General features: G+C 45.4%; 40 protein-coding genes, 1 other RNA gene and 1 other annotated feature (2 of these 42 cut by a window edge). Of the genes, 13 read left to right on the top strand and 28 right to left on the bottom strand.

Annotation, left to right across the window (positions count from 1 at the left end; translation table 11 throughout):
- Positions 1-1,030: the 5' end (the start) of a bifunctional aspartate kinase/homoserine dehydrogenase I gene (gene thrA, locus AB4589_RS03065; protein WP_012603240.1), read on the bottom strand. The gene continues 1,430 nt to the left of window position 1, outside the view; 1,030 of the gene's 2,460 nt are visible here — the first part of the coding sequence; the start codon lies at positions 1,028-1,030; its stop codon lies beyond the left edge, outside the window.
- A 29-nt stretch (positions 1,031-1,059) separates the two neighbouring features.
- Positions 1,060-1,178 (bottom strand) — a sequence feature (Thr leader region).
- A 317-nt stretch (positions 1,179-1,495) separates the two neighbouring features.
- On the opposite strand from thrA, the gene AB4589_RS03060 reads away from it, so the two are divergent.
- Positions 1,496-1,972 (top strand): ribonuclease regulator, encoded by a 477-nt coding sequence (locus AB4589_RS03060; RefSeq protein ID WP_122046592.1) that lies wholly within the window; start codon positions 1,496-1,498, stop codon positions 1,970-1,972.
- 29 nt (positions 1,973-2,001) lie between these two features.
- Here AB4589_RS03060 and AB4589_RS03055 read toward each other — a convergent pair whose 3' ends face one another.
- Positions 2,002-2,487: a putative 4-hydroxy-4-methyl-2-oxoglutarate aldolase gene (locus AB4589_RS03055; RefSeq protein WP_017098326.1), complete on the bottom strand. Its 486-nt coding sequence runs from the start codon at positions 2,485-2,487 to the stop codon at positions 2,002-2,004.
- A 576-nt stretch (positions 2,488-3,063) separates the two neighbouring features.
- On the opposite strand from AB4589_RS03055, the gene arcA reads away from it, so the two are divergent.
- Positions 3,064-3,780 (top strand): two-component system response regulator ArcA, encoded by a 717-nt coding sequence (gene arcA, locus AB4589_RS03050; protein ID WP_004741534.1) that lies wholly within the window; start codon positions 3,064-3,066, stop codon positions 3,778-3,780.
- A gap of 185 nt (positions 3,781-3,965) precedes the next feature.
- On the opposite strand, the gene AB4589_RS03045 is transcribed toward arcA, so the two are convergent.
- The 4 genes from AB4589_RS03045 to AB4589_RS03030 all read right to left on the bottom strand — a co-directional run bounded on the left by AB4589_RS03045 (position 3,966) and on the right by AB4589_RS03030 (position 9,832).
- Complete coding sequence (locus tag AB4589_RS03045) at positions 3,966-4,409, bottom strand: hypothetical protein (protein WP_012603236.1); 444 nt, start codon at positions 4,407-4,409, stop codon at positions 3,966-3,968.
- A gap of 7 nt (positions 4,410-4,416) precedes the next feature.
- The gene (arcB, locus tag AB4589_RS03040) at positions 4,417-6,804 is read right to left on the bottom strand and encodes an aerobic respiration two-component sensor histidine kinase ArcB (RefSeq protein ID WP_009848408.1); all 2,388 of its coding nucleotides are present in this window, start codon (positions 6,802-6,804) and stop codon (positions 4,417-4,419) included.
- A 230-nt stretch (positions 6,805-7,034) separates the two neighbouring features.
- Positions 7,035-8,786, bottom strand: coding sequence for a diguanylate cyclase (locus tag AB4589_RS03035; protein ID WP_012603234.1), 1,752 nt, complete (start codon positions 8,784-8,786; stop codon positions 7,035-7,037).
- 92 nt (positions 8,787-8,878) lie between these two features.
- Positions 8,879-9,832 carry a TIGR01212 family radical SAM protein gene (locus AB4589_RS03030; RefSeq protein ID WP_371709194.1) on the bottom strand — a complete coding sequence of 318 codons (954 nt, stop codon included), beginning with the start codon at positions 9,830-9,832 and terminating at the stop codon, positions 8,879-8,881.
- A gap of 529 nt (positions 9,833-10,361) precedes the next feature.
- Between AB4589_RS03030 and gltB (AB4589_RS03025) the strand changes: the two genes are divergently transcribed.
- From gltB (AB4589_RS03025) to AB4589_RS02980, 10 genes are all read left to right on the top strand, one after another.
- Entirely contained in the window at positions 10,362-14,909 is a 4,548-nt protein-coding gene (gltB, locus tag AB4589_RS03025) for a glutamate synthase large subunit (RefSeq protein ID WP_135382880.1), read from the top strand.
- Positions 14,909-16,378 carry a glutamate synthase subunit beta gene (locus AB4589_RS03020; protein ID WP_017098322.1) on the top strand — a complete coding sequence of 490 codons (1,470 nt, stop codon included), beginning with the start codon at positions 14,909-14,911 and terminating at the stop codon, positions 16,376-16,378. The genes gltB (AB4589_RS03025) and AB4589_RS03020 overlap by 1 nt, the downstream gene beginning before the upstream one ends.
- A 445-nt stretch (positions 16,379-16,823) precedes the next feature.
- Positions 16,824-21,287 (top strand): glutamate synthase large subunit, encoded by a 4,464-nt coding sequence (gltB, locus tag AB4589_RS03015; protein WP_372099291.1) that lies wholly within the window; start codon positions 16,824-16,826, stop codon positions 21,285-21,287.
- Positions 21,288-21,303: 16 nt separating this feature from the next.
- A complete protein-coding gene (locus AB4589_RS03010; RefSeq protein WP_029225425.1) occupies positions 21,304-22,716 on the top strand; it encodes an FAD-dependent oxidoreductase in 1,413 nt (470 codons plus the stop codon).
- Positions 22,717-22,892: 176 nt separating this feature from the next.
- The gene (locus AB4589_RS03005) at positions 22,893-23,321 is read left to right on the top strand and encodes a DUF1499 domain-containing protein (RefSeq protein WP_017070085.1); all 429 of its coding nucleotides are present in this window, start codon (positions 22,893-22,895) and stop codon (positions 23,319-23,321) included.
- A 127-nt stretch (positions 23,322-23,448) separates the two neighbouring features.
- Positions 23,449-24,144: a 5'-methylthioadenosine/S-adenosylhomocysteine nucleosidase gene (mtnN, locus tag AB4589_RS03000; protein WP_017100512.1), complete on the top strand. Its 696-nt coding sequence runs from the start codon at positions 23,449-23,451 to the stop codon at positions 24,142-24,144.
- 10 nt (positions 24,145-24,154) lie between these two features.
- On the top strand, positions 24,155-25,108 hold the full coding sequence (locus AB4589_RS02995) for a cobalamin biosynthesis family protein (RefSeq protein WP_017098318.1): 954 nt from the start codon (positions 24,155-24,157) through the stop codon (positions 25,106-25,108).
- A gap of 1 nt (position 25,109) precedes the next feature.
- Positions 25,110-25,979, top strand: coding sequence for a vitamin B12 ABC transporter substrate-binding protein BtuF (btuF, locus tag AB4589_RS02990; RefSeq protein ID WP_012603224.1), 870 nt, complete (start codon positions 25,110-25,112; stop codon positions 25,977-25,979).
- Between the two features lie 74 nt (positions 25,980-26,053).
- Entirely contained in the window at positions 26,054-26,671 is a 618-nt protein-coding gene (locus AB4589_RS02985; RefSeq protein ID WP_372099288.1) for a TRIC cation channel family protein, read from the top strand.
- Positions 26,672-26,874: 203 nt separating this feature from the next.
- On the top strand, positions 26,875-27,720 hold the full coding sequence (locus tag AB4589_RS02980; RefSeq protein WP_099167422.1) for a LysR family transcriptional regulator: 846 nt from the start codon (positions 26,875-26,877) through the stop codon (positions 27,718-27,720).
- On the opposite strand, the gene AB4589_RS02975 is transcribed toward AB4589_RS02980, so the two are convergent.
- The 22 genes from AB4589_RS02975 to rsmI all read right to left on the bottom strand — a co-directional run bounded on the left by AB4589_RS02975 (position 27,671) and on the right by rsmI (position 56,674).
- Positions 27,671-28,450: a TSUP family transporter gene (locus tag AB4589_RS02975; RefSeq protein ID WP_372099285.1), complete on the bottom strand. Its 780-nt coding sequence runs from the start codon at positions 28,448-28,450 to the stop codon at positions 27,671-27,673. The two genes, AB4589_RS02980 and AB4589_RS02975, sit on opposite strands and share 50 nt — an antisense overlap.
- Before the next feature lie 220 nt (positions 28,451-28,670).
- On the bottom strand, positions 28,671-31,901 hold the full coding sequence (gene carB, locus AB4589_RS02970; protein ID WP_009848393.1) for a carbamoyl-phosphate synthase large subunit: 3,231 nt from the start codon (positions 31,899-31,901) through the stop codon (positions 28,671-28,673).
- A gap of 16 nt (positions 31,902-31,917) precedes the next feature.
- The gene (gene carA, locus AB4589_RS02965) at positions 31,918-33,072 is read right to left on the bottom strand and encodes a glutamine-hydrolyzing carbamoyl-phosphate synthase small subunit (RefSeq protein ID WP_017101343.1); all 1,155 of its coding nucleotides are present in this window, start codon (positions 33,070-33,072) and stop codon (positions 31,918-31,920) included.
- Positions 33,073-33,575: 503 nt separating this feature from the next.
- Positions 33,576-34,400: a 4-hydroxy-tetrahydrodipicolinate reductase gene (gene dapB / locus AB4589_RS02960; protein ID WP_020628676.1), complete on the bottom strand. Its 825-nt coding sequence runs from the start codon at positions 34,398-34,400 to the stop codon at positions 33,576-33,578.
- A gap of 92 nt (positions 34,401-34,492) precedes the next feature.
- Positions 34,493-34,891, bottom strand: coding sequence for an 8-oxo-dGTP diphosphatase MutT (gene mutT, locus AB4589_RS02955; protein ID WP_009848390.1), 399 nt, complete (start codon positions 34,889-34,891; stop codon positions 34,493-34,495).
- A gap of 308 nt (positions 34,892-35,199) precedes the next feature.
- Positions 35,200-37,926, bottom strand: a complete 2,727-nt coding sequence (gene secA, locus AB4589_RS02950) for a preprotein translocase subunit SecA (protein WP_372099282.1) — start codon at positions 37,924-37,926, stop codon at positions 35,200-35,202.
- Between the two features lie 388 nt (positions 37,927-38,314).
- Positions 38,315-39,232: a UDP-3-O-acyl-N-acetylglucosamine deacetylase gene (lpxC, locus tag AB4589_RS02945; RefSeq protein ID WP_372099280.1), complete on the bottom strand. Its 918-nt coding sequence runs from the start codon at positions 39,230-39,232 to the stop codon at positions 38,315-38,317.
- A gap of 96 nt (positions 39,233-39,328) precedes the next feature.
- Entirely contained in the window at positions 39,329-40,558 is a 1,230-nt protein-coding gene (gene ftsZ, locus AB4589_RS02940; RefSeq protein WP_012603216.1) for a cell division protein FtsZ, read from the bottom strand.
- Between the two features lie 31 nt (positions 40,559-40,589).
- Positions 40,590-41,858: a cell division protein FtsA gene (ftsA, locus tag AB4589_RS02935; RefSeq protein ID WP_004729844.1), complete on the bottom strand. Its 1,269-nt coding sequence runs from the start codon at positions 41,856-41,858 to the stop codon at positions 40,590-40,592.
- On the bottom strand, positions 41,851-42,630 hold the full coding sequence (locus AB4589_RS02930) for a cell division protein FtsQ/DivIB (protein ID WP_009848959.1): 780 nt from the start codon (positions 42,628-42,630) through the stop codon (positions 41,851-41,853). Before AB4589_RS02930 ends, ftsA begins: the two co-directional genes overlap by 8 nt.
- A 191-nt stretch (positions 42,631-42,821) precedes the next feature.
- Complete coding sequence (gene murC / locus AB4589_RS02925; RefSeq protein WP_012603213.1) at positions 42,822-44,282, bottom strand: UDP-N-acetylmuramate--L-alanine ligase; 1,461 nt, start codon at positions 44,280-44,282, stop codon at positions 42,822-42,824.
- A 13-nt stretch (positions 44,283-44,295) separates the two neighbouring features.
- Positions 44,296-45,357 (bottom strand): undecaprenyldiphospho-muramoylpentapeptide beta-N-acetylglucosaminyltransferase, encoded by a 1,062-nt coding sequence (gene murG / locus AB4589_RS02920; RefSeq protein ID WP_372099277.1) that lies wholly within the window; start codon positions 45,355-45,357, stop codon positions 44,296-44,298.
- Positions 45,358-45,369: 12 nt separating this feature from the next.
- Complete coding sequence (gene ftsW, locus AB4589_RS02915; protein WP_009848956.1) at positions 45,370-46,566, bottom strand: cell division protein FtsW; 1,197 nt, start codon at positions 46,564-46,566, stop codon at positions 45,370-45,372.
- A gap of 22 nt (positions 46,567-46,588) precedes the next feature.
- Positions 46,589-47,905 (bottom strand): UDP-N-acetylmuramoyl-L-alanine--D-glutamate ligase, encoded by a 1,317-nt coding sequence (gene murD, locus AB4589_RS02910; protein WP_372099275.1) that lies wholly within the window; start codon positions 47,903-47,905, stop codon positions 46,589-46,591.
- Positions 47,906-47,963: 58 nt separating this feature from the next.
- The gene (mraY, locus tag AB4589_RS02905) at positions 47,964-49,046 is read right to left on the bottom strand and encodes a phospho-N-acetylmuramoyl-pentapeptide-transferase (RefSeq protein WP_009848954.1); all 1,083 of its coding nucleotides are present in this window, start codon (positions 49,044-49,046) and stop codon (positions 47,964-47,966) included.
- Positions 49,043-50,416: a UDP-N-acetylmuramoyl-tripeptide--D-alanyl-D-alanine ligase gene (murF, locus tag AB4589_RS02900; protein WP_372047347.1), complete on the bottom strand. Its 1,374-nt coding sequence runs from the start codon at positions 50,414-50,416 to the stop codon at positions 49,043-49,045. Before murF ends, mraY begins: the two co-directional genes overlap by 4 nt.
- Positions 50,416-51,900, bottom strand: a complete 1,485-nt coding sequence (murE, locus tag AB4589_RS02895) for a UDP-N-acetylmuramoyl-L-alanyl-D-glutamate--2,6-diaminopimelate ligase (RefSeq protein WP_372099272.1) — start codon at positions 51,898-51,900, stop codon at positions 50,416-50,418. Before murE ends, murF begins: the two co-directional genes overlap by 1 nt.
- A gap of 18 nt (positions 51,901-51,918) precedes the next feature.
- On the bottom strand, positions 51,919-53,676 hold the full coding sequence (locus tag AB4589_RS02890) for a penicillin-binding transpeptidase domain-containing protein (RefSeq protein ID WP_372099270.1): 1,758 nt from the start codon (positions 53,674-53,676) through the stop codon (positions 51,919-51,921).
- Positions 53,673-53,990: a cell division protein FtsL gene (gene ftsL, locus AB4589_RS02885; RefSeq protein ID WP_009848950.1), complete on the bottom strand. Its 318-nt coding sequence runs from the start codon at positions 53,988-53,990 to the stop codon at positions 53,673-53,675. The genes AB4589_RS02890 and ftsL overlap by 4 nt, the downstream gene beginning before the upstream one ends.
- 3 nt (positions 53,991-53,993) lie before the next feature.
- A complete protein-coding gene (gene rsmH / locus AB4589_RS02880) occupies positions 53,994-54,944 on the bottom strand; it encodes a 16S rRNA (cytosine(1402)-N(4))-methyltransferase RsmH (RefSeq protein ID WP_009848949.1) in 951 nt (316 codons plus the stop codon).
- Positions 54,945-55,172: 228 nt separating this feature from the next.
- Positions 55,173-55,612, bottom strand: an RNA gene (gene rnpB / locus AB4589_RS02875) — RNase P RNA component class A.
- A 195-nt stretch (positions 55,613-55,807) separates the two neighbouring features.
- On the bottom strand, positions 55,808-56,674 hold the full coding sequence (gene rsmI, locus AB4589_RS02870; RefSeq protein WP_009848948.1) for a 16S rRNA (cytidine(1402)-2'-O)-methyltransferase: 867 nt from the start codon (positions 56,672-56,674) through the stop codon (positions 55,808-55,810).
- Positions 56,675-56,735: 61 nt separating this feature from the next.
- On the opposite strand from rsmI, the gene AB4589_RS02865 reads away from it, so the two are divergent.
- Positions 56,736-57,671, top strand: partial view of a penicillin-binding protein activator gene (locus AB4589_RS02865; protein ID WP_017098302.1) — the 5' portion only. It continues 882 nt past the right edge of the window; the window shows 936 of its 1,818 coding nt (coding positions 1-936); the start codon lies at positions 56,736-56,738; the stop codon falls past the right edge of the window.

Genomic DNA, 57,671 nt, shown 5'->3' with positions numbered 1-57,671 from the left:
CGCCTGCAGAAGACATCGCGCCGAATACACGACTTGCCATGCCTACCATGCCCTTCATTCCTGGACCTGATACGTTAACCATCGTTAGGTCACTTAGCGTAGTGATACCTTTGATCGCTAGGTTATCTTCGCCAGTGTCTTGGCCAATCAAAGTGCCTGCGCCCTGTGGGTTGAAGCTGTTTTTGATCAGACATGGAATATGGAATTGTGCGATAGGTGCGATTGTTTTCGGGTGTAGAACTGAAGCGCCGAAGTAAGAAAGCTCCATCGCTTCTTGGTAGCTGAGTGATTTAAGAAGACGGGCATCATCCACTAAGCGTGGGTCACAGTTGTAAACGCCATCGACGTCAGTCCAAATCTCACAGCAATCAGCACGTAGACATGCCGCTAGAACTGCAGCTGAGTAGTCAGAGCCGTTACGGCCAAGCGTTACTAGCTCGCCTTTTTCATTACCAGCAGTAAAGCCCGGCATGATATTTACGTGACCTTTAGGAAGCGGTGATTGGCGGAAGTTCTGAGTTGAAACATCCACATCCACCATAGCTTCAAGATGATCACCTTGAGCATAGAGGTATTCCACAGGGTCAATCAGGCTTGCTGGTTGGCCTTTCGCTTCCAGTACCGCTTTCATTAACTGGATTGAAACTCGCTCACCTTTACTAATGATACGAGCATTTACGTGATTCGGGCACATGCCCAGTAGGTTAATACCATTCACGAACTGCTTAAGTTGAGCAAGAGAGGTATCGACTTGCTCTTGAAACGCAGAGCCATCTACTGACGGCAATACCGCTTGAATCTCTGCAAACAGTGCAGAAAATGATGATTCGATCTCTGAAATCTGTGTGTCAGCTTCACCGTTTTTCAGTGCAGCTTCAATAACAGCGACCAACTTATTGGTTGTTTTTCCTGGAGCCGATAGTACAACGGCTAGCTCTTCTTGCTGGGCATTATTAGCGATGATATCAGCCGCTCGTAAAAAACGATCTGCATCAGCTAATGATGAACCTCCAAACTTTAAAACGCGCATCCCTTTCTCCATAAGTCATAAAAATGGTACAAAAAAAGGCCTGTATCTTGTTGGATACAGGCCTTTTTTTTAAAATCCGTTACTTAGCAGCCTGCCCCAACAATGTGAATGTCGGTAATAATAATGGTGGTGGTCATTACTAGGTGGCTTACATGCTGCATATCAAATTCTCTGCTTGTGCTTTACTCTACGTGTATCAATTTTTACTACTATGCGTCAATGAAAAGTTGCGTTTTTTTTACATTCACACCGTTTTTCAGAGCAAACCTTCATTTAAGAGATAAAACACCCTGCATCAACCTGCCATTCAGAGACTGGATTAACTCATCAAACAAACAGAAGTAATCAGTTGCATATATAGTCATAACAAAATGCTCTATCGATAGTACAGCGAACATACAAGTCCTGTGCTTTAATTGAACAATAACGTTCGAAAAACAATAATAATGACATCAGGAGTGGGAAATGAAGAGATTACTTATTCTTTTAGTCTTTGCTATGCCTGTTGTTTGTTCAGCTAACAGTTTACCGCTACTGAGCAGTTTGCCTTTGCTCCCAAGTCAAATCGATAGCTCTGACCATAAGTTTTTTATCTCCACGCAAAGTACATCGAGTGAAAGCTTTGATACTTGGACAGTAGACAGTGGTTATTCTTATAGCTTGTTTTCTGATGTGGATCTTTATGTCGGTACACGAATCAACACTGCTGCACTGAAATATGAGAGTGGATTCTTGAGTGGTGTTAGTTATCAGTTTTCCGAAAGAGTCTCTTTCAACAGCTCTCTACACACCTATAACAATGAAACAGAAGACAGTGAGAAATCGGTAGCCGCAGAGCTTTCCAGCCGCGTGCAGCTAACCGATAATCTAGATATGCATGCCACCCTTGATTATGAAGAGTGGCAACAAGGTGTTGAGGTAGGATTAGGGTTTCGCTTCTAATCTATCCCACTTCTTTATCGATGAGCCCGTTAAGATTCAATCAACAATTCCGTTGAAATTAACACACCATTCCAATCGGCATAAATGTAATCACCGGGCTGAATCAGTTGATTGTGTATAGAGAGCGTCACATTCACTTGCCCAACACCGTGCTTCTCGGTTTTAAATGGAGAGGCTCCGAGAGCTTGAATACCAAGATCCATCTGCGCCATCATCGCAACATCACGCACCGCACCATTCACAATGACGCCTTCCCAACCATTTTCTATGGCTAGAATCGCCAATTGGTCGCCAAGTAACGCTTTTTGACACGAGCCATTGCCGTCTACAACGAGTACTTTGCCGCAGCCATCGGTCTCTAAAACCTCACGAACCTTGGAATTATCGTGATAACAACGAACTGTTACAATTTTTCCCCAGAACGCACCACGCTGGCCGAAGTTCTGTAATGGCATATTCAGTAGCGTGACTTTGCTTTCAAACTCATCACATAAGTCAGGTGTTATATCGTGCATATATCCTCCGTGAGTAAGGCAAACCTATTAAGTCAGGCGAGCCTCTATGCTTTTATATATTATTAAAATTAATCCTTTGTTTTCATTGTTCTATGCCCAATTTAATACGAAATAAAAGTTGATTGAGCATATTTATCTACTAGACTCTAAGGATAGCTTTCAGCTTCCTTGGTTCATAGTCCGGTCTTTAGCAAGCAAGATGTTCGAAACATCTCGAATAATCATTCTTATTTTGGTGCTAAATAGTCACCATAACATTGGTTAAGTTGTAGCCATACTATTAAAGTTTGTTGCGATACGGCAATTGATGTAAATCAACAAAGTGAATGGAATTAACATTCTCGCGTTGTTAGCATGCTGTTAACATTATAGAATCCTCTTAAATCACTAAAAGAATGATTGAAAGGCGTACTGGATCTACGTTATTGGGCAATACTTCAAGGAAGGCAGATAGCTGGAAGTAAGTGTTTTTTTGAAAACTTTAAGTTATCATCAAAAATACATTACCTGTATGTTATGTTTTGCCTAGAATTTATTCTATTAGCACAGTTTCGTCACAAATTTAGGTACCGCCAAATGCAAACCCCGCAGATTCTTATCGTTGAAGATGAGCAAGTAACTCGTAACACTCTAAAGAGTATTTTTGAAGCAGAGGGATATGCTGTTTTTGAGGCTAGCGACGGTGAAGAGATGCACCAAGTGCTATCTGATAACCAAGTTAACCTTGTAATTATGGACATCAACCTTCCAGGTAAGAATGGCCTACTACTTGCGCGTGAACTACGTGAGCAAGCAAATGTAGCGCTTATGTTCTTAACTGGTCGTGATAATGAAGTTGATAAGATCCTTGGCCTAGAAATCGGCGCTGATGACTACATCACTAAGCCTTTCAACCCTCGTGAGCTGACTATCCGTGCACGTAACCTTCTTAACCGTTCAATGAGCACAAGCTCTGTTCAAGAAGAAAAGCGTAGCGTTGAGAAGTACGAGTTCAATGGTTGGGTACTAGATATCAACAGTCGTTCTCTGGTTAGCCCAGATGGCGAAGGCTACAAGCTACCTCGTTCAGAGTTCCGTGCTCTACTTCACTTCTGTGAGAACCCAGGTAAGATCCAAACACGTGCAGACCTTCTTAAGAAGATGACTGGCCGTGAGCTTAAGCCACACGATCGTACTGTAGACGTAACAATCCGTCGTATTCGTAAGCACTTTGAATCTGTTTCTGGTACACCAGAAATCATCGCGACGATTCACGGTGAAGGCTACCGCTTTTGTGGTGACCTAGAAGACTAATTCGATTCGCGCTTCTGCCCGTTTAGTTCTTGCCGTCGATTAGCACTTCTAACCGATAGCACTCTAACCAGTTAGTACTTATAAACAGTTAGTACTTCTAGCAATCGAAGCGTGAACAATCGTTATTAAAAAGGGAGAATGCCAACGCATTCTCCCTTTTTTATTGTTCATTGTTCGCTAAGGTTTTAGTAAACCGTATCTACCTTCACGTCTTTCTCGACTAACCACTTCACGGTTTCGCCATCTTTGAGTTCAATCGCAACATCAACAGGCTTATCACTGTCGATCTCTAACTGCCATACAAAAGCGACTTCCCACTGCGTTTCACTATGTGTTCTTAAATCTAGATCGTCAGCAGTTACCAACAAGGTATCTGCACCCTGTTTAACCGTCACACTCTCAACCGCAAGTGTTGCTGGTAATTGTGAGTCAGACTCTAGGTAGATAGCACCATGCAAAGTCTTATCTTGAGCCTCCCCAATCGTAGGCATTTTGTTGTGCCACAGGTTGCTTTTCATTGTGACTGTCGCTGCAGATACTTCGACTTGATTATCTTGCTGCCATTCTACTTGTGGCGCAGAACAACCCGCTAATGCTACTACACATGCGGCAAATGCTAATTTTTTCATCATTCTTCTACCTTTGATTTAACCAACTCTTTAAGACTTCAATATCATTTTGGTATTCGTTATTTATTTCATCAACCCAATCTGAAATGTTCTCCCACCACGCAGGCATATCTGGAGATTGAGCTTTCTGAGCAACTTGCTGTATGCGTTTCAGGCCAATGGAACCTGCTGCACCTTTAATCTTGTGTGCCTCAGAAACGATACTGTCTTGATCTTTCGCAACCATATTGGAGTTCAATATTTCCATATATTCCGGCATCATATCTTCAAACATCACGATACTATCCAAAACAGGTTTCGACCCGACAATGTCAACATAAGACTCTAGCATATCAATATCAAGCAAAGTGGTATCAATCGTTGAAAGAGCCGGCTTACTCGCAGTTACTTTCTCAACACCTGCTACTTTTTCAACATCCTTTACTGTATCAATGCCCTCGGCTTTCTCAATAACCTCAGGGGCATCCTCAATCAACTCGCTGATGACATCCTGGATTGCACGAACCGACAGTGGTTTACTGATCGCTTCATCCATGCCTTTCTGGAAATACTCTTGCTTATTGTTTAATACATTCGCGGTTAATGCCACCAAAGGCGGCAATTGGCTATATTTCTCGCGGTAGTATTGGGCAATGTCGAAACCAGTCATATCTGGTAACTGGATATCCAGTAATACCAAGTCATAATCTTTCGGGTTGAAAACGATTTGTGCCTCTTTACCCGTCATTACGACTGTCACTTCATGCCCTAGGCTTTCAAGTAAAGAACGAGCTACTGTGATATTGAGCTCAATGTCTTCGACCATGAAAATCTTAAGGTTGGACTGCTTTCTTGGCGTTTTGATCAAAGCCTGAGTATCGTGATTAACTGGAACTCGAATCGAAATCGTAAAGGTACTACCAAACCCCTCTTCACTGGTGACTTCAATGTGACCATCCATCATATTGATCAGCTGTTGAGATACAGCAAGACCAATTCCGGTACCGACAGCGTGTAAATTGTCTGTTCCCGACTTTACCTGATAGTACATCGCGAAGATCTTCTCGATTTCGCTTTCAGGGATACCAATCCCGGTATCTTCTACTTCCATCGTGATGTTGGCAAAGTCGCCATCAATTTCAGCGCTGACCGTCATCACGACACCACCATCTTTGGTGAACTTCATCGCGTTGCTTACAAGGTTCCACAATACCTGTCTAAGACGAGTACCATCCACCTCAACTGCAGATGGGAGATCGGACAATCTTTCTAGATCAAACCTCAACCCTTTCTGCTCTGCCATTAACGCAGAAATGCTTTCGATCTCAACAACGAAATCTTCAAAATTGATAGGGGTTGGGAATAGCTCAAGCTTACGGCGGTCGAACTTATCCATGTCGATAATATCGTTAAAGATATTACCCAGTGTCACCGCACTCACCTTGATGGTTTGCATCTGCTTACGCTGCTCGGTCGTCAGCTGGCTATCCAATAACATGCGGCTCAAGCCGATGATGCCATTGAGCGGTGTTCTTAGCTCGTGGCTAATGGTTGAGATAAAGGTGGTCTTATCGCGACTGGCTTTCTCTAGTGATTCTTGGTGCTCTTTACGCTCGGTAATATCACGACCAAAACCAACCAAGCCAAGGTGGCGACCATCTTTACTGTAGAAAGGCACCTTACGCAGCTCGAAGTAACTCTTACGTCCATCGGGGTATTCAAGCCATTGGTCATAGGTCAAAGCTTGGTTGTCAGCAAAGACTTTCTTATCGGTTTCAACAACTTGCTGGGCTACCTCTTTGCTGTAGACATCCCAAGGCGTCAAACCAACTAGCTCTTTTTCTGTTTTGCCCGTGAGTTCTTCAACCGCTCGGTTGCAACCTGAAAACACACCATCTTCATTGCGATAATAAATGAGGTCAGGCGAGGCATCGATAAACGAACGCAACAGCGCCGTACGTTCTGCTAATTCAAGCTGAGTTCGCTCACGCTGAAACACTTCGTTCTCAAGATCATGCATTGCTTCTGCACGCGCTTCTTCGGCTTTTTCACGATCTTCAATTTCTTGGTTGAGCTTTTCGATATTGAGTTGCAGTTTATTGTTGAGTTCTTGATCTCGCTCTCGCATGTCACCCAGCTTAGAGACCAATTTAGCCAACCTTTGGCGAGACTCTTCCAGTTGATCGACCACGACTGAGAGAAAATAGACCGCCCAAGGTGTGATCACTAAACCGAAGAAAACCGAACGGACAATGTCGATATCATCAACATTACCTTTGAGTGCGAGGGTGATACCGACTTGTACAACAACAGCAAGGGCAACAAGCGCTAGGGCGAGTAAGATAGAAAAGCGGACAATCCCCAATTTTACGAGCAGATCCACGTAATACTGGGCAAGATTTTTCATGGGTTTCATTTAGCGCTCCACGCGATAAGACTAGCAACATTCTACCTTGTTTGAAGAAAGTAGGTAAGCTAGCTACATCACACGCAGCAAGAGATTAGCGGTAATATCGAAGGTTAATCAACCAATATTAATACTAACCAAGCAATATCAATACTAGCCAAGCCACATAAATATTAGCCAAGTAATATAAATGCTAAACAAGAAAAAGACGGAGTCACTAAGTTACCCATTCTATAAAGTTAGTGAATAGAGTATGGATGCACTATCGAACGATTTCGACCATCAGATTTCGCTTGATACAACGCACTGTCAGCCAAGGCAACAGCAGACTCCATTTCGTCATCAGGTGTTGGTATATAAGAGACAATACCAATACTCACCGTGATGGAGTCTGACACTGTCGACTTCTCATGAGCTAATCCTAGTTTTTGCACTTCATCATGAATTCGACGAGCGACCATAAGCGCACCTTCTGTGGTTGTGTTTGGGAGAATAAAGCCAAACTCTTCACCACCGTATCGAGCCACGCAATCCGAAGAGCGATTCAACACCTGCTTAAAGGCTTGTGAAACCTGAATCAAAGCATCGTCACCTTGTTGGTGTCCATAGAAATCGTTATAGCCTTTAAAGAAGTCGATGTCACACAGCATAATCGTCAACGGCAATTTCTCACGCACATGATGATGCCACAATGTAGACAGCTGCTCATCGAAGCGACGTCGATTGGATACCTGAGTTAAACTATCCATAAAACTGAGGCGCTCAAGCTCTAAATTGGCTTCTTCAAGTTTCTGCTCGGCGAGGTAACGTTCTGTGATATCACGTGCCATGATCAGTACACCATTGGTACTCGATGCAGGGTCTCTAAAAGGCGACTTCACTACATCATACCAAGTAAACTCTCCATCACTTGAAACCAGTTTGTCGATGTAACGCAACGAGTTACCTTGATGAAGCACTTGATGATCACTCTCTGATACGCGCATATAAATGCTATTTGGTACTACGTCTTGTAGACGTTTACCCACTAAATCACTGACTTCAGAAATACCCAACGCTGCCACAAATGGCTTATTACACGCCTGGTAAACCATGTTTTCGTTGAAGATACCAATCGAGTCAGGGCTCGCTTCCAAGATGTTTTGTAAAATGGTGTCACGTTGTGCAAGTGCAACTTCAGTATCTTTACGCTTTTCCATTTCCCCACGCAGTTGTTGCTGCATGTCATGCCAATCCGTCACATCGTGACTTATCGAGAGCGTACCTATGGTTTCCCCACTTTGCGAGAGCAAAACACTTTGATAGGTTTCAAGGAGACACCCCTTACCATCTTGGTCTGTGGTCCATGAGCGCTCACTGACACGACCTTTTAAGGCACCACTAGACACACTTAAAGTGCCCTCTTCAGGGCGACCATGCCAAAACTTTTTAAACGCTCGATTACTCGCGACCAATTCACCCTTTTGATCGATGACATAGACCAACTCAGATAAAGAATCCAAAGCGGTACGAGCAACATTGAGATCACGAACCTCTTGGGAAATCTCTTCGTTGGTACTTTTATAAGGGGAAGCATGTATCATCCAAGCCTTTCTACTTCTAAAGTGGATCTTACGACCCACCAAGTTGATCTTAAAAGATTCAAATTCAGAAAGAACCCAAGACGAGAGATATTCAAACGTTCGAGAGTTGATGTGATCAGTGAGGTAATGACGAAAACTATTCTCAGCTTCCACTGTTGGAAAACGAAAGTGAGTACCTATTTGGCGGATACCAAGCAACTGCATGGCTTGGCGATTGGCGTACAAGATCTCGCCACTTCGGATGTCAACAAAATAAAGAGGTGAAGGTGTAGCAAGAAGAAGCTGTTCAATATATGACTGGTAACGTAAATAAATATGCCAGCAGATGAGACCTATCAGCAATAGAACAACGATATATATACCGTAGCCATACGCCCTATCCCATAACCAAGTCATTACCAGTTCCATCTGCTCTCAATCTATACTTATAAATTCTGTGAGGGAAATGTTACCACTATTTGTTGGTTTTATCTGCTGTTACCTACAGTCACCCATCCCTATCAATTGGTCGCGTTTAAAACAGGTTGCGTGTACTCGAATGCAAAGCCTGTTTTAATGCCTTGTGCGCCGGTTTTATCAAGCGAACGACCAATCTCAGTCATCGCCAACCAACGGTTCTCACACCATAAAGGGGAGAGTAGTGTCGGGCGTCTCGCCGCAGAAGATACACGATGATAAACCACGTCCGCTGGTGTGCGTTGAATGATCTCACTCGCGATATCAATGTACTCCTCAAGGCTTGGTGCTTCTAGCTTTCCTGCCTTCCAGGCTTTAGCCATAGTACTGCCTTCAACAATATGAAGCCCGTGAAGCTTGATACCATCAGTGCCAGCTGCTAATACCTTCTCTAGAGTTTCAAGGTTATCCACTTTGGTTTCTTTGGGCAGGCCGACAATAAGGTGAGTACATACCTTGATTCCTAAAGCACGTGCGCGCTGGGTGATCGTTTCATACACAGTGAAATCGTGTCCGCGGTTAATTCGCTTGAGGGTTTTATCATTGGCTGTTTGCAGGCCGAGCTCTAGCCAAATTTCGTAACCTTGCTTAACGTACTCCGCGAGCAGGTCCAGTACTGCATCAGGCACGCAGTCTGGTCTCGTGCCAACACAAAGGCCAACAATCTCTGCTCCGGGTGCTTTTAGAGCCTCTTCATACATATTCTTGAGTACCTGCACCTCAGCGTAAGTACTGGTGTACGCCTGAAAATAAGCAAGATACTTCTTGGCACGAGCGATTTCACCCGCACGATCTGTTAATTGATCAGCAATACTTTGAACTTGAGTTTGTTCATCGGCAAAAGAAGCTACGTTGCAGAAGGTACAACCGCCACGGCCAATTGTCCCGTCTCGGTTTGGGCAACTAAACCCACCGTGAAGTGTCAGCTTGTGAACCTTCTCGCCATAACGACGTTGGAGATCTTGGCCGATAGTATTAACTAACTCGTGTAATTGCATATTTTCAAAGCACTCAAGTAAATAAGAATGAATATCAGTCTTTTTTGAAAAAAAATTACATCCCTGCAAAATTCGACCAATTAGTTTACGCAAGGATTTTTGCGAGCAACCTATCAAATATCAATAAACATGCAAAAAATAAGCTCTATTTGCCTAATGTTGCACATTTGTTAGGCATTAAATTCAAAACAAAACGAAAAAAATGGTCTACATCGGTTAACTTTCATTGCAATTCGCCTAGACAAAATTGTAGGATACTTACACATATTGGCTATTTCTGAGTGTTTACTTACATCGAAAACTTGCCAATAAGTCGGTGATATCTAACTCCCACCTATATAAACCACTAGTTTGTGGTTAAAAATAAACAGGTATCACTAAGGATTGTTTTTCTCGCAATACTTTTCCTGCGAGATACGGAAAGGATTCAAACCGCCAGCATAGGCAGGTTTAGACCCATAAATATAAAAGGACAAGGCTGACTTTATACAAATAAGTTGCGCCTAGATTTAACTGGAAGGATGTATCTATGGTAGATCAAGAGCAGAACTCACAGGGTCTGTATACTCCTGAATTGGAGCATGACGCTTGTGGTATCGGTTTTGTTGCTCATCTTAAGAATCGCAAATCTCATGATGTAGTAACTCAAGCACTCGATATGCTTGCACGTATGGAACACCGTGGCGGCCAAGGCTGTGATCCGTGTTCTGGTGATGGTGCAGGTATCCTGCTACAGAAGCCACACGAATTCTTACTAGAAGAAGCCGTAAAGCTTGGAATTAAACTGCCATCTTTTGAAAAATATGGTGTTGGTGTTGTACTTTTCCCTAAGGATGAATACAAACGTGCACAGTGTCGTGACATTCTAGAACGCAATGCACAGCGCCTTGAGTTAGAAGTGATCGGTTACCGAGAACTTCCAACTGACAATTCAATGATTGGTGCTGACCCACTAAGCACTGAACCTCAATTTGAACACGTATTTATTTCTGGCGGCCCTGGTATCACACCAGAAGAGCTTGAGCGTAAACTGTATGTTCTACGTAACTACACTGTTCGTGTATGCCTAGAAAGCGTGTCAAACATCGGTGACGACTTCTACATCAACTCTATGTCTTACAAGACATTGGTGTACAAAGGTCAGCTAACAACAGAACAAGTTCCTCAGTACTTCCTAGACCTGCAAAACCCAACTATGGTGACAGCTCTAGCACTTGTACACTCTCGCTTCTCTACCAATACATTCCCTCGTTGGCGTCTGGCTCAGCCTTTCCGTTACATAGCGCATAATGGCGAAATCAATACGGTTCGCGGCAATCTAAACTGGATGAAAGCACGTGAAGCAATCCTAGAGTCGGATCTGTTTACACAAGCTGAAATCGACATGCTGCTTCCTATCTGTCAGGAAGGTAGCTCGGATTCATCAAACTTCGATATGGCGCTTGAGCTACTTGTTCTTTCAGGTCGTACTCTGCCACACGCATTAATGATGATGATCCCTGAAGCATGGCAAGAAAACAAAAACATGGATCCAACTCGTCGTGCGTTCTACCAGTACCACGCGAACGTAATGGAACCATGGGATGGCCCAGCTTCTGTCTGCTTCACTGATGGTGTTCAAGTTGGTGCAACGCTTGACCGTAACGGTCTGCGTCCTTCTCGCTACACAGTAACGAAAGACGACTTCCTAGTGATGGCGTCTGAATCTGGTGTTGTTGAGATCGCTCCCGAAAATGTTGAATACCGTGGTCGTTTACAACCAGGTCGTATCTTCGTTGCTGACCTTGAGCAAGGCCGCATCATTTCTGACGAAGAAGTGAAAGACGGTATTGCTAAAGCACAACCCTACGAAAAATGGGTTGAAGAGAACCTTCTGAGCTTGAAAAAGCTACCTGATGCGAACAACGAATTTAACCAACCTTCTCCAGAAAAGTTGCTTCATAAACAACAATCGTTTGGTGTGAGCTCTGAAGAAGTAAACGAAATCATTCTACCTCTTGCAAAAACAGGCTACGAGCCACTTTCTGCAATGGGCGCTGACTGGCCGCTAGCGATTCTTTCTCATCAATCGCAGCACCTTTCAAACTACTTCAAGCAATTATTTGCACAAGTAACAAACCCGCCAATCGATCCGATTCGTGAGCGTATGGTTATGTCTCTGAACACTTACCTAGGTAAGGATCAGAACCTACTTGCTGAAACGCCTGAACACTGTCAAAAAGTAGAACTTGAGTCTCCAGTTCTGTCTAACTCTGAGTTAGAGAAGCTACGTGCAATCGATAACGAGCACCTTCAAGCGAAGACGCTGGATATCGTATTCCAAGCAAACGGAGACAACGGTAAGTTAGAGCGCGCACTTAAGCGTATCTGCCAATACGCAGAAGACGCTGTGATTGATGGCTACTCTATCATCCTACTGACAGACCGTGCGGTTAACTCTACCCACGCCGCTATTCCAGCAATGCTGGCAGTTGGCGCGGTTCACCACCATCTTATCCGTAAAGGTCTAAGAGCTAAGTGTGACATTGTTGTTGAAACGGGCGATGCTCGCGAGACACACCACTTTGCAACGCTAATCGGCTACGGTGCGAACGCAGTTAACCCATACCTAGTTATTGAAACGATTGTTGAACTGCAACGTACGAAGAAGCTAGATCCAAACGTACACCCACGTGAGTTATTCGATAACTACCGTAAAGGTGTCAACGGCGGTCTACTGAAGATCTTCTCTAAGATGGGGATCTCTACGCTACAGTCTTACCACGGTGCGCAAATCTTTGAAGCACTTGGTGTAAGCAAGTCAGTGGTTGAAAAATACTTCACTGGTACTGTTTCTCGTATCCAAGGTCTAACGATCGATGATATCGCACGAGAAGTGCTAGTTCGTCACCGTGTTGGTTACCCAGCTCGTGAAATCCCAGCTCAGATCCTTGATGTTGGCGGTGTTTACCAGTGGAAACAACGTGGCGAGAAGCACCTATTCAACCCTGAAACGATTTCTCTACTTCAAGAGTCGACGCGTAACAAAGATTACGGTCAATTCAAGAAGTACGCAAAAGCAGTTGATGACCAAGGCGACAACGCAGCAACGCTACGTAGCCAACTGGATTTCATCAAGAATCCTGCAGGCTCTATTCCTCTAGCGGAAGTAGAACCCATCGAGAACATCCTTAAGCGTTTCGCAACCGGCGCAATGAGCTTTGGTTCAATCTCACATGAGGCTCACTCAACACTGGCTGTTGCAATGAACCGCATTGGCGCGAAGTCAAACTCAGGTGAAGGTGGTGAAGATCCAGCTCGTTTCGAACGTAAAGAAAACGGTGACTGGGAGCGTTCAGCAATCAAACAGGTGGCTTCTGGTCGCTTTGGTGTGACGTCTTACTACCTATCTAACGCTGATGAGCTGCAAATCAAGATGGCTCAAGGTGCAAAACCTGGCGAAGGTGGTCAACTACCTGGTGATAAGGTTGATGATTGGATCGGTGCAACACGTCACTCGACTCCCGGCGTAGGTCTTATCTCTCCACCGCCACACCACGATATCTACTCAATCGAAGATTTGGCTCAGCTGATCTACGATCTGAAAAACGCGAACCGTAACGGCCGTGTCAACGTGAAGCTAGTATCAGAAGCAGGCGTAGGTACGATTGCATCGGGTGTAGCAAAAGCGAAAGCTGACGTGGTACTTATCGCAGGTTTTGATGGTGGTACGGGTGCATCTCCTATGTCTTCTATCCGTCACACCGGTCTGCCTTGGGAGCTGGGTCTAGCGGAAACTCACCAAACACTACTGAAAAACGGCCTACGTAACCGTATCGTTGTTCAGTCTGATGGTCAGATGAAAACACCACGAGACCTTGCAGTAGCAACGTTACTTGGCGCTGAAGAATGGGGCGTAGCAACAGCAGCTCTAGTGGTTGAAGGCTGTATCATGATGCGTAAGTGTCACAAGAATACATGTCCTGTTGGTATCGCAACACAAAACAAGACCCTGCGTGAGCGTTTCGACGGCCGCGTAGAAGACGTAGTAACGTTCTTCCAATACATGGCAGAAGGTCTGCGTGAAGTAATGGCTGAACTTGGCTTCCGCTCTATCGATGAGATGGTTGGTCAATCGCACAAACTTAAAGTTCGTGATGACATCGGTCACTGGAAGTACAAGAACCTCGACCTAACACCTGTACTGCACATTGAGCAGGCACGTGAAGACGACGGTATCTACAACCAGAGACAACAAAACCACAACCTAGAAGATGTTCTTGACCGTAAACTGATTCAAGCTGCCATTCCAGCGCTTGAGAAAGGCGAAGCCGTGAATGCGACCTTCCCTATCATCAACACGGACCGCTCTGCGGGTACGATGCTATCGAATGAAATTTCGAAAGTTTACAAAGATCAAGGTTTACCACAACCAATGAACGTTAAGTTCTACGGTAGTGCAGGTCAATCTTTCGGTGCGTTCCTTGCGAAAGGCGTAAAATTCGAAGTAGAAGGCGACGCGAACGATTACTGGGGTAAAGGTCTGTCTGGCGGTACATTGGTACTGTACCCAGATGCGAAATCATCTATCGTTGCGGAAGATAATATCGTGGTCGGTAACGTATGTTTCTACGGTGCCACTTCTGGTGAATCTTTCATTCGCGGTATGGCTGGCGAACGTTTCTGTGTTCGTAACTCAGGTGCGAAGGTTGTAGTTGAAGGTGTTGGTGACCACGGTTGTGAATACATGACAGGTGGCGCGGCAATTATCCTTGGCTCAACGGGGCGTAACTTTGCTGCAGGTATGAGTGGCGGTGTCGCTTATGTTTGGGATAAAGCAGGCGACTTCGAAACCAAGCTCAACGCAGAACTTGTAGACCTAGATCCAATTGAACAAGAAGATAAAGATCTTCTACTAGATATGCTAACGAAGCATGTTGAATTCACAGGAAGTGAAGTTGCTCAGTCTTTCCTAGACAACTTTGAAGTAAGTGTCGCATCACTAGTTAAAGTAATGCCTCGCGACTACAAAGCAGTTCTTGAGAAGCGTAAAGCTGAAGCACAACAGGCACAAACGGAAGAAGTGGAGGCAGTATAATGGGTAAGCCTACTGGATTTTTAGAACACGGTCGTGAGCTTCCAAAAAAGCTCGACCCGTCAGTTCGAATTGAAGACAACAAAGAGTTCGTACTTAACGAAGAGTTTGGTGAAAAGATCAGTACTCAAGCATCTCGTTGTATGGACTGTGGCGTACCTTTCTGTCACAACGGCTGTCCGATTGGTAACATCATCCCAGAATTCAATGACGCGGTTTACCGTGACAGCTGGGAAGAGGCTTGGAACATTCTAAGCTCTACCAACAACTTCCCTGAGTTTACAGGTCGTGTTTGTCCTGCTCCTTGTGAAAGTGCCTGTGTTCTTGGCATCAACCAAGACCCAATCACTATCTGTAATATCGAGAAAACGATTGTAGAAACTGCGTACCGTGAAGGGTACGCAAAGCCTAAGACACCACGCTCTCGTACAGGTAAAACTGTCGCGGTTATCGGTTCAGGTCCTGCAGGCTTAGCCGCAGCTGAGCAACTAAACAGTGCCGGTCACTCTGTGACGGTATTTGAACGTGACGAGAAAGTCGGTGGCCTACTGCGTTTCGGTATCCCAGATTTCAAACTGGGTATGGACGTGATTGATCGTAAGATCAACCTAATGGCTGAAGCTGGTGTTGAGTTTAAAGTGAACCAACACATCGGTGTTGATGTTAATGCTCAACAGTTGCGCCAAGAGTTTGATGTGGTATTGCTAACGGGTGGTTCTACGGTTCCACGTGACTTGCCAATCCCAGGTCGTGAGCTGAAAGGCGTTCACTTTGCCATGGAATTCCTTGGTCAAAACAACCGCCGTGCCAACGACTTAGACCTAAAAACAGAAGAGCTTCACGCTAAAGATAAGCACATTGTGGTTATCGGTGGTGGTGATACGGGTTCTGACTGTGTGGGTACATCAAACCGTCATAAAGCAGCAAGCATTACTCAGGTTGAGATCATGCCGATCCCACCTGAGAAGCGCCCTGCTAATATGCCTTGGCCTCAGTACCCAATGATCATGAAGACCACCACTTCTCACGAAGAAGGTTGTGAACGTCATTGGAACATCCTGACTAAAGAGTTCATCTCTGACGATAACGGTAATGTAACCGGACTTCGCATTGCTGACATCGTTTGGCAAGATGCGAAACCAGGTGAACGTCCAGGTTTTGATGAAGTAGCAAACTCTGAACGTGTTATCCCTTGCGATATGGCATTCCTTGCAATGGGCTTCTTACACCCAGAGCCAACAGGCGTGCTTGCTCAGCTAGACATTAAACTGGACGAGCGTGGTAACGTTGCTTCTGAAGGCTTTGCGACCAACCAGAAAGGCGTTTTCGCTGCTGGTGATATGCGTACTGGTCAATCTCTGGTTGTACGTTGTATTAATGAAGGTCGTGAATGTGCAATTGCCATTGATGACTTCTTAATGGGTAACTCAAACTTAGAAGCGAAAGCAGATTCACTCATGCTTTCCGCATAATATTTCTCGGGCTAGCGTCGATGACGTTAGCCTAGAGGAAAAGCAACACCCTTCCTAACTTTTATATTTGGCTAGCACTCGATGCTAGCCTTTTTTCTATCTGGCCTTTAACTCTTTCTCAATCACGCCTGCTGCGAATGTTAAATCCCGTTAACATCTGACTTTTATATCTCATTGATCTTCATCGACTATTTTAGATTATTACGTGGCTAATCGCGTTTACACATGATAATTAACCATGAACTTGACCTTAAACACAATTAGCTATACGTTGTAAAGCTGATGAAAATAAAACCAATCGGTTTTGTTAACACAACCAATAACGTTTTAGCTAGCTAAAAACAAACTATCGTTTATATAAGAACAAGTTCATAAAAAATAACAAGTACATGAATAGTTAGTCATTTACTGTCTGGATGACAGCGAAGCAAAAGGGAGAATTGCAATGGCTCTATATGATCCTAGTCTTGAAAAAGACAACTGTGGATTTGGTTTAATAGCGCAAATGGAAGGCCAACCGAGTCATAAGTTGGTGCGAACTGCTATTTCAGCCCTCGATCGCATGACACACCGTGGTGGTATCGCCGCGGATGGTAAAACCGGAGATGGCTGTGGCTTATTGCTACAGAAGCCCGACTCTTATCTCAGAATTATTGCTGAAGAGAATAACTTCAAGCTCGGCAAGCAATACGCTGTCGGCATGATTTTTTTCAGCCAAGACCCAATCAAAGCGCAATCAGCACAAGACATCGTCAATAAAGAGCTCGCTCAAGAGACTTTAACCGTAGCTGGCTGGCGTGTCGTGCCAACCAACACCGATGTTTTAGGCCCAATAGCCAAAGATTCGGTTCCCAATATTCAACAAGTGTTTATCTCGGCCCCTGCGGGTTGGCGTGAACGCGATATTGAACGACGCCTTTATATCGCTCGTCGTCGAATTGAAAAGCAGCTCACCGAAGACAAAGATTTCTATATTTGTAGCCTGTCGACTCAAGTCATGGTCTACAAAGGCTTGTGTATGCCCGCCGATCTTCCGCGATTTTACCTCGATCTTGCTGACTTACGTATGGAATCAGCAATATGTCTGTTCCACCAGCGCTTTTCAACCAACACACAACCGCGTTGGCCACTTGCTCAACCATTCCGTTATTTGGCGCACAATGGTGAAATCAATACCATCGAGGGCAACCGTCAATGGGCCAAGGCTCGCGCCTATAAATTCTCTTCACCGCTGCTGCCCGATTTACAAACGGCCGCACCTTTTGTGAATGAGACAGGATCAGACTCCTCAAGCTTAGACAACATGCTCGATCTATTCCTTGCCGGTGGTATGGATGTGTTCCGAGCGATGCGTATGCTTGTGCCGCCCGCTTGGCAAAACCACCCAGACATGGATCCTGAGCTTCGTGCCTTTTACGATTTCAACTCAAAACACATGGAACCGTGGGATGGCCCTGCGGGTATCGTACTGTCTGACGGCCGTTATGCTGCATGTAACCTCGACAGAAACGGATTACGCCCAGCTCGCTATGTGATCACCAAAGACAACCTAATCACCTTGGCATCTGAAGTCGGTATCTGGAATTATGCGCCAGACGAAGTGGCAGAGAAAGGACGTGTTGGCCCGGGTGAACTGCTCGTTATTGATACGCGTCGCGGTAAGCTATGGCAGTCGAACGAGATCGACAATGATCTTAAAGGCCGTCACCCATATAAAGAGTGGATGGATAAGAACGTTCACAAATTAACACCGTTTTCCGCACTAGCAGATGACCAAGTCGGTAAGCGTAATTTTGATGATGACACCCTAAAGACCTATCAAAAACAGTTTGCAATGAGCAACGAAGAGTCAGACCAAGTACTGCGTGTACTCGGTGACATGGGACAAGAAGCGGTCGGTTCTATGGGCGACGATACGCCAATGGCAGTGCTGTCTTCTAAAGAGCGCCTAATCACCGACTATTTCCGTCAGAAGTTTGCTCAAGTCACCAACCCACCAATTGACCCTTTGCGTGAAAAACACGTTATGTCTCTGGCAACCAGTATCGGCCAAGAGATGAATGTGTTCTGTGAAACCGATGGGCATGCTTACCGTGTGACGTTTGATTCGCCCGTTCTGCTTTATTCTGATATGCAGCAACTTCTGCAATTAAATCAAAAGCATTATGGCCATACGATTCTTAGCATGCACTATGACCCAGCAGAAAAAGAGCTAGAACAAGCCATCAACGACTTGTGTGATCGTGCGGTTCAAGATGTACGTGACGGCGCCGTTTTGGTTGTGCTTTCAGACAAAGGTTTAGAGAAAGGTAAGCTACCCGTTCCAGCAGCCATGGCGGTCGGTGCGGTGCAAACTCGACTCGCAGACAACAACCTACGTTGTGATGCCAATATAGTGGTTGAAACAGCAACCGCACGTGACCCGCACCAATTTGCAGTGCTGCTTGGCTTTGGCGCCACCGCAGTTTACCCGTATCTCGCTTATGAAGCTCTGGGCAAAATGTTGGACGATGGTTCATTAGATAAAGACTATCGCACTGCATTGCAAAATTACCAAAACGGCATCAACAAAGGTCTGTATAAGATCATGTCGAAGATGGGTATCTCGACAATTGCTTCGTATCGCTGCTCGCAGTTATTTGAGGCAGTCGGTTTACATACCGATGTGGTTGATTTGTGTTTCCGTGGCGTAACGACTCGTATCCAAGGCGCTAGCTTTAGCGACTTCCAACAAGATATCTATAATCTATCTCGCAAAGCATGGACTAAGCGTAAACCACTGGAACATGGTGGCTTACTCAAATACGTACATGGCGGCGAATACCACGCATACAACCCAGACGTAGTCAGCACCTTACAAACCGCAGTAAAGACAGGTGAAACATCGGATTATCAATCTTTTGCGAAGCAAGTTAATGCTCGTCCTGCTGCTATGCTGCGCGACTTAATGAGCCTCAAAAAAGCCGATCAACCTCTACCTCTAGAACAAGTCGAGCCAAGTAGCGATCTCTTTAAGCGCTTCGACTCTGCGGCAATGTCGATTGGTGCCTTGAGCCCAGAAGCTCATGAAGCATTAGCAATGGCGATGAACCGCTTAGGTGGTTATTCTAACTCTGGTGAAGGCGGTGAAGATCCACGACGCTTTGGGACAGATCGTAACTCGCGTATCAAACAGATAGCATCCGGTCGTTTTGGTGTGACGCCACATTACTTAACCAATGCGGATGTTCTACAAATCAAAGTCGCACAAGGTGCGAAACCAGGAGAAGGCGGTCAACTACCGGGTCATAAAGTCACGGCAGAAATCGCTAAGCTGAGATACTCAGTTCAAGGCGTGACTCTGATCTCTCCTCCTCCACATCACGATATTTATTCTATCGAAGATCTGGCGCAGCTGATTTTCGACCTTAAGCAAGTTAACCCTAAAGCCTTGGTTTCAGTGAAGTTAGTCTCTGAACCGGGTGTAGGCACCATTGCCACAGGTGTAGCGAAAGCTTATGCCGACTTGATTACGATCTCCGGTTACGACGGTGGTACTGCAGCAAGCCCGCTGACTTCAGTGAAATACGCAGGTTGTCCTTGGGAGCTTGGCTTAGCCGAAACTCAACAAGCACTCGTCGCCAACGGGCTTCGTCATAAGATCCGCCTGCAAGTCGATGGTGGTCTGAAAACCGGCCTCGACGTCATTAAAGGCGCGATTCTAGGCGCTGAAAGCTTTGGTTTTGGTACTGCACCAATGGTCGCAATGGGTTGTAAGTTCTTAAGAATTTGTCACCTAAATAACTGTGCGACCGGTGTGGCGACTCAAGATGAAACCCTACGCCGCGAATACTTCAAAGGCCTACCAGACATGGTGGTGAACTACTTTACCGGCCTAGCCGATGAAGTTCGCCAGTACCTTGCAGAACTTGGCGTAGAGAAACTTACTGATCTGATTGGTCGTACTGATTTGCTTGAAGCCGTTCAAGGCCTCACGGCGAAACAGAGCAAGCTCGATCTCTCTTCGATATTGGAAGCTCCGGTATCTCCAGAAGGTCACCCACTGTTTTGGACAGAGCCAAACGCACCGTTTGATAAGGCTCAGCTCAACCAACAGATCCTTGATGACGCAATCGATGCGATTGAGAAACGTCAATCCACCAGCCTTTACTACAACGTGATCAACACCGATCGCTCGATTGGTGCTCGTATCTCTGGTGAAATTGCCAAACGTTACGGTAACCAAGGCATGGCCGGTTCACCAATTAAGTTGTATCTCGATGGCACGGCAGGCCAATCCTTTGCGGTTTGGAACGCTGGCGGCGTAGAGCTGTATCTGACGGGTGATGCCAATGACTATGTCGGCAAAGGCATGGCTGGCGGCAAAGTAGTGATCAAACCTCACCAAGGCACAGCCTTTACTTGTAACGAAGCGACCATCATAGGCAACACTTGTCTGTATGGCGCAACCGGAGGCAAGCTATTTGCCGCAGGTACTGCGGGCGAGCGATTTGGCGTGCGTAACTCAGGTACCGTTGCTGTGATTGAAGGTGCGGGTGACAACGCCTGTGAATACATGACTGGCGGTATTGTTGCTATTCTTGGCGCAACTGGCGTCAACTTCGGCGCCGGTATGACAGGTGGTTTTGCTTATGTGATGGATAAGAACGAAGACTTCCAAGGTCGTGTGAACAACGAATCAGTCGAAGCTCTTTCTCTGTCTGATCTATTTATCCACCAAGAACATCTACGCGGCCTGATTGCAGAGCACTTAGAAGAGACTGGCTCAGTACACGCTGAAGCTATTCTGGCGAACTTTGATGAATGGATTCCGAAGTTCTACCTAGTGAAGCCAAAGACGGCGGATCTTAACACCTTGCTCGGTCACCAAAGCCGTAGCTCTGCTGAACTTCGTGTTCAAGCGCAATAATTGGAAGGAGCCAATAATGAGCCAGAATGTATACCAATTTATTGATGTGAATCGCGTAGACCCAGCGAAGAAGCCAATCAAGATACGTAAAATTGAGTTTGTAGAGATCTACGAACCTTTCACTAAGCAACAAGCCAAAGCGCAAGCTGACCGTTGTTTAGACTGTGGTAACCCTTACTGTGAATGGAAATGTCCAGTTCATAACTACATCCCTCAGTGGCTTAAGCTTGCCAATGAAGGGCGCATTATCGAAGCCGCTGAACTGTCTCACCAAACCAACAGCTTACCTGAGGTGTGTGGACGAGTTTGTCCTCAGGATCGACTGTGCGAAGGATCTTGTACCCTCAATGATGATTTCGGCGCAGTAACCATCGGCAACATTGAAAAATACATCAATGACAAAGCGTTTGAGATGGGCTGGAAACCAGACATGTCTCACGTTGAATGGACCGACAAAAAGGTCGCGATCATCGGCGCAGGCCCAGCAGGTCTTGCAGCAGCTGATATCTTAGTTCGAAACGGTGTGAAGGCCGTGGTATTTGACCGCTACCCTGAGATCGGTGGCCTGCTGACGTTTGGTATCCCATCGTTCAAGCTTGAGAAAGGCATCATGGAAAACCGTCGCCGTATCTTTAGTGGTATGGGGGTCGAATTTAAAATGAATACCGAAGTCGGCAAAGACGTTCAACTACAACAACTTGTCGATGATTATGATGCCGTTTTCTTAGGTGTCGGCACCTATAAAAATATGCGTGCTGGATTAGACAACGAAGAAGCTCCGGGCGTTTATGATGCCCTACCATTTCTTGTTTCCAATACCTACAAGGTCATGGAACTGGATAACCCAACGCCATTCATCGACATGAAAGGCAAGAAAGTAGTCGTGCTTGGTGGTGGTGATACTGCAATGGACTGTGTCCGAACGTCGATTCGTCAACACGCTGCTAATGTTGTTTGTGCTTATCGCCGAGATGAAGCGAACATGCCGGGCTCTCGCCGAGAGGTGAAAAATGCGAAAGAGGAAGGCGTGAAGTTCATGTTCAACCTTCAACCATTAGCACTGGAAACCGATTCATCCGGTCATGTGACTGGCGTTAAAGTGATGAAAACAGCCTTGGGTGAACCAGATGAGGCAGGCCGCCGTCGTCCTGAACCGGTTGAAGGCAGTGAGCATGTTCTTGAGGCTGATGCCGTGATCATGGCATTTGGTTTCCAACCTCATGCAATGGAATGGCTAGAACCATTTGGTGTAGAGCTCGACCAATGGGGTCGCATCAAGGCTCCCGGCAAACAAGAGTTTCAATACCAAACCACCAACAGCAAGATATTCGCTGGTGGCGATGCCGTTCGAGGCTCTGACTTAGTGGTAACCGCTATCGATGAAGGCCGTAAAGCCGCAGAAGGGATCTTGGACTACCTAGAAGTGTGATTGATATAGGGTTTTCTTTATTACTCAATTCGTTACTATAAAAAAGGATCCAATGATGGATCCTTTTTTGAATTAGATTCGTTTATCACAAGCATCACGAAAATACGTAAAACAATTACAAATAAGCCAATACCGATAACTACAATAAGAATTAAAAACAAGCCATAGGAAACACTATGAAAAAAGCCGCTCTCCTTTCTCTATCTCTTTTAACTCTAACCGCTTGTAGCCAAGGAATCACGGACATGAAAGACAGAACTTCATCACCTTGTGGAGACAAACCAAACTGCGTATCAACTCAAGATGACCGTGAGCAGCATGCATTGGCCGCGTTTGAGTTATCAGATTCAGCAAACCTAGATGCGATTGAGCAGGTTGCACTAACCTTACCGGGTTCGAAAACCGCGAGTAAAACAGAAGATTACCTGCGTGTTGAATGTACCTCTCGCATCATGCGCTTTGTCGATGACTTAGAACTTAAGATCACTGATGGCAAACTGATCGTGCGTTCAGAGTCTCGTACTGGTCACTCTGATTTTGGCGTAAACCGAAAGCGTGCTGAACAACTTCGCGCTAGCTTAAAAAGCGAAGGCCTGATCAAATAGATAAAAGAATACGCAGATAAATCGCTGCTATTCGGATGAGAAGTGCTTCTGGGCAGTCGCTCGACACTTCTCTTCCATGCTACAATTTCGCTCTACTGTTTAAATAATTTTTATTAAGAGACTACACATGAAAATCGGCATCATTGGCGCAATGGAGCAAGAAGTTGCGATCCTAAAAGCAGCAATTTCAGACATTACTGAAGTTAATAAAGGCGGTTGTACCTTTTTCTCTGGTCAGCTAAATGGTGTTGACGTTGTTTTGCTTCAATCAGGCATTGGTAAAGTAGCAGCGGCTGTTGGTACTTCAATCCTGCTAAGCGAATACCAACCAGATGTAGTATTAAATACTGGCTCTGCTGGCGGTTTTGATTCAACGCTAAACCTTGGCGATGTGGTTATCTCTACTGAAGTTCGTCACCACGATGCAGACGTAACAGCTTTCGGTTACGAAATTGGTCAAATGGCAGGTCAACCAGCAGCGTTCAAAGCTGACGACAAACTGATGGCTGTTGCTGAACAAGCTCTAGCACAAATGGAAGATAAGCACGCCGTTCGCGGCCTTATCTGTACTGGCGACGCATTTGTTTGCACAGCAGAACGCCAAGCGTTCATCCGCAAGCACTTCCCATCAGTAGTTGCTGTAGAGATGGAAGCATCGGCTATCGCTCAAGCTTGTCACCAATTCCAAGTACCATTCGTGGTTGTTCGTGCAATCTCTGACGTTGCAGACAAAGAATCACCAATGAGCTTCGAAGAGTTCCTGCCACTAGCAGCACAAAGCTCTTCTGAGATGGTTATCAAGATGGTTGCCCTACTAAAGTAAGCGACTAGACATGCAAACACTGTTTGATCAGGTATTTGCAAATGGCGTGCTCCTTGTAATGTGGGGAGCACTGCTTTTTCATTTAATTTTACCTATCCCCCATGCCGCACATCCCACGACCTTATGGCATAAGTTTGCTGAACTTTTAGCAACCAAGGTTAATAACAATCAAAATTATTCCCAAAGCTTAATCTCAGGCACTTTAGCTTGGGGGTTAATGGTCTTGCCGACTCTGGTTATTCTATTGGCACTGCAGCCACTGGTTTGGCAATCACAACTGTTTGAATTAGCGCTGTTGTTACTCGCTATTGATTGGCGTAACAATGAAAAGTTGGCAAATCAGTTGATCAAAGCACTTGGCCGAGAAGATAAAGCCGCGGCTCGCCAGTTATTGGCTCCGATTGTTAACCGTCAAACTGAATCACTGTCATCACTTGGACTTGGCAAAGCCGCGGCTGAAACTATCATCATGGGTTACGCTCGTAATGTGGTTTGTGTTTTATTCTGGTACGCCATTGGTGGTGGAATCGCCGCGTTAATGTATCGCCTGATTGTTGAGTTAGCGCGTGCATGGTCACCAAGTCGAAAGCGATTTTCTCCATTTGGATCAACGGCAATCAAGATTGTCGCTATCCTAGAATTCATACCAATGCGCTTGTTTGCCTTGATGATTGTATGTGGCGATAAAGCGTCTCACACATTCAAGATGATGCTCGTTCAGAGTCGCTCTTGGCCATTGCCCGGCCCTGCATGGTTGATTACAGCTGTCGGCAACAAGCTTGAGCTGTCACTGGGCGGTCCTGCGATTTACGACAACACCAAAGCTATTCGAGCAAAATTAGGCGGCAGAGTCGCCCCTTCAGCGCTGCACTTGTCTCAAGTTCAAAAACTGCTGTTTGGTCGCATCGCTATCTGGATATTTTTACAAAGCCTAATCTTACTATTTGTTCACCAAGGGATTTAGAGTGAAACCATCAGCACTTGTTACAAGCCTTACTATTTTGTTTTCCAGCTTATGGCTGCCTTTGTCATTTGCAGAAGAAACACTACTGACTTCAGAAAAAGTTCAACCAGCTCAACGTGTGGTTAGCCTTGCTCCTCATGCCACTGAACTCGCATACAGCGCTGGTTTAGGTGATAAGCTTGTTGCGGTGAGTGAGCGAAGTGATTATCCACTACAAGCTGACAAACTAGAGAAAGTGGCGAATTACCAAGGCATCAAGGTTGAGAAGATCATCGCCCTGCAACCTGATCTCATTCTCGCATGGCCAGCTGGAAACCCGCCCAGAGAACTCGCGAAACTGGAGCAATTTGGTTTTAATATTTATTACTCAAAAACCAAGAGCCTAGATAACATCGCGACCAATATTGAGCAACTTAGCCAATTCGCAAGCGATCCAAGTATTGGCGAAAATAACGCTCAACAATACAGAGAGCAGCTCAACGCGTTGAGACTAAAATACAAAGATGCCGAGCCAGTAAACTACTTCTACCAACTCAGTGAGAAGCCGATCATCACTGTTGCTCAAGGGCACTGGCCAAGTGAGGTGTTTGAGTTTTGTGGTGGCCACAATATTTTCGAAGACAGTGCTTCCCCTTACCCGCAAGTTGGCATTGAACAAGTTGTGTTAAGGAAGCCGCAAGTGATCTTCACTTCTCAGCACGCGATTGAGAATGGAACCATGTGGCAAACTTGGGAAGATGAGATCCCGGCAGTTGCTCAAAATCAGATTTGGTCACTTAATTCTGACTGGATTAATCGCCCGACAACAAGAACTTTGAAAGCAATCCAACAAGTGTGCGATTTCTTCGATAGAGCTAGGCAAAATCACTAACTATTTGCAGCGTTTTTTCGTACAATTCGCCACCGACCTGTCCCTACAATTTTAACTATAAGAGCACCAGTATCATGGACTCCATGCTGCTTTATATTATCGATTTATTTGGCACCGCCATCTTTGCCGTCTCAGGCGTATTTGTCGCTGGCCGTCTTAAGATGGATCCCTTTGGTGTCGCCGTTCTAGGCAGTGTAACCGCGATTGGCGGCGGTACTATTCGTGACATGGCATTGGGCGCGACACCTGTGTTTTGGATCACTGATACCACATACCTTTGGGTTATCATCACCACCTGTTTGCTGACCATGATTATAGTAAGACGTCCAAAGCGTCTGGCTTGGTGGATATTGCCGGTATGTGATGCGATCGGCTTAGCGGTGTTTGTTGGTATTGGTGTAGAAAAAGCACTGATTTATCAAGACTCGGCATTAGTGGCCATTATCATGGGTGTGATCACCGGCTGTGGTGGCGGCATTATCCGTGACGTACTTGCTCGTGAAGTCCCAATGATCCTAAGAAGTGAAGTCTACGCAACTGCTTGTATCATTGGCGGCGCTTTCCATACCATGGCGCTCAACATGGGACACGACTCAGAAACCGCCTTTTTGGCCGGCGTATTCTCAACACTATTGATTAGGCTTGGCGCCATTCGCTGGCACTTATCACTGCCGACTTTCGCTATCAAATAGATAGGACGATGACTAAAAGGCTCCGCAAAGGAGTCTTTTTTAATCCAGCTCGCTCTGCAATCCATTCTAATGCTCTCGTGACACTTTGCGTTCACAATTAAAAATACCTAACTGAGTTCAAACCTTTAATTTCAAATCTAGAGAATGAATGACGTTTAAGGTAACTTGGTTCAATCATTCCCAACTTTCATGAATATCACTCAATGTTACTAGAAGGAATCGAAACTCTATTGGTTTTAAGTAAAGCTAAAACCATGAGCCGAACCGGCAGTTTGCTTTATATCAGCCAATCAGCGGTCAGCAAACGGATTGCAAATTTAGAGAAGAAGTTAGGTAAGAAACTCATAGAACCGAGTGGCCGACAGATAAAACTGACGCCGGATGCAATCGCGCTCATCGAAAGTATTGGCCCAGCATTCAATGAACTTAGAGGGCTTATCTACGAGCAACAAGAGTTGGAAGACACCACCCTTATTACCTTAGATAGCTCTAAATCTTTGATCGCAGGTTATCTAGGTGAAATGATGGGGAAATTTATCCAGCAAGATAAATACATCACCATCACCACTAATCATACACCAAGAATTATCGAGCGAGTGCAATCTGGTAAGGCGACCTTGGGGTTGTGTGCTGGTCTACTGCCGCCGCATCATGGATTGATGACATTCCACCTGTTTGATGAGCCGTTTTACATAGTAAGTAAGTCGCCGTTAACGGAGCTTCCTCCAATGGTCATCACTAACGATATGACCAATCCAGCAAACTCGTATCAGTTATCTGTGCTTGAAAAGTTCGGCATCAAACCCTTGATGGAGATGGATGCCTACACCGCAGCAGCCCAGCTAGCGTTGGGAGGAACGGGGCCAGCTTTGATCCCGCTCTCTATCGTAAAGACACTCAATATTGAGCCTCAATACCTATTTAGCTTCGCTGAATTAGAGGGGTTAATTCGACCTATTCATATCTGTGTAAGGCCGAACAGCTATCAATCTCCGCGAGTTAAAATACTGATAGAATCCATTGTTGATGCTGTTCCCAAAGCAGTTTAGACGCCATTAACATCGACATCACGATCACAAGGGGGCGAATCCATTTCTGCCCTTTTGTCACCACTACTTTAGCGCCAAGCTGAGCGCCCATAAAGCCACCAACCGCCATCACTAAGCCTAATTCCCAAATGGGTAAACCAGCCAAAATAAAGAAGATTAAAGCTGCGATATTCGAAGTGAAATTAAGAACCTTAGTACGTGCCGTTGCATCCACTAAAGAGAAATGGCCGATAGCGACAAAACAGACGGTGAAAATAGAACCCGTTCCTGGGCCAAAGAAGCCATCGTAGAAACCAACACCGCCACCAATGCACAAAGCAAACACGGCTTCAGACATCTTTTGCTTACCTTCAGACGCTCTAGTTTGGGGTGCTAACAGGAAATAGAGAGAGATAGCGATAAGCAGCAGCGGTATCACGCTAGTCAGTAAACTCGCATCAATGTGCTGGACTAACTCGGCACCAATTGCAGAACCAATAAAAGTACAAAAGATCGCGAGGCGCATCTCTTTAATACTAACGATGCCGTTGCGCACGAAATACCAACTGGCAGAAAAACTACCAAATGAGCTTTGAAGTTTATTGGTTGCCAGTGCTTGCGTTGGTGGCACTCCGGCCGCTAGCAATGCAGGTAGAGTCAACAATCCACCGCCGCCAGCCATTGCATCGATAAAGCCTGCCGCCGTTGCAACAACAAACAAGATAGCCAATATTTCTAGAGTGATTTCCATATACCCAACGCCTTAAATTCTCGTGTAGCGACAACTTACCACCGCGAGTAAACAATCAACAACGAAACACAAGATTGTAACCTATTCCAAATTTTCTTCATTTAGCCATCACCAGATTTTCACCATCTAACCGACACCAGATGACAGACATAAAAAAGCCCACTCCGAAGAGTGGGCTTTGAGCATTTATATCCGCTTAACAGCGATACACGTGAGCCTATTAAGCTAGAGAAGCTTTAACTTGTGCGTGTAGCTCTTGAACTGAAGTTACTGACGTTTTCGCGTCTGCAGTGTGCGCCATACAAGTCGCGAATGCAGCGTTTAGCGTAGTCGTGTAGTTCACTTTCTCAGCCAACGCGCCACGACGAAGAACTTTAGAATCTTCAATCGCTTGACGGCCAGCTGCAGTGTTCACGATGTACGTGTACTCGTTGTTCTTGATACGGTCAAGAATGTGAGGACGACCTTCGTGTACCTTGTTTACTAGACGTGGGTTGATACCCGCTTCGCCAAGGATAACAGCTGTACCGTGAGTTGCGTCTAGCTGGTAACCAAGCTTAGATAGCTTAGATGCTAGGTCAACAACACGCTCTTTGTCGCCTTCGCGAACAGAAAGCAATGCACGACCGCCTTCAGGGTAGATGTGACCACAACCCAATTCAGCTTTAGAGTATGCTTCAGCAAACGTTGCACCAACACCCATAACTTCACCAGTAGAGCGCATTTCTGGGCCTAATAGTGGGTCAACACCAGGGAATTTGTTGAACGGAAGAACAACTTCTTTCACTGAGTAGTATGGTGGGATGATTTCTTTCGTAAAGCCTTGAGACTCTAACGATTGACCAGCCATCACACGAGCTGCAATCTTAGCGACTGCTGCGCCTGTTGCTTTCGATACGAACGGCACTGTACGTGCTGCACGAGGGTTAACCTCGATTAGGTACACTTGGTTGTTCTTAACAGCAAACTGCGTATTCATCAGACCACGAACACCCAACTCGAACGCTAGCTTTTCAACTTGCTCACGCATTACGTCTTGGATTTCTTGGCTTAACGTGTAAGCCGGAAGAGAACATGCTGAGTCACCTGAGTGAACACCCGCTTGCTCGATATGCTCCATGATACCCGCAATAACAACGCGCTCACCGTCACAAATCGCATCAACGTCCACTTCAACAGCATCATCTAGGAAGCTATCAAGTAGTACTGGAGATTCGTTTGAAACGCTAACTGCTTCGTTGAAGTAGCGGCGTAAGTCTTGCTCATCGTATACGATTTCCATCGCTCGACCACCAAGAACATAAGAAGGACGAACAACCAATGGGAAGCCGATTTCGCGAGATTTCTCTACCGCTTGCTCCATTGTTGTTACTGTCGCGTTTTCTGGTTGTAGAAGACCAAGACGGTCAACAGCAACTTGGAAACGCTCACGGTCTTCTGCACGGTCGATTGCGTCTGGGCTAGTACCAATGATTGGTACGCCAGCAGCTTCAAGCTCACGAGCCAGTTTCAGTGGTGTTTGACCACCGTACTGAACGATAACGCCTTTTGGCTTCTCAACACGAACGATTGCTAGTACGTCTTCCAGAGTTACTGGTTCAAAGTACAGACGGTCAGACGTATCGTAGTCAGTCGAAACTGTCTCAGGGTTACAGTTAACCATGATTGTTTCGTAGCCATCTTCACGTAGTGCTAGAGATGCGTGCACACAACAGTAATCGAATTCAATACCTTGGCCGATACGGTTTGGACCGCCGCCTAAGATCATGATTTTCTCTTTGTCTGTTGGGTTCGATTCACATTCATCATCGTAAGATGAGTACATGTAAGCCGTATCAGAAGAGAACTCAGCCGCACACGTATCTACACGCTTGTAGACTGGGTGAATATCGTATTGGTCACGTAGACGACGAATTTCACTTTCAGCCACACCTAGAATCTTAGACAGGCGAGCATCAGCAAAACCTTTACGCTTAAGCTTCATTAGCTCGTCTTTATTCAGACCAGCAAAGCCTTTCGCTTTAAGTTCTTGCTCTAGTTTTACGATGTCTTCGATTTGAACTAGGAACCAACGGTCAATTTGCGTTAGGTTGAATACACCATCAACTGACATACCAGCACGGAAAGCATCTGCGATGTACCAAATACGGTCAGAACCAGCTTCTTTAAGCTCATGGCGAATCGTCGTTAGTGCGTCAGGTGCATCTAGGTCGACCATTTCGTCAAAACCAGTTGCGCCAACTTCTAGACCGCGAAGTGCTTTCTGGAGAGATTCTTGTTGGTTACGGCCGATAGCCATAACTTCACCAACCGACTTCATTTGAGTCGTTAGACGGTCGTTAGCACCTGCAAACTTCTCGAAGTTAAAACGAGGAATCTTAGTTACTACGTAATCGATTGTTGGTTCGAATGATGCTGGCGTTGCGCCACCAGTGATGTCATTCATTAGCTCGTCTAGCGTAAAGCCAACAGCCAGTTTCGCTGCAATCTTAGCGATTGGGAAACCTGTTGCTTTAGAAGCAAGTGCAGAAGAACGAGATACACGTGGGTTCATCTCGATGATAACCATACGGCCATCTTTCGGGTTAATACCAAACTGTACGTTTGAGCCACCCGTTTCAACACCAATCTCACGCAGTACCGCTAGAGAAGCGTTACGCATTAGTTGGTATTCTTTGTCTGTTAGCGTTTGAGCAGGAGCCACGGTGATCGAGTCACCAGTGTGAATACCCATTGGGTCAAAGTTTTCAATCGCACATACGATGATGCAGTTGTCGTTCTTGTCGCGAACCACTTCCATCTCATACTCTTTCCAACCGATAAGTGACTCATCGATTAGAAGTTCGTTGGTTGGAGAAAGATCCAGACCACGACGACAAATTTCTTCAAATTCTTCTTTGTTATAAGCGATACCACCGCCTGTACCACCCATCGTAAACGATGGACGAATGATACAAGGGAAACCAACCATTTCTTGAACTTTGTAAGCTTCTTCCATCGTTTTCGCTGTATCAGCCGTTGGACACTCAAGACCAATAGCTTTCATTGCTTTATCAAAACGAGAGCGGTCTTCAGCTTTATCAATAGCGTCAGCAGTTGCGCCAATCATCTCTACGCCGAACTCTTCAAGTACGCCGTATTTTTCTAAATCTAACGCACAGTTAAGTGCAGTTTGGCCGCCCATTGTCGGTAGAACTGCATCAGGCTTCTCTTTAGCGATGATGTTACGAACCACTTCCCATTGGATAGGTTCGATGTAAGTCGCATCAGCCATGTCGGGGTCAGTCATGATTGTCGCTGGGTTCGAGTTTACAAGAATAACTCGGTAACCTTCTTCGCGAAGTGCTTTACAAGCTTGAGCACCAGAGTAATCAAACTCACATGCTTGACCGATAACAATCGGACCAGCACCTAGAATTAGAACACTTTTAATGTCAGTACGTTTTGGCATTATCTACTACTCCGGATTACGCTGTGTGCTGTTTAATTAATTCAATGAAGTGGTCGAATAGCGGCGCCGCATCTTCTGGACCTGGACTTGCTTCTGGGTGACCTTGGAAGCTAAATGCTGGTTTGTCTGTACGGTGGATACCTTGTAGAGAACCATCAAATAGAGACTTATGAGTCGCTCGTAATGTCTCTGGAAGCGTATCTTCGTCAGCAGCAAAGCCGTGGTTTTGTGAAGTAATCATCACAACATCACGATCTAAATCTTTAACCGGGTGGTTTGCACCGTGGTGACCAAACTTCATCTTCACTGTCTTAGCGCCTGACGCAAGAGCAAGAATCTGGTGACCTAGACAGATACCAAAGATTGGTAAGCCTTTTTCTAGGAACACTTTTGTCGCTTCAATTGCGTAAGTACATGGTTCTGGATCACCAGGGCCATTTGAAAGGAAAACACCGTCTGGGTTCAGTGCTAGTACTTCTTCAGCAGAAGTCTCAGCAGGAACAACCGTTAGGCGGCAGCCGCGGTCAACAAGCATTCGTAGGATGTTACGTTTTGCTCCGAAGTCATAAGCAACAACGTGGTATGGCAATTCAGAGTCTGCTTTCGCTTCAGGAAGTCCACCCGTAAGCGTCCACGAACCTTGTTTCCATTGATACGCTTCTTTTGTTGTAACTTCTTTCGCAAGGTCCATACCTTTCAGGCCAGGGAATTCTTTTGCTTTAGCTAGAGCCAAAGCTTCGTCTAAATTTCCATCATTTACTGAAGAGCCAGCTACGATACAACCGTTCTGTGCGCCTTTTTCACGAAGAATACGCGTCAGCTTACGAGTATCGATATCAGCGATACCAACAACGTTTTGCGACTTAAGGTAATCAGAAAGGGATTGTTCATTACGGAAGTTAGAAGCGATTAGAGGGAGATCGCGAATCACAAGGCCTTGAGCGTGGATTGAAGAAGATTCTTCATCTTCGGAATTGGTTCCGGTATTGCCAATGTGAGGGTAAGTAAGGGTAACGATTTGTTGAGAATAGGAAGGATCAGTGAGGATTTCTTGGTACCCCGTCATCGAGGTATTAAAAACGACTTCACCAACTGCAGAACCTACAGCGCCAATGGCTTCACCGTGAAATACTGTCCCATCTTCTAGGACGAGTAGTGCTGACTTCTTCAAGACAACCTCCAGAAATAAAAATGCATTAAAATTGATTTAATTTGCAAATCTACCTTCCTGCAACACCAAAAACTGCGTGTTTATGGAAATTAGACAAATTGGCGGTATTTTAGTGATCTGCGTGATACGTGTCAACATTTAACGCAAAAGAAATTAAACATTTGTAAGAACTAATTCAATTTTCCCCATCAAAGCTTCAAAAGTTCAACTTTCATACTCTATTAATAGGAATATTACGATTTTCTAATTTTCTCCCGTCATTTTCACCCACCGTTAGGTGGCAAAAATATCACCAACAAAACGCAATCGATAAATACAATGAGTAAGCACATAGATTTAAAGCTTTAAATCAAAAATAACAACCAAACAGCGATAAACAACAACTAAATGCAGTTCTAATCAGAAAAATCGGAGAATAAGAAGAAAGTGACCAAGAGGAGTTTAAGTAGAAAAAAGGGGCAAATAAAGAAAGCGCCGGCAATTGCCAGCGCATAAATATCTATTTACAGGTCATTCAAACCAAGGACGTCTGTCATGGTATAAAAGCCTGCTGGTTTATCATTTAACCAAACTGCGGCCTTGATTGCGCCATTGGCAAAGGTCATTCTATCCGTTGCTTTATGGGTAATTTCTACTCGCTCACCGATATCAGCAAACATAGCGGTATGCTCACCAATAATGTCACCGGCACGAATTGTCGCAAAACCGATCTCATCTTTGGTACGCTCGCCCGTAATGCCTTCGCGTGACCAGACTGCGACATCGTTTAGCTCATTGCCCATCGCACCAGCGATCGCTTCGCCCATACCAATTGCAGTACCAGAAGGCGCATCGACTTTATGACGGTGATGAGCCTCAACGATCTCGACATCACAGTAATCGCCCATCACTTTAGCGGCCTTCTCTAACAGCTTAAAAACCAAGTTCACACCAACGCTATAGTTCGGTGCCATTACGATAGCCATCTCTTTTGAAGCCGCATCGATAACCTGCTTTTCTTCTTCAGAGAAACCCGTAGTGCCGATGATCAGTTTTTTACCGTGACGTTTACAAAGTTCAATATTCGCTAATGTGCTTACAGGTGCGGTAAAGTCGACGATCACGTCAAACTCTTCAATCGCTTTCGAAAGGTCATCAACTAGAGCCACATCAAAACGACCTTCACCGCATAACTCGCCGACGTCAACACCGACCAAAGATGATTCTGGACGTTCTGAACCAGCACCAACGCTTGCTTCTGAATTATGGTGAGCGGCTTTCACCAAGTTACGACCCATACGGCCAGCTGCTCCTGCAATTGCAATTCTTACCACTGCGAATATCTCCATTGTTTTGGTTACCGTTGCCACTTATCTCTTGCAGCAACGTTCAATCGATTAATCTCTTTAAACTAACAACAATCTCAAACTCAGGCTAGCAATTACGAAAACTCTTTTATTACTCGCTCTAAAATTGGCACGTTTGCTTCGGGGAAGGCGTATTGACTCAATGATTCAAGATCGACCCATTCACCTTGTTGACCTTCTTTACCATAAGGCTGTTGCTCGAATTCGGTCACAAGGATGAAATCAAACTTAAGTGACTTATCCGTATAGTCAAACTCAAGGTGTTCAAACAAAGTCTGTTCTGTCACCTTAATACCAATCTCTTCATCAAGCTCACGAGTCATTGCTTGTTCGATGGTTTCGCCCGCTTCAACCTTGCCACCTGGAAATTCCCAAAAACCGCCTTTGTGTTTATCGTCTGGGCGCTTAGTGATAAATACCTGTGACTTATCTTGATTGAAGATGATGCCCGCTACAATGTGGATTCTTTTCATATGATGGTGTTCCTTCTATGTCCCTAGCGTCATTCCCTACAATGAGGAACGAATTAGATAGGGAATCTGCTCTTTTGTTAGTTCGAAAGATCCCCCGATTCGCTCGTCCCTCACTCTCGAGGATGACGCTATCGAAACCTTATTATTTTCACATACAAAAAGAGCCGCCTAAGCGACTCTTTTTATCAATAAGTTTGTGTGAAGCTAAGCTGTGACGTGGTGAGTGCAAGGAGGAGGCACGGAGCTTACGTTAGTAAGTGAGTACCTCCGACACTACAATCATCCGTTACAGCAACGATTCACCAGACTTAGTCTATTTTACCGTGACACTGTTTGTACTTCTTACCACTTCCACATGGACATGGTTCGTTACGACCCACTTTACGCTCATCGCGTACTACCGTTTGTGGAGATGCCGCATCCGCTTCTTCGTCAGCTAGCTGGTTTTCAGCCGTTGCATGTTGTGCTTGTGCACGACGCGCCGCTTGTTCAGCTTGAGCTTGACGTTGAGCTTCCATCTTTTCAACTTCTTCTTGTTGCTGAACACGAACTTTAGAAAGGATGGTCACAACGTCTGTTTTCAGTACATCTAGTAGGCCTTCAAACAGTTCAAACGACTCGCGCTTATACTCTTGTTTCGGGTTCTTCTGAGCATAACCACGTAAGTGGATACCTTGACGAAGGTGATCCATCGCAGCCAAGTGCTCTTTCCAAAGGCCGTCTAGCGTTTGTAGCATCACAGACTTCTCGAAGTTACGCAGTACTTGAGCACCAACCACTTCTTCTTTCTGTTTGTAAGAATCAACCGCCATACCAAGAATGCGCTCACGCAAGGCTTCTTCATAAAGCTTGTCGTCTTCGTCTAACCAACCTTGAATGTCAAAGTCTAGATCGAAGTCATTCTTCAGACGATCTTGCAGACCCGCAATATCCCACATATCTTCAAGAGACTGAGGAGCGATGTATTCATCAATAACTGACGCCAGTACATCTTCACGGTTGTGTTCGATCATTTCACTGATGTCATCTGAACTCATCAGTTCATCACGTAGTTCATAAACAACCTTACGTTGGTCATTGGCTACATCATCGTACTCAAGAAGCTGCTTACGGATGTCGAAGTTGCGACCTTCCACTTTACGTTGTGCTTTTTCAATTGAGCGAGACAGCATCTTAGATTCAATCGCTTCGCCTTCGTCCATACCACTTTGGATAAGACCAGCCATACGATCAGACGTAAATATACGTAGTAGAGAATCTTCCATTGATAGGTAGAAACGCGAAGAACCCGCATCACCTTGACGACCAGAACGACCACGTAGCTGGTTATCGATACGGCGAGATTCATGACGCTCAGTACCAATGATGTGCAGACCACCTGACTCAAGTACTTTATCGTGAATGATTCTCCAATCAGCTTTGATCTTCTCGATCTGCTCTTTGGTTGGGTTCTCTATCTTCTCAAGTTGTGCCTGCCAGCTACCACCTAGCACGATATCGGTACCACGACCGGCCATGTTAGTTGCGATAGTTACCGCACCAGGCATACCAGCTTGTGCAACGATCTCAGCTTCCATTTCATGAAACTTAGCATTTAGAACGTTGTGCTTAATTTTTGATTTTTTCAATGCGTTAGACAGCAGTTCAGATTTCTCGATAGAAACTGTACCAACCAGTGATGGCTGACCAGCCGCTACACGGTCTTTGATGTCTTCAATGATCGCATTGAACTTGTCTTCTTCAGTACGATAAACCACATCTGGCATATCGTTACGAACCATAGGCTTGTTGGTTGGGATAACCACCGTTTCTAGGCCGTAGATAGACTGGAATTCGAACGCTTCTGTATCAGCAGTACCTGTCATACCTGACAGTTTTTCATACAGACGGAAGAAATTCTGGAATGTGATCGATGCTAATGTTTGGTTTTCATTTTGAATCTTCACACCTTCTTTAGCTTCAACAGCTTGGTGTAAACCTTCAGACCAACGACGACCTGGCATAGTACGACCAGTATGTTCATCAACGATAACCACTTCGCCTTCTTCAGTAACGATGTAGTCGACGTTTTTCTCAAACAATACGTGTGCACGAAGCGCAGCATTCACATGGTGCAATAGGCTGATATTGGTTGGAGAGTAAAGTGTGTCACCCTCTTCCATCAAGCCGTTTTTGACCATTAGTTCTTCTACAAACTCTTGACCGTTTTCAGTCAGGTGAACCTGTTTTGATTTTTCGTCCATGGTGTAGTGACCTTCACCACGGTACTCTTCTGAATCTTCTTTATCTTGACGCTCTAGAGAAGGAATTAGAGTGTTAATGCGCGTATAAAGGTCAGAACTATCTTCAGCGGGGCCAGAGATAATTAACGGAGTACGAGCTTCATCAATTAAGATTGAGTCAACCTCATCGACTACAGCAAAGAAGCGCTCACGTTGAACTCGGTCTTCAGCACGGAAAGCCATGTTGTCACGAAGGTAATCAAAACCAAACTCGTTGTTTGTTCCGTATAGGATGTCAGCTTGGTACGCTTCTTTTTTCTCTGGCGGAGCCATGTTTGCCACATTCACGCCAACAGTCATGCCAAGGAATTCAAATAATGGGCGGTTTGTTTCCGCATCACGCTTCGCTAGGTAATCGTTCACCGTTATTACGTGAACACCTTTGCTTGGTAGCGCGTTTAGATAAGCTGGTAGGGTTGCGGTAAGTGTCTTACCTTCACCAGTACGCATCTCTGCAATTTGGCCAGCATTAAGAACCATGCCACCAATCATTTGCACGTCAAAATGACGCATGCCGTAAACACGCTTCGACGCTTCACGTACCGTAGCGAATGCTTCAGGTAGAAGTTGATCTAACGATTCACCTTTATCTAAGCGCTCACGAAACTCAACCGTTTTTGCTTTTAGTTCATCATCTGAAAGAGCTTCAAACGTTGGTTCGAAGTTATTAATTTCTTTTACAATTTTTCTAAGGCGGCGCAGTGTTCTGTCATTGCGACTGCCAATTACCTTTGTCAGCAGCTTAGTAATCATGTGCTTGGAATCTCTTCGTTCTCAGATCGTCCGCGATCTATTTTAAATGCCGTCAGTCTCTACTAGCTATAAACTAGTCTTTAGTTACTAACCAAGGATACTGAGATAAATCTAGTATCTTTGATATTGTACTTGAGAGTAGAGTTTTCAAGGCTTTCGTTAAAATTAATGCCCTCTAGTGTAAGTAATTTTCACACCAACGACCATTTATAACCCCATTTGTTTGATGTGCTTGGTACTTTTCTTTCTAATTGTTGATGGATTAGCCAGACTGTAGGCAAATACTAGGCTAATTTTAAATGCTGACGACACTGTATCTGGAAAATAGATACAAAAAAACCAGGTCAATGACCTGGTTTTCAAAATCTTATATTGTCGTAAACAACAATTACGCTAGAACCATTCCTGGTTCAGCAAACGCAACAGGAGAACCAACTTCTTCTTCGAATGTTGCCCATTCCCAAGCTTCTGCATCAGCAAGTACTGCGCGTAGTAGTTGATTATTTAGGCCGTGACCTGATTTGTATGCACGGAATTCACCAATAATAGCGTGTCCACACATGTAAAGGTCACCAATCGCATCTAGCACTTTATGCGTTACGAACTCGTTTTCGAAACGTAGACCTTCTTCATTAAGAATTCGGTATTCGTCTAGTACGATTGCGCAATCAAAGCTACCACCCAAACACAAGTTTTGTGATTGTAGGTATTCAATATCACGCATGAAGCCGAAGGTACGAGCACGAGAAATTTCTTTCACAAAGCCTTGTGAAGAAAAATCAAACAACAGGTGCTGTTCATCAGATTCAATTGCTGGATGATTGAATTCGATTTCGAAGTCCATACGGAAGCCGTTAAATGGCACAAACTCTGCCCACTTATCGCCATCGTCAAAACGGATTGGCTTTTTGATTCGAATAAAACGTTTCGCTGCATTCAGTGTTTCTACACCCGCTTGCTGTAGCAAGTATACGAATGGGCTTGCGCTACCATCCATAATTGGGATCTCTGGTGCATCGACTTCAACAATAATGTTGTCGATACCCATACCCGCTAGAGCTGCATTAAGGTGTTCCACTGTAGAGATACGTACGCCTTCGTCATTAACAAGAGCAGTACATAACATAGTGTCACGAACTGACGCTGGATCAGCTGGGAAATCTACAGGTGGATTTACATCTGTACGACGATAAACAATACCTGTATTTGCAGCTGCCGGGCGAAGAGTAAGTGTGACTTTACGACCAGAGTGGAGACCCACACCAGTTGTTTTCACAATTTCTTTCAGAGTACGTTGTCTGATCATCTGCTTGCCTCGTTATCAGTGCTACAAATCACGGTCAGGATTTACCGACCGCGAATTTTACCATTAATTCGACGATAGTCAAACTTTGGGTATTTGTTAATCAGCCTGACGTCGTAAGAATGCCGGAATATCTAAGTATCCACTCTCTTTTTCAGCTTTAGGTGCTGCACTTTGGCTAGCGCCTGTACCTGAAGAAACAGGTGACGTTGTTGGCTGCGGCTTAACTTGAGGTTTTACCTCAGTTTTTTCTTGCAATGGTTGTGCCACTTTATCTTCCACTTTTGGTGCAGTTTGAGCCGCTACCTGTGGTTGAGGAGTTGGTGCAACCTTAGCTTTACCACCAGCAACTAGTGTAATGTCTGGTTTTTTCTCTGTGCCGATACCTGTTGCTACAACAGTTACACGGATTTCATCCGTCATATCAGGGTCTAGAGATGTACCAATCACAACTGTTGCGTTATCAGATGCGAATGCCTTAACTGTATTACCTACTGTTTCGAATTCATCTAAGCGCATATCTAGGCCAGCTGTGATGTTCACAAGAACGCCACGAGCACCAGCTAGGTCGATGTCTTCTAGTAGTGGGCTAGAAATTGCCGTTTCAGCAGCTTCTTCAGCACGGTCTTCGCCTTTTGCGATACCGCTACCCATCATTGCATGACCCATCTCTGACATTACGGTGCGAACATCCGCGAAATCGACGTTAATCATACCTGGGCGAGTAATTAGCTCAGCGATACCTTGTACAGCATTTTTAAGTACATCATTTGCACTTGCGAAAGCTTCTAGCAGAGTGACGCCGCGGCCAAGTACCTTAAGTAGCTTTTCATTTGGAATCGTAATTAAAGAATCCACATGCTTAGAAAGCTCTTCGATACCTTGCTCAGCAAACGCTAAACGCTTTTTGCCTTCGAAGCTAAATGGCTTAGTTACAACAGCAACCGTTAGCACACCCAGCTCTTTCGCAACTTCAGCAATAACTGGAGCAGCACCTGTACCCGTACCACCGCCCATACCAGCTGCGATAAATACCATATCGGCGCCAGTTAGAACTTCTTTAATTCTTTCTCGATCTTCGAGAGCTGCATCACGGCCTACTTGTGGGTTTGCACCAGCGCCCAAACCTTTAGTGATATCACCACCAATTTGGATCACGCTGCTAACGCTTGTTTTACGAAGTGCTTGTGCATCAGTGTTAACACTGATGAATTCTACACCTTCGATTGATTCACGCACCATGTGCTCAACAGCGTTACCGCCACCGCCACCAACTCCAACGACTTTAATTACTGCATCGTCAGACATTTCCATCATCGGTTCAAACATGTGTTATCTCCGTTTTTTCCTGCAACTCAGGTTAAAACTCTTTTTGTATCCAATTACGCAATTTACCAAATAAACCAGACATAGAAGGTGCTGAACGCTTAGGTTCGCTGTAATCACCTTCATCGCTGATCTGACAATCTCTTGCGTAATGAAGTAAACCAACCGCCGTAGAATGATACGGCTCTTTAACATAGTCGGTTAAACCACTAACTTCTAACGGCTTACCAACTCGAACTTGATTGCGGAAAACACGTTCCGCACACTCTACCAATCCGTCAATTTGTGCCGCTCCACCAGTGAGAACGACGCCAGCTGCAAGGTGGTGTTTAATACCTTCATCTCGTAGCTGTAATTGAACCGTATCAATAGTTTGGTTAACGAGCCCCATAAGTTCAGTGTAACGTGGTTCAATCACTTCCGACAAAGTTTGTCTTTGCAAACTTCTCGATGGACGGCCACCTACACTAGGGACGTTAACAGAATCATCCTTGCTTACGAGTTCACTCAGAGCGCAACCATGGTTTACTTTTATCTCTTCAGCATCGCTCACTGGCGTGCCAAAAGCGAAGGCAATATCACTGGTTACTGCATTTCCTGCGTAGGAAAAGACTTCTGTGTGTCGCAGTGCGCCGCCAGTCCAAATGGAGATATCCATCGTACCAGCACCAATATCAACAACACAGACTCCAAGCTCTCTCTCGTCGTCAGTAATTACCGCATTACTTGAGGCAAGTCCTGAAAACACGATTTGTTCTACAGTGAGACCACATCGTTCAACAGCTTTAATAATATTTCTCGCCATGTCGCTATGGCAAGAAATTAGGTGAACACTGACTTCCATTCGAACACCAGATAAACCAAGTGGGTTCTTAATCCCTTCTTGATAATCAATGGTAAATTCCTGAGGGATCACGTGCAGAATTCTCTGCTCATCACCTATTTTAATTGATTTCGCGGTATGGATCGCTCGATCCATATCGTCTTGAGACACTTCTTCATCAGAGATAGTGCCCATGCCTTTTTCAATTCGGCTTGCGATATGTTTACCCGATAGCGAGATAAATACATTGCTGATTTGGCATTCCGCCATCAACTCTGCTTGATCAATCGCTCGCTGAACCGACTTCACTACCGACTCTAGGTCGTTTACACCACCTTTATCCATACCTCTGGATGGGCTTTGCCCAGAACCAATGATATTGATTTGACCATCAGGCAATATTTCACCAACTAGAGCTGATATGGTCGCAGTGCCTATATCAAGACCAACGATTATGTTGTCATCTGCGGTCTTAGTCATCTGTACTCTCTTCTAACTCTTGCTCTGGAAACCAGCCTACAGCGGCTCCCGTATCGTACCTGAGGTCGATGTAGCTCACTTGATTCGCCTTACTACCTAATTCGTTGTAAAGCGAAATAAAGCGCTCAACACGCTCATCTAAAAAATCTTTACCTAATTCTAAACGAATACCGTTGTCTAGAATGATTTGCCAGGCGCGACGCTCATTGAGAACGAGCGAGGTAACGGTTAACCCTAGGCTGTTAATTAAAGGCGTTATCTGTCGCCACTTTTCAATCACTTGTTGGCTAGTGCCATCTGGACCGTAAAGTTTAACTCTATCACCCTTCAAAAGGCCAATATCACCATTAAACACCTGACCATCTTCATTCAACAGCATATTGCCATTCCAGATAGCTGTCGCATGATACTCAGTCAAAAATACTTTTATTGTGTCTGGCCACTGCTTACGAATCGAGACCACAGAAACCCAAGGCAACGCTTCTAAACTGTGTTGCAACACGCCAATATCTTGAGACATGAATGTTCCAATATGCTCTAGCTCGCTAAAGGCATGTTGAACATCACCAGCGGTTACATAAGTTAAGTCGCCTTGAAGTACTATTTTGGAGAGAGGCAATCGCTGATCGTCCCACATCCAAGTCAGTGTGGTATAGAAAAGAAATCCAATGAATAGCAATACCATGACAAAAAAAGACCCGCCTAAGGCGTGTTTCTTGAGCGACGGTAAACTGAATAGGTGGCGGTTTTCGCTAAAAGTACTTTCTACCAAAGCCCGCATTCCCTGTCGTTGGTTCGCAATTCTATTCCCTATCTTCGTAATAGAGGTAAAAGCTCTTACTTTAACCTATGAATTATACTGAGCAAAACTAAACTATCAAACGTTGATAATAAGATTTTTGGTCAATTTTAGGTCAATCGCAAGAAGTGAGCGATTGACCACAGTCTGTAGACAGTATTCTGTTACGCGTTCTGCATTTTATTAATGTCTAACTGTAACGATTCCAACTGCTTCGCTACTCGGCCAACATCGCCTGCACCCTGCGTTAAAACAAGGTCACCACCTTGAATGACGTTGGCTAAAGCCGATGGCAGTGCGTTGATATCGGCAACAAAGATTGGATCTATCTTACCACGCCCGCGAATAGTTCGACTTAATGAACGCCCGTCAGCCCCTGCAATAGGTTTCTCACCTGCAGAATAAACATCTAACAGAATTAGGACATCAACTTGTTCAAGAACGTTCGCAAAATCATCATACAGATCACGAGTACGGCTGTAACGGTGCGGTTGGAAGATCATAACAAGACGTTTATCAGTCCAGCCACTTCGTGCAGCTTGAATCGTCACATCAACTTCGGTTGGGTGATGACCGTAATCATCAACCAGCATTGCAACGCCTTTACCTGTTTCGTACTCACCTAGATGATCGAAACGACGACCCGTGCCTTCGGTTCCCGCCATCGCTTTTAGAATCGCTTCATCGCTGATGTCATCTTCTGTTGCAACAGCAATCGCAGCGGATGCATTCAATGCATTGTGACGACCCGGAATGTTTAGCGTAATATCAAGGTTAGCTTTACCTTCACGTACCACAGTGAATTTGCCTTGCTGACCTTCTTGTACATAGTTTTCAATACGGATATCAGCATCTTCTGAGAAGCCGTAAGTAATCACTTGGCGGCTAACCTGAGGTATAAGCTCACGCACTACAGGATCATCAACACACATCACAGCCTGGCCGTAGAATGGCAGGTTATGTAAGAAATCAATAAACGTCTGCTTCAGCGTTTCAAAATCGCCGCCGTAAGTATCCATATGATCCGCTTCGATGTTAGTGACGATACTAACCATTGGTTGCAGATGTAAGAATGAAGCATCACTCTCATCGGCTTCAGCGATAAGAATACGGCTCGAACCTAAACGTGCGTTAGTACCTGCACTTTTCACCAAACCACCGTTTACGAAGGTTGGATCTAGGCCTGCTTCAGAGTAAATCTGTGTCACTAGCGCAGTCGTGGTTGTTTTACCGTGCGTACCTGCCACAGCAATACCGTGACGAAAACGCATTAGCTCAGCCAGCATTTCTGCACGACGAACGATCGGTGTGCGCGCTTCACGAGCTGCAATAATTTCTGGGTTTTCTTCGTTGATAGCGGTTGAAACCACCACAACACTTGCATCGGCAACGTTACTTGCTTGGTGACCAACGTAAACAGTAGCCCCCTTGCTAACTAAGCGTTCTGTCACTGGATTTTGAGCAATATCAGAACCTGTGATCTGGTAGCCTTCATTAAGCAAGACTTCAGCAATCCCGCTCATTCCGGCACCACCAATACCAATGAAGTGGATAGATTTAACACGGCGCATCTCTGGCACCATTGCACGGATTTGCGCTAAGTCTTGGGTATGTTCAATCGTCATCAATTCAATCTCATTATTTTGCTAAAGCTTTGATCGCTTCAGCGACAGTCACATCAGCATCAAGCTTGGCGGCTTGACGAGCTTTTGTTGCCATCATTTTTAATTCATTTCTATCAAGCTGCGCGATAGTGTTCGCGAGCTTATCAGCCGTCAGTTGAGGCTGTTCAATCATTAACGCTGCGCCACATTCGACTAAATGATCGGCATTCAACGCTTGTTGTCTGTCTTTGTGCATAAACGGAACGAAAATAGAACCGACACCAGCAGCTGACACTTCAGATACGGTTAATGCACCAGAGCGACACACTAATAGATCTGCCCACTCATAAGCTTGCGCCACATCATCAATAAATTCAGTCACTTGAACATTATCTACAGAATGTGATTTGTATTGTTCAATAACTTGCTGTTGATTGTTCTTACCCGCTTGATGCACCACAGTGAAGCCTTCACCAAGCTGCGCCATCGTTACTGGCAAGGTATCGTTCAGGATTTTTGCGCCCTGGCTACCGCCCATAACCAAGATGCGGATGTCACTATCACGCTCAGCCATGCGTTGCTCGGGGTCAGCTAAGGCAACAACATCTTCGCGTACCGGGTTACCCACCACTTCTGCGGTAGGAAACGCACCAGTAAAAGCTTGGAAAACCTTTTTAGCAATCTTAGACAGCCATTGGTTGGTTAAACCTGCCACTGCATTTTGTTCATGTAGAACCACTGGAATACCAGATAACCAAGCCGCGATACCACCTGGGCCACTGACGTAACCACCCATGCCAAGCACCACATCAGGTTGCCATGCTTTAATATGTCGTCTGGCTTGAAGTATGGCATTAATAACCTGGAACGGCGCTTTAATTAGCTTGCTAATACCTTGACCACGCAGGCCTTTCACCTTAATGAAGTCGATCTCAATACCATGTTTTGGCACCAGATCTGCTTCCATTCTGTCTGCGGTTCCTAACCAGCGAATTTCCCAACCTTGTTGCTGAAGCTTTTTAGCCACCGCTAACCCTGGGAAAACGTGACCGCCAGTACCACCAGCCATCACTAAAAGTTTTTTGTTTTGTTTCATAACGTTAGATTCTTATTCTACTAATTCGTTTTGATTGTCGGCTTGTTCTTTTTGTTGAACTCGGCATTCATGATCGATACGCAGCAGCATAGAAACCGCTACTGACATCACGATAAGGCTTGAACCACCGTAACTGATCAGCGGTAAGGTTAGCCCCTTGGTCGGAACAATACCTGAAGCGGCACCTACATTAACAAGCGTCTGAAAAGCAAACCAAATACCAATGCCAAACGCCAGATAACCGCTGAACACTTGGTCGTTTTCGAAAGCTTTTTTGCCAATAAAAATAGCTTTAAAAACCAAACTAAAGATCAACATCAATACCAAGGTTACGCCAACAAAACCCAACTCTTCTGCCAGTACAGCAAAAACAAAATCGGTGTGTGCTTCAGGTAGGTACTCGAGTTTTTGAATTGAATTACCAAGCCCTTGCCCCATCCAATCACCACGACCGAACGCCATCAATGATTGAGTTAGCTGATAACCACTACCAAACGGGTCACTCCAAGGTTCCCAGAATGACGTAACACGTCGAACACGATAAGGCTCAATAACAATCAATCCCACAACGGCAGCAATACCTGCCACCATTAAGGCTATAAATTGTGACAGCTTAGCACCTGCGATAAATAACATGCCAAACAAGGTAACCAACATTACGACAACGGTACCCAAATCGGGTTGGCCAAGTAGTAACACCGCAAAGGCACCGAACACCATGATCGGTTTACCAAAACCACCGAAGAAGGTTTTTCTCACTTCATCCTGTTTACGAACCAAGTAGCCCGCCATAAAGATAAACAGAGATAACTTAGCGACTTCAGCAGGTTGTAAGTTAAACAGCCCGAGAGGAATCCAACGTGAGGCACCGTTAACCGACTTACCGACCGCTAACACCACCACTAGCAAAAAGAAGGATAAGCCCAATAGGTACATACTGTATTGAAACCAGCGTTTCATCGGGATTTGTAATATTACGCTGGATACACCTAACGCTAACACCAGGAAAATGGCGTGGCGGAACATGAAGTGAAACGGCTGATCGGTTAAACGAGCACTGATTGGGAACGAAGCCGACGTTACCATTACCAAGCCCGTCAGCATCAGTCCAAGAGCAATCCATACCAACTGACGATCGTAGAGCGCCTCTGGTGTGGCACGGTTAAGCCATTGCCAAATAGATTGATTAATCTCTTTCACTCTTTGCACTGAATGTTAGTCCTTCAACACGTTAGGCATACTCATGAGCAAGTTCAGTGAACGCATCACCTCTCGCCATGAAGTTATTAAATTGATCGAAGCTTGCACATGCAGGAGACAACATCACCATGTCACCCGACACCAATTGTGCAGAGATACTCTCGATGATGTCACGCATGGTATCAAACGTCTTAGCCGATGGATGTAATGGCATAAATTGCGCAGCATCTTCACCGAAGCAACACAGTTGTACGCGGTCTAGTTGCGCCAACACGGGGTTAAGCTCGCTAAAGTCAGCACCTTTGCCCACACCTCCGACTAAGAGATACAAAGTACCTTGGTATTCTAATCCCGACAGAGCCGCCAATGTACTGGCTACGTTGGTTGCTTTCGAGTCGTTAACCCATTTGATTTTGCGCTTATCAGCCACCACTTGGCAACGATGAGTCAAACCATTGTAGGCTTTCAAAGCTTCAAGACTTTTGCTGTAATCGATACCGACTTGCTTAAGCAGCGCTAAAGAGACTAAAGCATTTGCCACATTATGACGTCCAACCAATGTTAAATCTTGGCTAGCAAGTACAGGCTTACCGTTGTCCATTAGCCATTCGGTGCCATCAATCGTCGCTACACCAAACTCTTGGTCATCGAGTCCGAATGTCACTAATGGCATACTGTGGTCAGGATAAGTCTCTTTGTCTTCGCGGTTTACGATCGCGTACTGAGCATTATTAAAAATTCTTAATTTAGCGTCACGGTAATCGGCCATGCCTTGATAGCGATCCATATGATCTTCTGACAAGTTCAAAAAGGCCGCCGCTACAAGATTTAGACTGGATGTTGTCTCTAGCTGAAAGCTTGAAAGCTCAAGGACATACAAGTCGGCATCAAGCTCAAGAAGATCCAAGGCAGGAATACCGATGTTGCCACCAATGCCAACGTTAAGACCAGCAGCTTTGGCAAGCACACCCGTTAGATCGGTCACCGTACTCTTGCCATTGGAGCCTGTTATTGCCACGACGGGTTTGTCTACCGCCCAACCAAACAGTTCAATATCGCCAACAACCGGAATACCCGCTTGAATAACATCTTGTATTTCAGGGGTCGCTAAGGCGATACCTGGGTTAGCAACCACTAAATCAGCTTCCGCTAACCATTGGCTATTCCAACTTCCAGAATGCAGCTCTACCGATTCAGGCAAAGATTCTTTTCCTGGTGGTAGCTCTCGCGTATCAATTACCTTCACATGCGTATGAGGTTGATATTTTACGAGATGTTTAACGACAGAGAGCCCGGTAATACCGAGCCCCACAACCACTACATTTTGAATATTTTGCCAACGTTCCATTTAAACAAGATGCTCTTAATAGTTTTAAAGAGCCTCTCATTAAGAGGCTCAGATAGGATTAACGAACTTTCAGCGTTGCTAGGCCAACCAGTACTAATACCATTGATATGATCCAAAAACGCACGATGACACGTGGCTCCGGCCAACCTTTCAGTTCATAGTGGTGGTGAATTGGTGCCATGCGGAAAATACGCTGACCGCGCAATTTGTAAGAGCCAACTTGCAGTATCACTGACAAGGTCTCCATTACAAACACACCGCCCATGATAACCAATACCAACTCTTGGCGAACTAACACAGCGATCACACCCAGAGCACCACCAAGCGCTAGTGAGCCAACATCGCCCATGAATACTTGTGCAGGATAAGTGTTGAACCATAGAAAACCAAGTCCAGCACCTACGATAGCAGTACATACCACAACCAACTCGGAGGTGTATGGGATGTATGGAATGTGTAAGTATGACGCAAAGTTAACGTTACCGGTCGCCCAAGCAATTACAGCAAAACCAGCCGCAACCATAACCGTTGGCATAATGGCCAAGCCGTCTAGGCCGTCTGTTAGGTTTACCGCGTTACTGGTTCCCACAATAACAAAGTAAGTTAGTACGATGTACAGTAAACCGAGTTGTGGCATCACATCTTTAAAGAAAGGAACAACCAATTGAGTTGCTGCAGTATCGTGCCCGTGAGCATACAGAGCAAACGCCACGACTAACGCAATAGCTGATTGCCAGAAGTACTTCCAGCGAGCTATCAAGCCATCTGTGTTTTTGCGAACCACTTTACGGTAGTCATCAACAAAGCCAACCGCGCCATAACCAGCAAGTACAACTAATACAGCCCAAACATAAGGATTCGAGAGATCAGCCCACATCAATACCGTAATAATGATCGCAGCAAGGATCATCACACCGCCCATGGTTGGCGTGCCACGTTTGCTGAAATGAGATTCAGGGCCGTCATTACGAACAACTTGGCCAATTTGTAGCATTTGCAGACGCTCAATTAAACGAGGTCCCATCCACAGTGACAGACATAACGCCGTCAAAATACTCGCGATTGCACGAAACGATAAGTATTCGAACAAACGGAAAAAAGAAAAGTGTGGCTGTAGTAGCTCTGCAAGCCAAATTATCATGAAAAGTTCTCCTTTAAAGCAGCGGCTATTTTACTCATTCCTGCACTATTCGCGCCTTTTACCAATAAGGTATGTGACACGCTTTCTGGCAAGCTTAGGTGCTGCTCTATGTGCGCGATCATCGCTTGATGCGTTGTAAAGTGGGTACCATTACAGACCTCACTAATCACCTTGGTATCATCACCGTAAGTAAGTACATGCTCAAAAGCGAATGGGGCAGCATATTCACCGACTTGACGGTGAAGTGCAAGGCTTTCATCGCCTAATTCAGCCATATTACCTAAAATTAACCAACGTTGACCTTTGAAGCTCGAGAGTAGCTTCGCTGCCGCCTTCATTGCTGGCACGCTGGCGTTGTAACTGTCATCTATGAGTTTGATATTCTGACTTAATTGTTGAACCTCAACTCGCCCTTTGACAGAGATCAGATTCGCTAAACCATTTTTCACCTCATCAAGCGAGGCTCCAAATTGGATACTCAACGCTGCAGCTGCTAATGCATTCGCTACGTTATGTTGACCGATGATACCAAGCTCAACAAATATGGCCCCTTGAGGTGTCTGCATATCAAAGCACGCTTCACCTTGCTCATTAATGCGAATATTCTTGGCAAAATAATCCGCCTTGCTGTCGCTTTCTGAAAATGTCAGCACTCTTTTATCTGCAAGCACGTCATTCCAAAAGTCACCACCGTTGCTCTCTAGATTAACAATAGCAGTATCATCAGCAGCAAGCCCCTGAAAGATTTCACCTTTCGCTTGTTTCACACCATTGATAGACCCAAAGCCTTCTAAGTGCGCTGCAGCTACGTTATTAACTAACGCCACCTGTGGTTTCACAAGCTGCGTGGTATAGGCAATTTCACCAATGTGGTTCGCGCCCAGTTCTATCACGGCATAGTCGTCATTTGCTTCACTGCGCAGCAAGGTTAATGGCACTCCAATATCATTATTGAAGTTACCTGCGGTAAACAACACCTTGCCACGTTGCTGCAGAATGCTTGCCACCATCTCTTTAACCGTCGTTTTACCACAACTGCCTGTAATCGCCATGGTTGGCACGTCACACTGTTTGTGGATCCAAGCACTTAGCTGACCTAAAGCAAGTTTAGTGTCTTCAACAACCACCTGAGTAATATTTAGGTCAAGTTTTCGTTCGACTAACAACGCGCTCGCATTAGCTTCTACCGCTTGATGACAAAAGTCATGCGCATCAAAACGCTCGCCAACAAGAGCAACAAACAGTGCACCCTCTTCAACGGTTCGAGTGTCAGTAGAAACCGCATTAATAACACTATTGCTCGACTTGCCAGCCTCAATCAACTGACCGCTCACCGCTGAACAAATCTGCTCGAGTGATACATCAATCATTATGAAATACCTAAAAGTTGTAGCGCAGACTCTCGATCTGAGTAATGGATCGTTTCGTCTTTCAATACTTGGTAATCCTCATGGCCTTTACCAGCCAAAAGAATAATGTCATTACTGCCTGCCTGTTCTAGGGCAAACTTAACCGCTTGATAGCGATCGTGCTCGACGAATGCAGATTCTGGTTCGCTTAAGCCAGCTAGCATGTCTTTAACAATCAAAGCAGGATCTTCGCTGCGAGGGTTGTCATCTGAAATAATAATTTTGTCGGCGAACTGCTCTGCCGTTACCGCCATCATTGGGCGCTTACCTGTGTCGCGATCGCCGCCACAACCGAAGATAGCCCACAGCTTTCCAGAGCAGTGTACACGCAATGCTGCCAATGCTTTTTCTAGAGCATCTGGCGTGTGCGCGTAATCGACAACAACTTTTGCTTTGCTCGGAACTTGAAACAGTTCCATACGACCAATAACAGGTTGAAGCTGAGGCGCGGTGTCGACCAAGGTTTGCTTGTCGATGCCTAATGAAAGCAAAGTCGCGAAAGCAACCAGTACGTTTGATGCGTTGAACTGACCAATCAATGGAACCGAAAGATCACCTTGCCCCCAGCTACCATCGAAAGAGAGCTTAATCCCAGTTTCTGCATAGGCGACATCAGATGCCCACACCGACTGTTGGTAATCAGACAACGGAAGCAATGAAACAGCTATTGCATTGGACAAATCTGCCATCCACGCTTTGCCGACTTCATCATCCACATTGATCACTGCATGTTTGCATTTGTGTTGAGTAAACAGGCTTTTTTTAGCCAATGCGTACTCTTCCATCGTGCCGTGGTAATCAAGGTGATCACGACTCAAGTTAGTGAACACACCAACCTCAAAATCCAACGCTTTTACTCGGCCTTGAACCAAACCATGAGAAGAGATTTCCATCGCGGTATAAACTGCACTTTCCTCAGCCAACTCGCTCAGTGTACGTTGTATTTCAATCGCGCTGCCTGTGGTATTAGCCGCTGTTTTTAGGTTATCTAAGAAGCCATTACCCGTGGTGCCCATTACCGCCGAACGCTGGCCGACCAAATCAAGCCACTGAACAATCAATTGGGTGATGGTGGTTTTGCCATTGGTGCCGGTAACACCAATCAACTTAGTCGCTTGAGAAGAATAAACTCGGCCAGCCAGTTCAGAGAGAATTGAATTTAGATCAGATACATAAACAACAGGAACTGCATTTAACCACTCAACCAAGCCATGAGCTTTGTCATCACTCGCTTGTGCAATGACAGCTTTCGCACCTTGAGCAACGGCTTTGTCGATAAAGCGACGACCATCAATGGCATGTCCAACAATGGCAACAAAAATATCGCCTTCCTTGATGGTACGGCTATCCAACTCCAATTGCTCAACAGCAATCGCATCTAGCTCAAGTGAACTAAAGTCCCCCCAAGGAGAAAGTAAAGATGACAGCGTGAGGCTATTACTCATATTGAATCCTGATTGGCTCTATTCTTGAAACTTGTTTTCATCAGCAGGGACATTGAGTATTTGCAGTGCCCCCTTCATGATTTCAGAAAAAACGGGGGCAGCAACTGAACCACCATAGTAAAGGTCACCTTGCGGCTCATTGACTACGACAACCAGAGCTACTCTTGGATCGCTGACGGGAGCAAAACCCGACGTTATAGCAATATACTCATCACTATAGCCACCCGCAGCGGCTTTCCGAGATGTACCCGTTTTTGCCGCAACTCGATAACCCGGAACAGCGGCTCTGGTTGCCGTTCCGCCCTTTTGAGTCACGCCTTCTAACATTTGCAATACCATGTCTGCATTTTCACGTTTGATGATCTGCTTTGAGAAGTCTTGGTCGTTGCTTTTAATGATATGAATCGGTTCATACATGCCTTTGTTGGCTAACGTTGCATAAGCATGAGCCAACTGAAGCGGGGTCACAGATAAGCCATAACCAAACGATAGCGTCGCGATTTCGAACTTAGACCAACGGCGACGGTTAGGGAAAATACCACTCGTTTCACCCACGAGATTTAGCCCAGACATTTCGCCTAAACCAACCGAACTGTACATACCAAGTAACGCTTCAAGCGGCATATCAAGCGCTAATTTCGCAACGCCGATGTTACTTGATTTTTTAAGGATCAAGGCTAAATCAGCCTTGCCCACTTTAGAGGTATCACGTACTCGGCTACCTCCAATTTGCATGATGCCATTACCCGTATCAATAATAGATTTCGCATCAGCTGTACCATTTTCTAATGCGGCGAGCACCACAAAAGGTTTCACTGTTGAGCCGGGCTCCATAGCATCGGTCAGCACGCGGTTTCGCATTTTAAAGCTTTGTAAATCAGAGCGGTTGTTCGGGTTGTAAGACGGTGCATTGACCATGGCTAACACAGCGCCCGTTTTCACATCGAGTAATACTGCAGAGCCTGAGGTCGCTTTATGATCGGCCACCGCTTGCTTAATCGCTCGATAGGCTATCGCCTGCAATCGTTGATCGATGGTGAGTTCTAGTGGTTTGCCTTCTTCGCGTTCTTCTAACGCAATGTTTTCGACAACGCGTCCGTAGCGGTCTTTACGAATCGTTCGCTTGCCTGCTTCGCCCGTAAGCCATTTATCGTAACTGCGTTCAACCCCTTCCAGGCCGTGCCCATCAATTCCGGTCACACCGATAAGGTGTGCACTGACTTCACCAGCAGGGTAGTAACGTCGAGATTCCGCTTTTAGGCCCACACCCACCAGCTTAAGTTCACGGATATACTTAGCCATCGCAGGGCTAACTTGTCTTTGTAGATAAATAAATCGACGGGATTTATTGCTAGAGATCTTATCGATCATCGATTGTCGCTGTAGGCCAAGTACATCGGCTAACGCATACCAACGATCAATCTGGGCCATGCCATTTTTATCGAAAATCGTTTTTGGGTCGGCCCATACTGCTTCAACGGGAACACTCACAGCAAGCGGCTCGCCATTGCGGTCAGAGATAATACCGCGAGCAGAAGGAATAGCCTTAACACGCACTGAGCGAAGATCGCCCTGGCGAATTAAGTTATCGGGTTCAATGATTTGGATGTAAGCCACACGGCCAACGAGTGCAGCAAAGGCTAGAAACACGAAAGCAATAACAACGTTGAAACGCCATTTAATAAGAATTGGATCCGAATCCTTTTCGCTCTTCACTCGCTCTTTCGTTGATTCATTAACGGTTTTTGCGGGTGTTTTTTCCTTTTTACCGGTCATTTCAGTGTGATCACAACTTCTTTGTCGGAGTCTGGACGTTTCATGTCTAGCTCTCTTTTTGCCGATGCTTGAACGCGGCTGTGTTCTGCTAGCGCCGTCTCTTCAAGCATTAAATTTCGCCACTCATCATCAAGTTGTTCCCGCTCCACCAATGCCATGTCTTTTTGCGTAATCGCCTGACGTGATACATGTGTCGTAAGAACGACCCCCATCGCACTCGCAAAGATGCAGATAAGAAGCCCCAATGGGACTTTACCCACAGAGATCAAATCAAAAAATATTATCTTGGCTAAGTTAGGTTTGGAGGTCTTCATTGACTATAGCTTTTCTGCGATTCGTAGTACCGAACTACGCGAACGAGTATTCTCATCCACTTCATCTTTAGAAGGCTTGATTGCTTTACCAATTGGTTTCAGATCAGCACTGCCTAGCGCTTTGATCTGCTCTTCAGTTAGTGGCAGGCCATGTGGTACTTGTGGACCTTGGCTCTCTTTACGGATAAAGCGCTTCACCATGCGGTCTTCAAGTGAATGGAAACTGATAACAGAGATACGACCTTGAGGAGCAAGGATGCTTGCCGCGCCTTTCAGTGCGGTATCGATCTCTTCCAATTCACTGTTAATGTAGATACGGAATGCTTGGAAAGCACGTGTTGCTGGGTGTTTTTTCTCTTTGAAGCTTTTTGGAGCGACATCAGAGATAAGCTTAGCCAGTTGACCAGTGCGCGTTAGCGGTTCGTTCTCTTCATTCTCTTGATAAGCAATGATGCCTTTCGCGATACGACGAGCGTGCTTGTCTTCACCGAACTCACGAATAACCCAAGTAATATCATCAAGATCCGCTTCAACTAACCACTGAGAAACAGGAATCCCCGTTGTTGGGTCCATACGCATATCAAGCGGGCCATCTTTCATAAAGCTAAAGCCACGTTCAGCATCATCCAGCTGTGGTGAAGAGACACCTAAATCCAGCAATACGCCATCCACTTGACCGACTAAGTCATAACGCTCTGCATATTCAGCCATACCTGAGAACGGGCCGTGAATAATCGTAAAACGAGGGTCATCAATCTTTTGTGCTTCGGCAATCGCTTGTGGATCGCGGTCGATACTAAAGAGTCTTCCATTCTCGCCCAGTTTAGACAGGATTGTACGGCTGTGACCACCACGGCCAAAAGTACCATCGATATAGGTACCGTCAGGTTTGATCGCAAGTCCGTCAATAGATTCGTTAAGCAATACTGAAATATGTTTGAATGCTTCTGTCATAGTCTTCTCAGTGAATGGATTGAGCCATTAGTTCGGCAATAATATGTTCTATTAACGTTTTAGTTTACTGATTTCACGCCGTATCTCCACCATATTGTGTATAGGCTTTGGGAATTTTTGACCCAAGCTCATATCAAGATGATGGATTCTAAGGAAATCTAAATAATTAACGTCAATATAAAGCAAAAAACCCATCACTACCGTTAAGTAATGATGGGTTCTTTATATAGGTGGAGTTGACACATACGCCGGGTTCTGTTCCGCTTGCGCGGCGGTAACCATTCGTCTAGGCCTGCAATCGCTCACAGGCTCAAGCAATCTACCCGCCCCCATACGCGAGCAGCGCAATGCGAGGGCCTATTTGATCTTGCTCCGGGTGGAGTTTACCTTGCTACGAACTGTTGCCAGTCGCACGGTGCGCTCTTACCGCACCCTTTCAGCCTTACCTGTGCCTCTTCCGAAGAAATGAGGCCATCGGCGGTCTTCTCTCTGCTGCACTTGTCGTGGGCTCGCGCCCCCCAGACGTTATCTGGCACCCTGCTCTATGGAGCCCGGACGTTCCTCCCCTCTACCAGTCTCCCGAAGGACTTCAACGTCAGTTTCCCGAAGGACCTCAACGTCAGTCTCCCGAAGGACATCAGCAAAGCAGCGATTACCCGTTCAACTCCGAGGGCGGATTGTATAGAGATTAGTGTGCAGTGTCTAGCGAGATCACAAATATGCTGCAAACCATTAAGCAAGTGAACGAATTTCACACAATCCAAGCACAAAAAAAGGAGCGACGGTATTACCATCACTCCTCACAAGCTTTTCAATAAAGGTTATCTACTCTATAAAGAGGTAACTAGTCTATAAATAGGTATCTAGTTGTCTAGATGCTCTAGGCCCCATTTGTATAAAGCGTTCTTTTTCAGATTGTAGATTTCTGCCGTCATCGCCGCTGCTTTTTTAAGGGGCAGTTCTTTGGTTAGAATACCCAGCGTACGAGTCGCTTCGTCTGGCAACTCTGTGCTCGCTTCTTCACGGTGACCGTGAATTAGCAATACCATCTCACCGCGTTTACGGTTTGCGTCTTCTTCAATCCACTCAATAAGTTCACCAAGTGGCAGACCTTGGATGGTTTCGAAGGTTTTGGTTAGCTCACGCGCCAACACAACCTCACGGTCAGGGCCTAAGATCTCTAGCATGTCTTGTAGAGAATCAGTAATACGGTGCGGAGATTCGTAGAAGATACACGTGCGTTCTGCTTTTGCGATCTCTAAGAACTTGTCTTTACGACCTTTGCTCTTTGGCGGTAAGAAACCTTCAAAGCTGAAACGATCAGACGGCAAACCAGACGCACTTAGTGCGGTAATCACAGCACAAGCACCAGGAAGTGGCACAACTCTCACACCCGCTTGACGACATTGTGAGACAAGATGGTAACCTGGATCACTGATTAAAGGAGTACCCGCATCAGAGACTAATGCGATAGACTGACCTTCTAATAACCTTTCGACTAGAACTTGTGCTTTAGTTTGTTCATTATGATCATGTAAAGCGAACGTTCTGGTTGATATATTGAAGTGAGCAAGCAGCTTACCCGTGTGGCGTGTGTCTTCGGCTGCAATAACATCGACACTTGATAAAATTTCAATTGCTCTTTGAGTGATATCTCCCAAATTTCCGATTGGGGTTGGCACAATATAGAGAGTTGGGCTCTCTGTGAGCAAGGTTTTGTTATCTGTCATTTGTTTACCATCACTTCAACGATTAATATAGATACAAATTTATACGGAATTTAAAGAACTCATGGCAACGATGAACCATAAGAGACTCAGTGTACCACGCTTACTCACTCCAATTGCATTAGCAATTACATTGGCGGCTTGTTCTTCAGGTCCTCAAGCACCAACGCGTGTTGATATTACACTAGATCCAGCGCAATCAACTGAAAGTTACATGATGCAGGCGGATAGTAGCAAAGGAAGTCTACAAAACGACTGGTTAATCATGGCGCTTAAGGCTTCTGTGCAAGCGGGAAAAACCGATCAAGCGACTCTGCTGATCAAACGCTTAGCCAAACAAGAGCTGAGTGAAGTTCAACAAGCAGAATGGCAACTAGCTCGCGCTCAACTGCTGGTGAATAACTCGCAACCACAGCAAGCGTACAGCCAACTGAACTTTCAACCTTGGTGGAAGCTTCCGAACGAGCAATGGAAAGATTATCACGAGCTACGCGCCAACATTTCTGAAATACAGAATGAGTATTTCGAAGCGAGCCGTGAGTTAGTCCTTTATTCTGAATATCTGGACGCTAGCGACGAAAGCCAACAGCAAACGGCCGACCGTATTTGGCAGAACCTGAATAGCTACTCTCAATACGAGATTCTAGAACTGAAAACATCGCCGACAGAAGATGTGCTTTCAGGTTGGTTGCAACTGGCTATCTACATGAAGACGCTGAATTCGAACCTTCCAAACCTACAGGAAACCCTGACTGATTGGTTGGCAGAGAATCCTCAGCACCCTGCGGCTACTTACACACCTCAAGCGATCACCGACATATTAGCGTTAGAAATCAGCAAACCAACCAGCACTGCGCTACTGCTGCCGCTAACAGGTAAGTACGGTAAGCAAGCACAACTTGTGCGTGATGGTTTCATCTTTGCGATGATGAATGACAAAGAGCGTGAAGAAGATGCAACGTTGACCGTAATGGATACCAACGTACAAAGTGCCGCTGAA

Origin of the sequence: Vibrio sp. 10N.222.49.A3 (genome assembly GCF_041475145.1) — a bacterium.
GTDB classification, from domain to species: Bacteria; Pseudomonadota; Gammaproteobacteria; order Enterobacterales; family Vibrionaceae; genus Vibrio; species Vibrio tasmaniensis_A.
The sequence above is the reverse complement of the archived record's forward strand: the minus strand, read 5'-3'. Positions and strand labels throughout refer to the sequence as shown.

Excerpts from the sequence above, each read along its gene's own strand:
- AB4589_RS03060 (WP_122046592.1), top strand. The coding sequence starts at position 1,496 with ATGAAGAGATTACTTATTCTTTTAGTCTTTGCTATGCCTGTTGTTTGT.
- AB4589_RS03055 (WP_017098326.1), bottom strand. The coding sequence starts at position 2,487 with ATGCACGATATAACACCTGACTTATGTGATGAGTTTGAAAGCAAAGTC.
- arcA (WP_004741534.1), top strand. The coding sequence starts at position 3,064 with ATGCAAACCCCGCAGATTCTTATCGTTGAAGATGAGCAAGTAACTCGT.
- AB4589_RS03045 (WP_012603236.1), bottom strand. The coding sequence starts at position 4,409 with ATGAAAAAATTAGCATTTGCCGCATGTGTAGTAGCATTAGCGGGTTGT.
- arcB (WP_009848408.1), bottom strand. The coding sequence starts at position 6,804 with ATGAAACCCATGAAAAATCTTGCCCAGTATTACGTGGATCTGCTCGTA.
- AB4589_RS03035 (WP_012603234.1), bottom strand. The coding sequence starts at position 8,786 with ATGGAACTGGTAATGACTTGGTTATGGGATAGGGCGTATGGCTACGGT.
- AB4589_RS03030 (WP_371709194.1), bottom strand. The coding sequence starts at position 9,832 with ATGCAATTACACGAGTTAGTTAATACTATCGGCCAAGATCTCCAACGT.
- gltB (WP_135382880.1), top strand. The coding sequence starts at position 10,362 with ATGGTAGATCAAGAGCAGAACTCACAGGGTCTGTATACTCCTGAATTG.
- AB4589_RS03020 (WP_017098322.1), top strand. The coding sequence starts at position 14,909 with ATGGGTAAGCCTACTGGATTTTTAGAACACGGTCGTGAGCTTCCAAAA.
- gltB (WP_372099291.1), top strand. The coding sequence starts at position 16,824 with ATGGCTCTATATGATCCTAGTCTTGAAAAAGACAACTGTGGATTTGGT.
- AB4589_RS03010 (WP_029225425.1), top strand. The coding sequence starts at position 21,304 with ATGAGCCAGAATGTATACCAATTTATTGATGTGAATCGCGTAGACCCA.
- AB4589_RS03005 (WP_017070085.1), top strand. The coding sequence starts at position 22,893 with ATGAAAAAAGCCGCTCTCCTTTCTCTATCTCTTTTAACTCTAACCGCT.
- mtnN (WP_017100512.1), top strand. The coding sequence starts at position 23,449 with ATGAAAATCGGCATCATTGGCGCAATGGAGCAAGAAGTTGCGATCCTA.
- AB4589_RS02995 (WP_017098318.1), top strand. The coding sequence starts at position 24,155 with ATGCAAACACTGTTTGATCAGGTATTTGCAAATGGCGTGCTCCTTGTA.
- AB4589_RS02985 (WP_372099288.1), top strand. The coding sequence starts at position 26,054 with ATGGACTCCATGCTGCTTTATATTATCGATTTATTTGGCACCGCCATC.
- AB4589_RS02980 (WP_099167422.1), top strand. The coding sequence starts at position 26,875 with ATGTTACTAGAAGGAATCGAAACTCTATTGGTTTTAAGTAAAGCTAAA.
- AB4589_RS02975 (WP_372099285.1), bottom strand. The coding sequence starts at position 28,450 with ATGGAAATCACTCTAGAAATATTGGCTATCTTGTTTGTTGTTGCAACG.
- carB (WP_009848393.1), bottom strand. The coding sequence starts at position 31,901 with ATGCCAAAACGTACTGACATTAAAAGTGTTCTAATTCTAGGTGCTGGT.
- dapB (WP_020628676.1), bottom strand. The coding sequence starts at position 34,400 with ATGGAGATATTCGCAGTGGTAAGAATTGCAATTGCAGGAGCAGCTGGC.
- mutT (WP_009848390.1), bottom strand. The coding sequence starts at position 34,891 with ATGAAAAGAATCCACATTGTAGCGGGCATCATCTTCAATCAAGATAAG.
- secA (WP_372099282.1), bottom strand. The coding sequence starts at position 37,926 with ATGATTACTAAGCTGCTGACAAAGGTAATTGGCAGTCGCAATGACAGA.
- lpxC (WP_372099280.1), bottom strand. The coding sequence starts at position 39,232 with ATGATCAGACAACGTACTCTGAAAGAAATTGTGAAAACAACTGGTGTG.
- ftsZ (WP_012603216.1), bottom strand. The coding sequence starts at position 40,558 with ATGTTTGAACCGATGATGGAAATGTCTGACGATGCAGTAATTAAAGTC.
- ftsA (WP_004729844.1), bottom strand. The coding sequence starts at position 41,858 with ATGACTAAGACCGCAGATGACAACATAATCGTTGGTCTTGATATAGGC.
- murC (WP_012603213.1), bottom strand. The coding sequence starts at position 44,282 with ATGACGATTGAACATACCCAAGACTTAGCGCAAATCCGTGCAATGGTG.
- murG (WP_372099277.1), bottom strand. The coding sequence starts at position 45,357 with ATGAAACAAAACAAAAAACTTTTAGTGATGGCTGGTGGTACTGGCGGT.
- murD (WP_372099275.1), bottom strand. The coding sequence starts at position 47,905 with ATGGAACGTTGGCAAAATATTCAAAATGTAGTGGTTGTGGGGCTCGGT.
- mraY (WP_009848954.1), bottom strand. The coding sequence starts at position 49,046 with ATGATAATTTGGCTTGCAGAGCTACTACAGCCACACTTTTCTTTTTTC.
- murF (WP_372047347.1), bottom strand. The coding sequence starts at position 50,416 with ATGATTGATGTATCACTCGAGCAGATTTGTTCAGCGGTGAGCGGTCAG.
- murE (WP_372099272.1), bottom strand. The coding sequence starts at position 51,900 with ATGAGTAATAGCCTCACGCTGTCATCTTTACTTTCTCCTTGGGGGGAC.
- AB4589_RS02890 (WP_372099270.1), bottom strand. The coding sequence starts at position 53,676 with ATGACCGGTAAAAAGGAAAAAACACCCGCAAAAACCGTTAATGAATCA.
- ftsL (WP_009848950.1), bottom strand. The coding sequence starts at position 53,990 with ATGAAGACCTCCAAACCTAACTTAGCCAAGATAATATTTTTTGATTTG.
- rsmH (WP_009848949.1), bottom strand. The coding sequence starts at position 54,944 with ATGACAGAAGCATTCAAACATATTTCAGTATTGCTTAACGAATCTATT.
- rsmI (WP_009848948.1), bottom strand. The coding sequence starts at position 56,674 with ATGACAGATAACAAAACCTTGCTCACAGAGAGCCCAACTCTCTATATT.